Below are 57,671 nucleotides of genomic sequence, written 5' to 3'. Positions count from 1 at the left end.
GCCGTTGACGGTCTTGGCACCGCTGCCCTCGGAGAGCAGGTAGTACCAGTGGTTGGCGACGCCCGAGGAGTAGTGGACGTCGACGTTGCCGATACCGGAGTACCAGTAGTCCTTGGACGAGCCGTCCTTGCTCGGCTTGTCCATGTACCGCAGCGGGGTGCCGTTGCCGCGGATGTCGATCTTCTCGCCGACGAGGTAGTCGCCCTTGTCCTGGGCGTTGTTGGCGTAGAACTCGACCGCCGCCGCGAAGATGTCCGAGGTGGCCTCGTTGAGGCCGCCGGACTCGCCGCTGTAGACCAGGCCGGCGGTGTTGGAGGTGACGCCGTGCGTCATCTCGTGCGCGGCCACGTCGATGGAGGTCAGCGGCTTGCTGTTGCCGGACCCGTCGCCGTAGGTCATGCAGAAGCAGGAGTCCTGCCAGAAGGCGTTGACGTACGCGTTGCCGTAGTGGACCCGGGAGTACGCGCCGACGCCGTCGCCGCGGATGCCGGAGCGGCCGTGCACGTTCTTGTAGTAGTCCCAGGTGAGCGCGGCGCCGTAGTGCGCGTCGGCGCCCGCGGTCTCCTTGTTGGACGGGAGCCCGTTGCCCCAGACGTCGGTGCTGTTGGTGAACAGCGTGCCGGTGCCGGAGGAGCCGCCGTTGAGGTTGTACGTCTTGTGGTTGCCGCGGCCCGTGTCCGTCAGGGTGTACGACGGGGCGGTGCCGAGGGTGACCTGGCCGCTGTACATGGTGTTGCCGGTGCCGGTGTGGACACCCTGCCACTCGTACAGCTTCGCGCCGGTCTTGGCGTCGGTGATGACGTGCAGCTCGTTCGGCGTGCCGTCCTGCTGGAGGCCGCCGACGACCGTCTCGTAGGCGAGGACGGGCGTGCCGTTCGCGGCCCAGACGACCTTGCGCGGGGCGCGCTCGGCCTTGGCGCTCTTGGCGCCGTCGGCGCTCGCGACGCCGAGGGCCTGCTTCTGGGCGGCGGCCGGGGCGAGGGTCGCCGCGGCGGTGTCCACCTTCGTGATGTCGGCGCGGGTGGCCTTCGCGACGGAGGCGGTGGCGCCGGCCTTGGTCTCGGCGACGATCAGGTCACCGCCGAGCACGGGCAGCCCGTTGAGCGTGCGCTCGTAGCGCGTGTGGGTCGTGCCGTCGCGGTCCTGGACGACGTCGCGGACGACCAGCTTCTCCTGGGCGCCGAGGCCGAGCTGCTTGGCCGTCGCGGCGGAGTCCGCCTGCGCGGCCTTGATGAGCGCGGCGCGCTGGGCGGGGGAGAGGTCGGCCGGCAGCTTGCCGGGGTTGGCCTTGCCGGCCGCCTGCGCCGTGGGCGCGGTGCCGAGCTGGTCGGCGGTGGCGGTGCCGGTCTGGACGCCGACGGCGATCATGGCGGCGGCAGCGATCAGAGCGCCGGTCGCGGTGGCGCGACGGCTGGGCGTGGATCTCACGCAGACTCCTTTTGCGAGGGGGGTACCGGGTGACTGGGTGGGGCCGCCCGGGCAGAGCAAACAGAGCTGTGGAGCACGTACGGGTGAACGGCTGAACGTCGTTGCGAAGAGCCGGGGAGAGAGTGACAGCTGCGGACACCGTCTGTCAGGAGCGCGTCAACAAGTTGACCGGAAATCGTCCGTTGCCCGAAAGGGCGTGTTCGTTAAGCGGACGTTTCGCCGATCATTGCGGCGATGCCGTCCGGCGTTCTCCGCAGGCCGAACTCGAAGAGCGACTCCAGGTCGAGGCGGAAGTCCCCCTCCTCGGAGAGGGGAAGCGGCAGGGCATGGGAACCGGACGACTGGATCGCGTCGCATCGTGGCTCGTTCTTTTCCCTCCGCTCGTCGCCGGAGACACCGGTCTCCCGGCGCGCCCGCTCCTCGAACTCGTCCGCCGGTCCCACCCCTTGGACGTACGCGAAGATCGCCAGATGGGGGTGCGGCTTCTGCTCGGCCGTCATCGCGGTCGGGCGCGGCACCGCCGGCACCCACTCCGTGGACGCCATCGCGTGCGGAGAGGCGACCGGCCGCGTGAACCCGGCCATGGCGTGCGCCATCCACCGGTGCGGCGCATACACCCCGAGCAGCCGGCGCGGTCCTCCACCCCGTCCGTGTCCGGCGCGGGGACCGCGGCCGCCCTGCCGGTGCTCCTGACCACGACCCCGGCGCACGGCCTCCTGCGGAGCCGCGCGCCCGCGGCCGGCACTGAGCGCGAGGAGGCGTCAGCTCACCAGGCTGTCGCGCCAGGCGCGGTGGAGGCCCGCGTAGTGGCCCCCGCCGCCCACCAGTTCGGACGGCGGGCCGTCCTCCACCACGTGGCCCGCCTCCATCACCAGGACCCGGTCGGCGACCTCCACCGTGGACAGGCGGTGGGCGATGACCACCGCCGTCCGGCCCGCCAGTACCGTGTCCATCGCGCGCTGCACCGCACGCTCGCCCGGCACGTCCAGCGAACTCGTCGCCTCGTCCAGGATGAGCACGGCCGGGTCCGCGAGCAGCGCCCGCGCGAAGGCGACGAGCTGGCGCTGGCCGGCCGAGATGCGGCCGCCGCGCTTGCGGACGTCCGTGTCGTAGCCGTCCGGCAGGCCCGCGATGAAGTCATGGGCGCCGATCGCCTTGGCCGCCTGCTCGATCTCCGCGCGGCTCGCGTCCGGCCGGCCGATCACGATGTTCTCCGCGACCGTGCCCGAGAACAGGAACGCCTCCTGCGTCACCATCACCACGCCCCGCCGCAGCTCCGGCGTCGACAGCTCCCGCAGATCGACGCCGTCGAGCAGCACCCGCCCCTCCGTCGGGTCGTAGAAGCGCGCCAGCAGCTTCGCCAGCGTCGACTTGCCCGCGCCCGTCGCACCGACCACCGCGACCGTCTGGCCCGCCGGGATCGTCAGGTCGAAGCGCGGCAGCACCTCGCCGCCCGTCCGGTACGCGAACCGCACGCCCTCGAAGACGACCTCGCGCCCCGGCCCGCCCCCGCTCCGCTCCGGCAGCGGGCGCGGCGCCGACGCCTCCGGGACGCCCGGCTCCTGCGCGAGCAGGCCCGCGATCTTCGCGAGCGAGGCCGCCGCCGACTCGTACGAGTTGAGGAACATGCCGAGCCGGTCGATCGGGTCGTACAGCCGCCGCACGTACAGTACGGCCGCCGCCAGCACGCCCAGCTCCAGGCTCCCCTCCGCCACCCGCCACGCGCCCCACAGACACATCCCGGCCACCGCCGTGTTGGCGACCAGCCGCGAGCCCACCACATAGCGGGCCATCTCCAGGAGCGCGTCGCCGTTGCTGCGCGCGTGCCGCTCGTTCAGGGCGGCGAACTCGGCGTCGTTGGCCCGCTCCCGGCGGAACGCCCGTACCGGCCGGATGCCGTTCATCGTCTCCGCGAACTTCACGATCACCGCGGCGATCGCCGTCGACCGCCGCGCGAACACCACCGCCGAGCGGCGCCGGTAGAGCCGTACGAGCAGGTACAGCGGCCCGAACGACGCCACCGCGACCGCGCCGATGCCCAGGTCCAGCCACAGCAGCACCAGCGCGATCGACACGAACGACAGGACCACGCCGATCAGCTCCTGCAGCCCCTCGGACAGCAGCTCGCGCAGCGACTCGACGTCGGTCGTGGACCGGGAGATCAGCCGGCCGGAGGTGTAGCGCTCGTGGAAGTCCACGCTGAGCTCCTGCGCGTGCCGGAAGATCCGCCCGCGCAGGTCGAGCAGGACGTCCTGGTTGATCCGGGCCGCGGCCCGCACGAAGACGTACTGCAGCAGCGCGCCGCCCGCCGCGCACAGCAGGTACCCGAGGGCCACGACGACCAGCGGCCCGTGCTCGCCGGCCCGGAAGGCCGGCACGCCGCGGTCGATCGCGTACGCCACCAGCAGCGGGCCCGCCTGGAGCGCGGCCTGCTGCACGAGCAGTACGAGCGCGGCGACCACGACCCGCGCCCTGTGCGCGGCGAGCAGCGAACGCAGCAGCCGCCCCGTGGCGCCGGGGGCCACGGGCAGGTCGTCCTGGTCGAACGGGTCGGGGGCGGACGCCGTGGTCCGAAGGAGAGCAGGGTCCCGGTCCGGGCCGGGGGCCGGGGCCGGTTCCGGGGCCGGGTCGGCCGGGGGCCGCGTGCGGCCGGCCTCGGTCCCGGCCGAGGTGAGGTCCGGGGTTCCGGACGCGGTGTCGGTGCCGTCCTTCATCGGGCCCCCTCCTCCTCGCCCGACATCAGCCAGGCGTACTCGGCGCTGGTGCGCAGCAGTTCGTGATGGGTGCCGACCGCCGTGATCCGGCCGCCGGAGAGCAGCGCCACCCGGTCGGCCAGCAGCACCGTCGACGGCCGGTGGGCCACCACCAGCGCCGTCGTGTCGCGCAGCACCTCCCGGAGGGCCGCCTCGACGCGCGCCTCGGTGTGGACGTCCAGCGCCGACAGGGGGTCGTCCAGGACCAGGAAGCGCGGCCGGCCGACGACCGCGCGCGCCAGGGCCAGCCGCTGCCGCTGCCCGCCCGACAGGCTCAGACCCTGCTCGCCCACCTCGGTGCCGGTGCCGTCGGGCAGCCGGTCCACGAAGCCGTCCGCCTGGGCGACGGCGAGCGCCCGGCGCAGCTCCGGCTCGCCGGCGTCGGACCCGGCGCCCATCAGGACGTTCGCGCCGACGCTCGCCGAGAACAGGGTCGGCTCCTCGAACGCCACGGACACCAGGGACCGCAGCCGGTCCCGCGCCAACAGCGTGACGTCCTCGCCGTCGAGCAGGATGCGCCCGCCGGTCACCTCGTGCAGCCGCGGTACGAGCGCGGTCAGGGTGGTCTTGCCGGAACCCGTCCCGCCGACCAGGGCCATGGTCTCGCCCGGCCGGATGTGCAGGTCGACGCCGTCGAGCACGGGCGGAGCGCCGGCCGGCGCGTCCGGGTAGCGGAAGGTGACGTCCTCGAACCGCACCCCGTCCGCGGCCCGCACCCCGTCCGCGCCGCGCACCCCGTTCGCGGTCCGCGCCCCTTCCGTGCCGCGCGCCGCACCCGCGGCTGACCTGGCTGACCCGGCGGTGGCGACTCCGGCGGTGGCGGCTCCGGCGGTGGCCGCTGCTCCGGCGGCCGCCGCGGCCTCCGGAGCCCCGCCCGTCTCCGCCTCCTCCGCCGCGTCCATCACCTCGAAGTAGCGTTCCGTCGCCGTCGCCGCCTCCTGGCTCATCGCGAGCAGGAAGCCGATCGACTCCACCGGCCAGCGCAGCGCGAGCGCCGTCGACAGGAACGCCACCAGCGTGCCCGCCGACAGCTCGCCGTCGGCGACCCGCACCGTGCCGAGGACCAGCGCCGCGCCCACCGCCAGCTCCGGCAGGAACGTGATGAACGCCCAGATGCCCGCGAGGAGACGGGCCTTCACCAGCTCCGTGCCGCGCAGCCGCTCCGCCAGCGTGCGGAACGCCTCCGCCTGGCTGCGGTGGCGGCCGAAACCCTTGACGATCCGGATGCCCAGCACGCTCTCCTCGACGACCGTCGTCAGATCGCCCACCTGGTCCTGCGCCCGCCGCGCCACGACCGAGTACCGCCGCTCGAAGACCGACGAGAGGATCACCATCGGCACGACCGGGGTCAGCAGCACCAGGCCGAGCGTCCAGTCCTGGGCGAACAGCACCCCGTAACCGGCCAGGATCGTCACCGCGTTGACCAGCAGGAAGGTCAGCGGGAAGGCCAGGAACATCCGGACCATCATCAGGTCCGTGGTGGCCCGCGAGAGCAGCTGGCCCGAGGCCCACCGGTCGTGGAAGGCGATCGGCAGCCGCTGGAGCCGCCGGTAGAGCGCGGCCCGCATGCCGGCCTCGACCCCGGCCAGCGGACGGGCCACCAGCCAGCGCCGGAAGCCGAACAGGACGGCCTCGGCGATGCCGAGGAGCAGCAGGTACAGCGCGCCGAGCCACACCCCGGTCCCGTCGCCGTGCGTGACCGGCCCGTCCACCAGCCACTTCAGGACGAGCGGGATGACGAGCGACAGACAGGAGGCGACGATCGCGACGAACGCGGCGGTGAGGAGGCGGACGCGCACGGGCCGTACGTACGGCCACAGGCGCAGCAGCGAGCGCACGGTGGAGTGGCCGGAGTCGTTCTCCGGGTGCTCCGCCGGCCGCTCTTCCTTGGTGGGTGCATGTTTTTCGGGCATCAGGTCCGAGCCTAGGGTTCACCCCTGACATCCCTCATGTGGTTTTCCGGCCGCGACCGCGAGGGCGGACCCGCCCGCTACCCGCTGCCGTCCGGCGGCACCGGGCCGCCCACCACCCGCAGCAGCAGCACCGAACGGCCCTCCACCGTCACCGTCCCGCCGCCCCGGTGCACCGTGCCCGGCGCCGCGCCCTGCTCGTCCAGGCCGGTGTCCACCACCCGTTCGTACGCCTCCGCCCACGGCGGGCCCGGCAGCCGGAAGTCCACCGGGCGGTGGTCCGCGTGCAGGACCGCCAGGAAGCTGTCGTCGGTGACCTGCTCGCCGCGGGCGTCGCGGCCCGGGATGTCACGGCCCGACAGGTACAGGCCGAGCGTGGCGGCCGGCGCGTACCAGTCGCCCTCCGTCATCTCGGTGCCCGCGGCGGTGAACCAGGCCAGGTCCCGCAGCCCGTCCGCGCCCTGCGGCCGGCCCGAGAAGAACGCGCGGCGGCGCAGCACCGGGTGGCGGTGGCGCAGGTCCAGCAGCCTGCGGGTGAGGGCGAGGAGCTGTGCGCGGCCCGGTTCCTCGGGCAGGCTCCAGTCGAGCCAGCCGATCTCGTTGTCCTGGCAGTAGGCGTTGTTGTTGCCGCCCTGGGTGCGGCCCATCTCGTCGCCCGCGACGAGCATCGGCACGCCGGTGGACAGCAGCAGGGTGGTCATCAGGTTGCGCAGCTGGCGGCGGCGCAGCGCGTTGACGGCCGGGTCGTCGGTCTCGCCCTCGGCGCCGCAGTTCCAGGACCGGTTGTCGTTCGTGCCGTCGCGGTTGCCCTCGCCGTTGGCCTCGTTGTGCTTGCGCTCGTACGACACCAGGTCCCGGAGGGTGAAGCCGTCGTGCGCGGTGACGAAGTTGACGGAGGCGTACGGGCGGCGCCCGCCCCAGGCGTACAGGTCGCTGGAGCCGGAGAGCCGGTAGCCGAGGTCGCGCACGTCGGGCAGCGCGCCGCGCCAGAAGTCTCGTACGGCGTCGCGGTAGCGGTCGTTCCACTCCGTCCACAGCGGCGGGAAGGCGCCCACCTGGTAGCCGCCGTTGCCGACGTCCCACGGCTCGGCGATCAGCTTCACCCGGCGCAGCACCGGGTCCTGGGCGATGACCGCGAGGAACGGCGACAGCATGTCGACGTCGTGGAAGGAGCGGGCGAGGGCCGCGGCGAGGTCGAAGCGGAAGCCGTCCACGCCCATCTCGGTCACCCAGTAGCGCAGGCTGTCCGTGATGAGCCGGAGCACCTGCGGCTGCACCACGTGCAGGGTGTTGCCGCAGCCGGTGTAGTCGGCGTACCGGCGGGCGTCCGACTGGAGGCGGTAGTAGCCGCGGTTGTCGATGCCCTTCAGCGACAGCGTCGGGCCCAGCTCGCCCGCCTCCGCCGTGTGGTTGTAGACCACGTCGAGGATGACCTCGATGCCGGCCGCGTGCAGCGCCCGCACCATCCGTTTGAACTCGCCGACCTGCTGCCCGGCCGTGCCGCTCGACGAGTACGCGGCGTGCGGCGCGAAGTAGCCGATCGAGTTGTAGCCCCAGTAGTTGGTGAGGCCCCGCCGCAGCAGGTGGTCCTCGTGCGCGAACTGGTGCACCGGCAGCAGCTCGACGGCCGTCACCCCGAGCCGCACCAGGTGCTCGATCGCGGCGGGGTGCGCGAGCCCCGCGTACGTGCCGCGCAGCCGCTCGGGGATGCCCGGGTGGCGCGCGGTGAAGCCCTTGACGTGCAGCTCGTAGATGACCGAGTCCGGCCAGGGCGTCTTGGGCCTGCGGTCGTCCGACCAGTCGTCGTCGTCCTGCACGACGACGCCCTTGGGCACGTACGGCGCCGAGTCCCGCTCGTCGCGCACGGTGTCGGCGACGTGCTGCTGCGGCCAGTCCCGTACGTGCCCGTACACCTCGGGCGGCAGCCCGGAACGGGCGAAGTCCCCGTCGACGGCCCGCGCGTACGGGTCGAGGAGCAGCTTCGCCGGGTTCCAGCGGGCCCCGGTCCACGGGTCCCAGCGGCCGTGCACCCGGTAGCCGTAGCGCTGTCCCGGCCCGACGCCGGGCACGAAGCCGTGCCAGATCTCGTGGGTGAGTTCGGTCAGCTCCAGGCGGGTCTCGCCGCCCTCGGCGTCGAACAGGCACAGCTCCACCGCCTCCGCACCGCCCGCCCACAGCGCGAAGTTGGTGCCGGCGACCCCGTCGGGTCCCACCCGGCAGCGGGCGCCCAGCGGCGTCGGCGCGCCCGGCCACACCGGCGGCCGGTCCGCCCGCGCCGCCGGGGCCCGCCGGGCCCGGGCATGCTCGTGTACCGCCTCCTGCTCGGCTGCGCTCGACACCGTCCGGCCTCCCGCGGCTCGCCCCGCTCGGACCCGCGGCGTCCCGGCCGCGGCCCCGCACCGGGTCCTCCCACCTGTTCTGCCCGCGCCGCCGTGCTCCCAACATGCCCCGCACGCACGTTTCCCCTGGAGGGGGGCCGTCGTTGGGCCGGGCGTGAGACATGTACTGAAGCGGGCCGGGTACGCGCTCGCGGTGGCGGGCCTCCTCGTGGGCCTCGCGGGCTGCACCGGAGCGGACGGCGGCGGGGGCATCCACCTTCCCCTGCCGGGGAAGGCGCGGGCGCCGGGCGACGTGATCCGGGTCAGCCCGGAGGACGGCGCCCGGGGCGTGCCGGCCGACGAGCCCCTGGAGGTGAGGGTCGACAGCGGGCGCCTGGAACGGGTGACGGTCGTCCAGGTGGAGGACGCGCAGCGGACCGAGGTGGCGGGCGAGCTCTCCGCGGACGGACTGCGCTGGAGGCCCCGCCCGGACACCCGGCTCGCGCTCGCCGCCAAGTACAGCGTGGACGCGGTCGCGCTGGACGCGCACGGCCGCCGCTCGGCCCGGCACACCACCTTCACCACCGTGGTGCCCGAGCACCGGTTCATCGGCTACTTCAAGCCCGAGAACCGCTCCACGGTCGGCACCGGGATGATCGTCTCCTTCTCCTTCAACCGGGAGATCGAGAACCGCGCGGAGGTCGAGCGGGCCGTCCGGGTCACCTCCGACCCGCCGGTGGAGGTCGTCGGCCACTGGTTCGGCAAGGACCGCCTCGACTTCCGGCCCCGGGAGTACTGGGCGCCGGGCACCAGGGTGACGGTCGAGCTGGCGCTGCGCGACGTCGAGGGCGCGCCCGGCGTCTACGGCATCCAGCGCAAGACGGTCGGCTTCACGGTCGGCCGCTCGCAGGTCTCCCGGGTCGACGCCGAGAAGCACACCATGGAGGTGCGCAGGAACGGCGAGCTGCTCACCACCCTGCCCGTCACGGCCGGGGCGCCGAAGACCACCACGTACAACGGGAAGATGGTGGTCACGGAGATGTTCGACGTGACGCGGATGGACGGGCGGACGGTCGGCTTCGGCGGCGAGTACGACATCAAGGACGTGCCGCACGCGGTGCGCCTCACGGACTCGGGGACCTTCCTGCACGGCAACTACTGGGCGTCCGCCTCGACGTTCGGCTCGGCCAACGTCAGCCACGGCTGCGTCGGCCTGCGGGACGTGAAGGGCGGCGGTTCGGACACCCCGGCCGGCTGGTTCTTCGACCGGACGCTCATCGGCGACGTGGTGGAGGTCGTCAACTCGCGCGACAAGCGGGTGGCTCCGGACAACGGCCTCGGCGGCTGGAACATGGAGTGGAGCCTGTGGAAGGCCGGCTCGGCACTCCGCTGAGCCCCTCCGCCTCGCGTCGGCACCCGCACGGCCCCTGAGAGCCCTCTCGGGGGCCGTCGTCGGCCGCTCTCCCGTCGTATCACGCCAACTGGGACTGAACGGTGACATTGGCGTGGAACTTTCGTGTCCTGCGGTGTGATTAATTAACGCCGTGTGCGCGGGAGGATGCGCATGGGGGCGGGGCCCGGGCGATGCCGGGGTCGTGCGAGGGGAGAGAACATAGTGAACGGCCAGCCGATATCCGGCACGACCACCGGACGACGGCGTCGTGGCACCCGCCTGGGAGCCCTGGCGACGGGAGCCCTGCTCCTCGTCCTGACGGCGTGCGGCGGCGGCGACGCCGACGGCGGCGCCAAGGGAGGCAAGGACGGCGCGGGCAGCGGTGCCGGCAAGCAGGAGATCGCGGCCTCGCAGGCCGTGGTCACGATCGCCCCGAAGGACGGCGCCGACGCGGTCGCCACCAGCGGCGCGCTGAAGGTGACGGCCCAGCAGGGCAAGCTGACCTCGGTGACGGTCTCCGACACCGAGGGCCACAAGGTCGAGGGCAAGGTCTCGGCCGACGGCAGCACCTGGGAGCCGCTCGAGCACCTGTCCGCGAGCACCCAGTACAAGGTGCACGCGATCGCCAAGGACGCCGAGGGACGTGAGTCGGCGAAGGACACCACCTTCTCGACGCTCACGCCGAAGAACACCTTCATCGGCCACTACACGCCGGAGAACGGCCAGACCGTCGGCGTCGGCATGCCGGTCTCGATCAACTTCACCCGCGGCATCACCGACCCGGAGGCCGTCGAGCGCGCCATCAAGGTCACGGCCGAGCCGTCGGTGGAGATCGAGGGCCACTGGTTCGGCAACGACCGCCTCGACTTCCGGCCGGAGAACTACTGGGCCGCGGGCACCAAGGTGACCGTGCAGCTCAACCTGGACGGCGTCGAGGGCCGCCCGGGCGTCTACGGCACCCAGAAGAAGACCTTCTCCTTCACCATCGGGCGCCGTCAGGTCTCCACGGTGGACGCGAGCGCCAAGACGATGAAGGTCGAGCGCGACGGCAAGATCATCAAGACCCTGCCGATCACCGCGGGCGCGCCGTCCACGACGACGTACAACGGCCAGATGGTCATCAGCGAGAAGTACAAGGTGACCCGGATGAACGGCGCCACCGTGGGCTTCGGCGGCGAGTACGACATCAAGGACGTGCCGCACGCGATGCGCCTGTCCACCTCGGGCACCTTCGTCCACGGCAACTACTGGGCGTCCGCCTCGACGTTCGGCTCGGCCAACGTCAGCCACGGCTGCGTCGGCCTGCGCGACACCCGCGGCGCCGGTGACAGCACGACGCCGGCCGCCTGGTTCTACGACCGCTCGCTGATCGGTGACGTCATCGTCGTGAAGAACTCCAAGGACAAGCAGATCCAGCCGGACAACGGCCTCAACGGCTGGAACATGTCCTGGTCGGAGTGGAAGTCGTAGGACCTCCCGCTCCGCGGGCCCCCGTGCTGTGACCAACGGCATGGGGGCCCGTTCCGTTAACGCGGACTAACCTTCGGACCATGACTGTGAACCTCGAAGTCGCCGAAGGCGTCGGCACGATCCGCCTCGACCGCCCCCCGATGAACGCCCTCGACATCGCCACCCAGGACCGGCTGCGCGAGCTGGCCCAGGAGGCGACCGACCGCGACGACGTACGGGCGGTGATCCTCTACGGCGGCGAGAAGGTGTTCGCGGCCGGCGCGGACATCAAGGAGATGCAGGTCATGGACCACGCGGCCATGGTCAAGCGGTCCCGCGCGCTGCAGGACTCCTTCACCGCCATCGCCCGCATTCCCAAGCCGGTCGTCGCGGCCGTCACCGGCTACGCCCTGGGCGGCGGCTGCGAGCTGGCGCTGTGCGCCGACTACCGGATCGCCGCGGACAACGCCAAGCTGGGCCAGCCCGAGATCCTCCTCGGCCTCATCCCGGGCGCCGGCGGCACCCAGCGGCTCTCCCGTCTCATCGGTCCCTCCAGGGCCAAGGACCTCATCTTCACCGGCCGCATGGTGAAGGCCGACGAGGCGCTGCGGCTGGGCCTGGTGGACCGCGTGGTCCCCGCCGCCGAGGTCTACGAGCAGGCGCACGCCTGGGCCGCGAAGCTCGCCCAGGGCCCGGCGATCGCGCTGCGCGCCGCGAAGGAGGCCGTCGACCAGGGCCTGGAGGCCGACATCGACACCGGTCTCGCCATCGAGCGCACCTGGTTCGCGGGCCTGTTCGCCACCGAGGACCGCGAGCGCGGCATGCGCAGCTTCGTCGAGGAGGGCCCGGGCAAGGCCAAGTTCGTCTGAGTGGCCGGTTCCGCACGATCGTGACCGCGTTCCGACTGACTTTGGCATATGCCAGAGTCAGTCACGCGGAATTGCCGAATCCGAGGGGGCGAATCCCCAGGAACGGCCACGCGCCGGGCCGCGCCCGGCCATGATGGAGGGCATGGCGGGCCTGGAGGGTGTGGATCAACCGCGGGAGCGTGGCGGTGCGACCGCCGCACGGTGGGTACCGGCCCCCGAGGACGAACGGACCGCGGAGGCACTGCGGTTGTACGGGAATCCGGCCGAGGACGACGCCCGGCTGCCGTCCCGCCCCGAGTCCGCCGCGGTCGCCCGCCGGCTCACCCAGTGGGTGGTTCTGCGCCACTGGCAGCTCACTCCGCAGATCGCCGAGCACGCGGTGCTGCTCGTCTCCGAGTTGGTCGGCAACGCCGTCCGGCACACCGGAGCCCGCGTCTTCGCGCTGCGGCTGCAGCGGCGCCGCGGCTGGATCCGCGTCGAGGTCCGTGACCCCTCGCGCGGACTGCCCTGTCTCATGCCGGTTCACGAGCTCGACACGAGCGGCCGCGGACTCTTCCTGGTCGACAAGCTCTCCGACCGCTGGGGCGTCGACCTCGCGCCGCGCGGAAAGACCACCTGGTTCGAGATGCGGGTGAGCGACCGTTAGGTCGTGTCCTTCCGGGGCCGGACGCACGAAAGCCCCCGTCCGCCGTGATGGGGCGCCTGGGGGCTCTCGTGTGGTGCGCCGCGGATCGGGGGGTGTATCCGCGGCAGCTCTGTCGACCTGGCCCGGGTCAATGGGGGTCGTGTCATCGACTATGGCAGACAGGTGGCCTCGGTGCCAAAAGTCCTTACCGTGCCAGAACCGGACAAAGGTGAACGATTCGACGATGAATCGTTGGTGACGTACAGCACCTGCCTTGAAAACCATGAATAAATATGGGCTTCATTGCGTGTTTCCTCGACTCGTCCGCATGCTGGACGGCTGAGCGTGACCCGCAAACGTCCTGAAACGGCCCAATCGTTACCTTTCGGACGCATCGGCCCTTAAATGGTGCCGTGATGCCGACCGACCGCCGCGGTGCCCTCCGGGCGGGCGCGGCCACCGCCCTCGCGGGAGCCCTCGCCGCCGCCTGCGACACGGAGCCCCGCCCCGAGCCCCGAAGACAGCGGCCCGCGCCCGCCGCACCCGTCGCCCCGCCCGCGCCCCGCCGCTGGCCGGGGCGCCCCGTCGAGATCGCCAACGGCCCCCGCGACCGCCCCCGGGTCGCCCTCACCTTCCACGGCCAGGGCGAGCCCGCCACCGCCCGCGCGATCCTCGACCACGCCGAGCGGGCCGGCGCCCACGTCACCGTCCTCGCCGTCGGCGAGTGGCTCGACCGCCACCCCGACATGGCACGCCGGATCCTCGACGGCGGCCACGACCTCGGCAACCACACCCAGCGCCACCTCGACATCACCGCCATGACCGAGGCCGAGGCGCACGCCGAGATCGCCGGCTGCGCCCGCCGGCTGCGCCGCCTCACCGGATCCATCGGCACCTGGTTCCGGCCCTCCCGCACGCAGCACGCCACCGAGACCGTCCGCAGGGCCGCCCGCCGCGCCGGATACCCCCACGTGCTCTCGTACGACGTCGACTCCTTCGACTTCACCTCGCCGGGGCCCGAGGCCGTCGTCGCCAACGTCGCCGGACGGATCCGCGACGGCTCGGTCGTGAGCCTCCACTTCGGCTACCCGGACACCGTCGCCGCGCTGCCCCTCCTCCTCGCCGACCTCGACCGCCGCGGGCTCTCCGCGGTGACCACCACGGAGTTGCTGACCTGATGCCGACCCCCACCGCCGGCCCGCACACCACCGGCCCGCACGCACCCCGCCCCAACGGCCGCCCGAACGGCCGCCCGCACGCCCGCCGTACGAAGAGCCTGGCCGCCGCCGGACTGTTCCTCGCCCTCGGCCTCGCCGCCTGCGGCAGCCCCCGCCCGGCCGCCACCGACACCACCGGCGGCGTGAAGAAGGCCGCGGCCGCCCCCGCCGTGCCGAAGCCCGCCGCGGCGCCCGACGGACTGCCCGGCATGCCGCCCCTGCTCGAACCCGACGACGTCTACGCGGCCGACCGTCCGAACCAGCTGTCGCCGGTCGTCAGGAACTTCCCGTCCCGGGTCTACGTGCCCAACACCAACTCCAACACCGTCTCCGTCATCGACCCCGCCACCTACAAGGTCATCGAGACCATCCCGGTCGGCATCCAGCCGCAGCACGTCGTCCCCTCCTGGGACATGAAGACCCTCTGGGTCAACAACAACCGCGGCCACACCCTCACCCCGATCGACCCGGCGACCGGCGTCGCCGGCAAGCCCGTCGAGGTCCACGACCCGTACAACCTGTACTTCACCCCGAACGGCAAGTACGCCGTCGTCATGGCCTCGCTCGACCGCGAGCTGGTCTTCCGCGACCCGCACACGATGGACCGGAAGAAGACCGTCCCCGTCTCCTGCTACGGCGTCAACCACGCCGACTTCTCCGCCGACGGGCGGTACTTCGTCGTCTCCTGCGAGTTCTCCGGCGAACTGCTCAAGGTCGACACCGAGAAGATGGAGGTGATCGGCCAGCAGAAACTGCCCTTCGAGGGCGCCATGCCGCAGGACGTGAAGATCTCCCCGGACGGCAAGACCTTCTACATCGCCGACATGATGGCCCACGGCATGTGGGTGCTCGACGGCGAGAAGTTCACCACCCCGAAGCTGCTGCCCACCGGCAAGGGCTGCCACGGCCTCTACGTCTCCCGCGACTCCAGGGAGATGTACGTGTCCAACCGCGGCGAGGGCACCATCTCCGTCTTCGACTTCACCAGGAACGAGCTCACCAAGAAGTGGCCCCTCCCGGACGGCGGATCCCCCGACATGGGCGGGGTCTCCGCCGACGGCAAGGTGCTGTGGCTCTCCGGCCGCTACGACTCCGAGGTGTACGCCATCGACACCACCACCGGGAAGCAGCTGGCCCGCGTCCCCGTCGGCAGCGGCCCGCACGGCCTCGCCGTCTACCCGCAGCCGGGCCGCTACTCGCTCGGCCACACGGGCATCTTCCGCTGAGCCGGTGGCCGGTGGCCGGTGGCCGGCAGCCGGCAGCCGGTTCGGGGCCGGGTGGACCCGGGCCGGGAGCGGGCCGGGCCGTACCGCCCGTCGCGGCCGGGGTGCGGCCCGGGTGCGCCCCCGGTACGGCCCGGCTCGGCCGGCGGGCCGGCCTTCCGTCCCATCCGGCTCACTCCGCGGCGAGCAGGGCCTCCGCACCCACCGGGCGGTATCCCGCCGCCTGGAAGGCGCGGACGCTGCGGGCGTTGCCGGGGGTGTTCTGCGCCCCCACCACGGCGTCCGGGGGCAGATGGCGGGCCGCCGTCGCCGGCGCGCCGGGCAGCGCCTCCGCCACCGTCATCAGGTCGACCGTGTGCACCCGCCGGCCCGTGCGCGCCATCAGCGCCGCGTGGAACCGCGGCGTCATGCCGGCCACCAGAGGGTCCGTCGAGTCCGTCGAGTCCGCCGCCGGCTCCGCCCGGATCCACTCCGGGTCCTCGTCCGGGAACACCACCGAGTGCGCGGTGAACGACAGCACCCCCGCGTCCCGGCCGTTCGGCCGCGGCACGATCGTCGTCGCCCCGTCCGCCGGTGGGAACTCCCCGCGCGCCGCGGCCGCCAGGATCTCCGCCGGATCACTGTTCATGCCCCCATGATCCGCCACCCGGGCGCCCGCTAATCTGGCCCCCGACATCAAGCACCATGAAGGGGCGGAAACAGTGGCGGACATCGAGTCGGCACGTACGGCATTCAACAAGTTCGACGTGGACGGGGACGGCTTCATCACGGCCGCCGAGTACAAGCACGTCATGGCCGAGATGGGCGACTTCCACGTGACCGAGACGGTCGCCGAGGCGCTCATCAAGCAGCGCGACGACAACGGCGACGGCGTCCTCTCCTGGGACGAGTTCTGGGCCCACCTCAGCAAGGCCTGACCCCGGAACGCACCGTCCGGGGCGCGGACGGGCGGCGCCGCACGACCATACGACCAAGCGTACGTACGTGAGTTGCCGCCCGTCCGGACCCCGGTGACGATCATGAGGTGACGCTCCCAGGCCCCTTCGGCACCCCGACCCGTCGCCTGACGGCAGCCGTGATCGCCGCGGTCGCCGTCCTCACCGTCGCCCTGCTCGGCGCCTCGCTCGCACAGACCGGCACCGGCGAACTGGAGATCCCCGCCGCCGGCACCACCACCGTGCTGCGGCTCGTCGTCGTCACCGCGCTCGCCGTCCACATCGGCGAGATCGCCGGCGTACGGATCGCCCGCGGGGGCCCGCTGCCCCGCCGCTGGTCCGTCCCGGCCGCCGTCGCGGGCTGCGCCGCGTCCGCGTGCCTCCTCCTGCTCCTCGCCATGGTCAGCGGGCTGAAGCTCAGCACCGTGTACGGGCTGCGCGAAGGCCGCCTCTTCCTCGTCACCGCCAACGCGCTGGCGCTCGCCGCCGTCTGCGCGGCGACCAGACGTCCGGCCCTCGCCGCCGGACCGCTCGCCGTCGCCGTCGTCGCCGAGGCGATGCGCGCCCACCCCGAGGCGTACACGCCGGCGATCGGCATCGCCCTCACGGTCGTCCACCTGACGGCCGCGTCGCTCTGGTTCGGCACCCTCCTGTACGTGCTGCGCACCATGCGGCTGCGCGGCGGAGGGCGGGACGTCCTGATGCGCTACGCGAGGATGGCCGCCTGGGTGTTCGGCGCCCTCGCCGTCACCGGCACCTGCTCCACCCTGCGCCGCCTCCCGCTCGACGGTGTCCTCACCACCGCGTACGGCAGGGTCCTCCTGGTCAAGCTCGCCCTGTTCGGTCTGACCGCCCTCCTCGCCCTCACGGCCCGCCGCCGCATGCTCCGTGACGAGGACGCCCAGCCGCCCGCCCGGGTCGAGCTGTCCGTCCTGGCGGCGGTCATGGTCGTCTCGGCCCTCCTCACGGTCGTCCCGGACCCGCACTGGCTGCTGCCGTGACGGAGCCTCCGGGCGAGCGGAGGCCAGCGGACCGGAGGAGAATGGAAGGCGACCCCCACCCCCCTCACCCTCATGTCCACTGCCCTGCGACTGGCGCGTCGAATGCTGACGGCGGTGCTTCTGAGCGCGGCGATCAGCGTGGGGCCGGTCGCCTTCCCGCCACCGGCGACGGCGGCGACGGCGCGCACACCGGCCGGGGTGGCCGCGCCGCTGAACGCGGGGATCCACCTGACCCCGGAGTCCGGTCCGGCCGGGACGGAGGTGGCGGTCGGCGGCCAGGGCTTCGAGGTGTGCGACTCGGTGACGATCACCTTCGACGGCGGGCACGCCGTGCCGGGCACGGTGTACGTGCCCGAGATCTCCGGCTCCATCACCGTGCCGGAGGGCACCCCGGCAGGGGTGCACTCGATCGAGGCGTCGTGCGACGAGGACCCCGACACCGGCGACTACCACGTCGGCTCGGCGTCCTTCACGGTGACCGGGGAGGGCGGCGGCACCACCACCCCCGACGAGACCCCGACCCTCACGCTCAGCCCCGACCGCGGATCGGTCGGAGACTCGTTCGACGCCCGGGGCAGGGGCTTCGACGGGTGCACCGCCGAAACCGTCTACCTGTACGTGCTCGGCGGGCCCGAGCTCGCGTCCGGCATCCCGGTGACGGAGATCGGCGCCTTCTCGTCCACGGCGGTCGTGGCGGAGGGCACCACCCCGAACACGTACACCATCCGAGCCGAGTGCACCGATGATCCGTCCCTGTACGCGGACGCCGACTACGTCGTGGAAACCCCGGGCGGCACGGACAACGGCGGGACGGACAACGGTGGGACCGATAACGGTGGCACGGACAACGGCGGGACGGACAACGGTGGGACCGATAACGGTGGCACGGACAACGGCGGGACGGACAACGGTGGCACCGATAACGGTGGCACGGACAACGGCGGCACCGACAACGGCGGCACCGATAACGGCGGGACGGACAACGGTGGGACCGATAACGGTGGGACCGACAACGGCGGCACCGACGGCGGGGGCACGGACGGTGGCGGTGGTGGCGGCGAGGGTTCCACCACGCCCGTCGGTGTGGTCGTCGGCGGGACCTCCGGTGCCGCGCTCGCGCTCGCCGTGGCCGCGCTCGTCTACTTCGGGAGGCTGCACCGCGGCCCGCGCTGGGTGCACAAGCACGTACGCGCCGCCCTGCGGCCCGCCGGCGGCGCCACGGCGCTGACCGAGGACCGGGCGCCCGGCGAGCACCCGACCCACACCACCCGGCTCGACCCGCACCCGGACCCCGGATACCAGCGACTCGAAGGACTCGAAGGACTCGAAGGACGCGACGGACTCGAAGGACGCGACGGCTCCGGCGGCCCTGGCGGCTCCGACGGCCGCCACGGTCCCGGCGGCTCCGGTGAGGAGGAGCGATGACCACGACCGTGACCCCGCCCGTGGCGGCCCCGGCCCCCACATCCGTCCGCGCGTTCCTGTTCGACCCAGGCGAGAGCCTCGACGAGCCGCTGCGCGCCCACGGCACGGCCGGCCCGCTGCTCGCCCCCGTACGCGGCAGGACGCCCGCCGCCGACCGGGCCGTCGAGCACGAGCTGGCGACGGTCGTCGACGACTTCCTGGGCCTCGACGTGCTCGACCTGGCGGCCGCCGGCTGGCGCGGCCACGCGGGCCTGCGGTCCGCCGCCCGCCGTACCCGGGACCTGCCCGGCAGCGAGGAGGTCGTCGCGCTGGCCCGGCACCGCATCACCTCCGCGCACCGGCCGTACGTCGACCTCTACGTGGACGGCGCGAAGATCGGCACCCTGGAGGTGGTGCTGAACCTGGCCCTCGAGGTCTCCGGGCTCGTCTGCGTGGTGCGCGACGCCTTCCTGACCGGGATCAGCGCGGGGGACTGCGTGGTCGACGTGGGCCTGGCGGTCCAGAACACGCCGATCGCCGAACGCCGGGGCCGCCGTCTCGACCTCCCCGGCGCGTTCGCCCTGCGCCGCCCGTACTCCCTGCTGACCGACGAACCCCCGGGATCCGAATCCCCGAGGCCCGCACCCCCGCGACCCCAGGACGCCCCGACGGTGCCGGGATACGGGACGCGGGAGGGGTTCGGGACGCGGTGAGGAGCGGAGCCGCCTCGTCGCGGTCCAGGACGAGCGTGCCGCTCACGTGGCGTCCGCCGAGTCCGCCGCGTCACCGCGGAGGATCGCGCGCTTGGCGTCGACGGCCGACTCCCAGGGACTCCGCCGTGCATGCAGTGAAGGCCCTGACTGACAGCGCGGACGTCAGCAAACGCGCCGGTCAGGGCCCACAACATCAGCACTCGATGATGTTCACCGCGAGGCCGCCGCGGGCCGTCTCCTTGTACTTGACGCTCATGTCCGCGCCCGTGTCCTTCATGGTCTTGATGACCTTGTCGAGCGAGACCAGGTGGCTGCCGTCGCCGCGCATCGACATCTTCGCCGCCGTGACGGCCTTGACCGCCGCCATGCCGTTGCGCTCGATGCACGGGATCTGGACCAGGCCGCCGACCGGGTCGCAGGTGAGGCCCAGGTTGTGCTCCATGCCGATCTCGGCGGCGTTCTCGACCTGCTCCGGGGAGCCGCCCAGGACCTCGGCGAGGGCGCCGGCGGCCATGGAGCAGGCGGAGCCGACCTCGCCCTGGCAGCCGACCTCGGCGCCGGAGATGGAGGCGTTCTCCTTGAAGAGCATGCCGATCGCGCCGGCGGCCAGGAGGAAGCGGACCACGCCGTCCTCCTTCTCCTCCGGCGTGCAGGAGCCGGCCGCGAAGTTCATGTAGTAGTGCAGCACCGCGGGGATGATGCCGGCCGCGCCGTTCGTCGGGGCGGTGACCACGCGGCCGCCCGCCGCGTTCTCCTCGTTCACGGCCATCGCGTACAGAGTGATCCACTCCATCGCGTGCGCGGCCGGGTCGCCCTCGGAGCGCAGCTTGCGGGCCGAGGTCGCGGCGCGCCGGCGGACCTTCAGGCCGCCGGGCAGGATGCCCTCGCGGGACATGCCGCGGGAGACGCAGGCCTGCATGACGCGCCAGATCTCCAGGAGGCCCTCGCGGATCTCCGTCTCCGTGCGCCAGGCCTTCTCGTTCTCCAGCATCAGGGAGGAGATGGACAGGCCCGTCTCCTTGGCGAGGCGGAGCAGCTCGTCGCCCGTGCGGAAGGGGTACTTCAGGACGGTGTCGTCGGGGATGATCGGGTTCTCGCCCGCGACGGCGTCCTCGTCCACGACGAAGCCGCCGCCGACCGAGTAGTAGGTCTTCTCCAGGACGAGCGCGCCCTCGGCGTCGTACGCGAAGACCGTCATGCCGTTGGCGTGGTACGGCAGGGCCTTGCGGCGGTGCAGGACCAGGTCGTCGTCGAACGAGAACGGGATCTCGTGCGCGCCGAGCAGGTTGATCCGGCCGCTCTCCTTGATCCGCTCGAACTCGTCGTCGGCCTTCTCCACGTCCACCGTGCGCGGCGAGTGGCCCTCCAGGCCGAGCAGGACGGCCTTCGGGGTGCCGTGGCCGTGGCCGGTGGCGCCGAGCGAGCCGTACAGCTCCGCCCGTATCGCCGCCGTGTGGGCGAGCAGGCCCTCGTTCTTCAGCCGTCGGGCGAACATCCGGGCCGCGCGCATCGGGCCCACCGTGTGGGAGCTCGACGGACCGATGCCGATCGAGAACAGGTCGAAGACCGAGATGGCCACGGGGACTCCTTGTGGGGCTAGACGCCGTTGTCTGCCGGGGTGGTGCAGAAACAAGCAGGGAGGGGTGGGGGGAGGCGGTCGAGCGGGGGTGACATGGGGTGGGGCACCGCGCTCACTGTCCAGTGTGCGCGGTGCCCCGGATGTTTCGTACGAACGTGCTCGGAACTAAAGCGTACGAAATTACTTCAGGCCGGGGTACAGCGGGTGCTTCTCGGCCAGAGCGGTCACCCGGGCCTTCAGCGCCTCCGCGTCGAAGCCGGGCTTCAGCGTCTCGGCGATGATGTCGGCGACCTCGCGGAAGTCCTCGGCCTGGAAGCCGCGGGTGGCGAGGGCCGGCGTGCCGATGCGCAGGCCGGAGGTGACCATCGGCGGGCGCGGGTCGTTCGGAACGGCGTTCCGGTTGACCGTGATGCCCACCTCGTGGAGGCGGTCCTCGGCCTGCTGGCCGTCCAGCTCGCTGTCGCGCAGGTCGACCAGGAGCAGGTGGACGTCGGTGCCGCCGGACAGCACGGACACGCCGTGCTGGGTGACGTCGTCCTGGACCAGGCGCTCGGCGATGATCCGGGCGCCGTCCAGCGTGCGCTGCTGGCGCTCCTTGAACTCCTCCGAGGCGGCGACCTTGAAGGACACGGCCTTGGCGGCGATCACGTGCTCCAGCGGGCCGCCCTGGAAGCCGGGGAAGACCGAGGAGTTCAGCTTCTTCGCGAACTCCTTCTTCGCCAGGATGATGCCGCCGCGCGGGCCGCCGAGCGTCTTGTGCGTGGTGGAGGTCACCACGTCCGCGTACGCGACCGGGTTCGGGTGCAGACCGGCCGCGACCAGGCCCGCGAAGTGGGCCATGTCGACCCACAGGTACGCCTCGACCTCGTCGGCGATCCGGCGGAACTCGGCGAAGTCCAGCTGACGCGGGTACGCCGACCAGCCGGCGATGATCACCTTCGGGCGGTGCTCCTTGGCGAGGCGCTCGACCTCGGCCATGTCCACCAGACCGGCCTCGTCCACGTGGTACGCGACCACGTTGAACTGCTTGCCGGAGAAGTTCAGGCGCATGCCGTGGGTGAGGTGGCCGCCGTGCGCCAGGTCGAGACCGAGGATCGTGTCGCCGGGCTGGGCGATCGCGAACAGCGCGGCCTGGTTGGCGGAGGCGCCGGAGTGCGGCTGCACGTTGGCGTACTCGGCGCCGAACAGGTCCTTGATCCGGTCGATCGCGATCTGCTCGGCCACGTCGACGTGCTCGCAGCCGCCGTAGTAGCGGCGGCCCGGGTAGCCCTCGGCGTACTTGTTGGTGAGGACCGAGCCCTGGGCCTCCATGACCGCGACCGGAGCGAAGTTCTCCGAGGCGATCATCTCGAGGGTGGACTGCTGGCGGCGGAGCTCGGCGTCGACGGCGGCGGCGACGTCCGGGTCCAGCTCGTGGAGAGGGGTGTTCAGAAGCGACATGAATCGATCCCTAGGGGGTCTCGGTTAGCCGGCGGTGAAGGCGGTGTACTCGTCGGCGGAGAGCAGGTCGGCCGGCTCCTCCGTGATGCGCACCTTGAACAGCCAGCCGCCCTCGAACGGGGCGGTGTTCACCAGCGCCGGGTCGTCCACGACGTCCTGGTTGGCCTCGACGACCTCGCCGTTCACGGGCGCGTACAGCTCGCTGACGGACTTGGTGGACTCCAGCTCGCCACAGGACTCACCGGCGGTCACGGTGTCGCCGACCTCGGGGAGCTGGACGTACACGATGTCGCCGAGCGCGTTCGCCGCGTGCTCGGTGATGCCGACCGTGGCGACGCCGTCCTCGACGGCCGACAGCCACTCGTGCTCCTTGCTGTAGCGCAGCTGCTGGGGGTTGCTCATGACCTGATTCTCCTGGATCGGGGGAGTGCTGATGAACGTGGGTCTTACGGGGTGAGACGCGGAACGAGACGGATGCGTCACGTCCGGGCGTGTCGCGCCCGGTGTGCCGCGTGCGGTCGTGTCGGTCCGGCCGCGTCCGGGGCCGAGGGGGCCTCGGCCCCCATGGTCACTTCCGGCGCTTGTAGAACGGCAGCGCCACGACCGTGTACGGCTCGTGCGTGCCACGGACGTCGACGCCGACGCCCTCGGTGCCGGGCTCGGCGACGGCCGCGTCCACGTACGCCATGGCGATCGGCTTGCCGAGGGTCGGGGACGGGGCGCCGGAGGTGATCTCGCCGACGACCTCGCCGTTCGCGACCACGGACATGCCGGCGCGGGGCACCCGGCGGCCCTCGGCGACCAGGCCGACCAGCCTGCGCGGCGGAGCGGTCTCGGCGCGCTCGGCGGCCTTCTCCAGGGCCTCGCGGCCGACGAAACGGCCCCCGTTCGTGGTCTTCTCGAACTTCACGACCCGGCCGAGGCCCGCGTCGAACGGGGTGAGCGCGGTGGTCAGCTCGTGCCCGTACAGCGGCATGCCCGCCTCCAGGCGCAGCGTGTCGCGGCAGGACAGGCCGCAGGGGATCAGGCCGACCGGCGCGCCGGCCTCGGTCAGGGCCTTCCAGACGCCCTCGGCGTGCTCCGGCTTCAGGAACAGCTCGAAGCCGTCCTCACCCGTGTAGCCGGTGCGGGCGATCAGCGCCGGGACGCCGGCGACGGTGCCCGGGAGGCCCGCGTAGTACTTCAGGCCGTCCAGGTCGGCGTCGGTGAGCTGCTTCAGGATGCCGGGGGACTCCGGGCCCTGGACGGCGATCAGCGCGTAGGCGTCGCGGTCGTCGCGGACCTCGGCGTCGAAGCCGGCCGCGCGCTCGGTCAGCGCGTCGAGCACGACCTGGGCGTTGGAGGCGTTGGCGACGACCATGTACTCCGTCTCGCCGAGGCGGTAGACGATCAGGTCGTCGAGGATGCCGCCGTCCTCCTGGCAGATCATCGTGTAGCGGGCGCGGCCGTTGCCCACGGTGGAGATGTTGCCGACCAGGGCGTAGTCGAGGAGCTCCACGGCCTGCGGGCCGGTGACGGTGATCTCGCCCATGTGGGAGAGGTCGAAGAGGCCGGCCTTGGTGCGGACGGCGTTGTGCTCGTCGCGCTCGCTGCCGTACCGCAGCGGCATGTCCCAGCCCGCGAAGTCGGTCATGGTCGCGCCCAGCGAACGGTGCAGCGCGTCGAGGGCGGTCAGACGGGGGGCAGTGCTCATCGGGTGGCTCCCGGGTCCCAGGGCGTGCAGGGCACGACATGACAAGACGGTGAGGACGATCCTCCCCATCTGTCATGGAACCTGAGAGGTTCACCGAGAGCATCTCGTCACCGAGAGGTCGGCTTGCACCTTGGGTGGGGACGCCAGGGCGACCCGCTTTTCAGATCTGCCTCATCCACGCGGTACGGGGCCTGAGAGATTCAAGGGAGGTACTTGCTCCTTCGGCGCCCGGGCGACGCGGCGCGACGGCGCCGGCGACCGGAACTCTCCCGCGCGGATTCGAGCGGCCGGTATGCGGTTGTGTGCGCTCGGGCGAGCGCGTGGCGCGCTCATCATTGCACGGCCGATCCGTGCCGCAAATCGCTTGTGCCGCATTACCCCTTCTTTACACTTCGTGGGCAAGGGTCTTCGCAGACCCGACAGGGGGAGAGCCGATGACGATCCAGCGCACCGGAGTCGCGGCCGCGGCGGCGAGCACCGGGATACCGCCCCAGCGCGCCGTCGCCCTGGCGCGCACGCGTGAACGCGCCCGCACCCGGCGCCGCGCGCGGCTGCTGCGCGACCTGCGCGAGCGCGAGGGCCGCAGCCCCCGCGTGCTCACCTACGCGCCCGGCGACGTCGTGGTGGTCTCCGGGCTGCCCGGCGCCGGGAAGTCCACGCTGATGAGCCGGGCCGCCGAGGGCCGCGCCGTCGACTCCCAGCACACCCGGGAGCGCTGGGAGGGCCGGCTGCCCCGCTTCCTGCCGTACGCCGTCTACCGCCCGTTCGCCCGGATCGCGCACTACGCGGGCCTGCGCCGCGCCCTGCGCGCCGGCGCCGGGGTGATCGTCCACGACTGCGGCACCCAGTCCTGGGTGCGCGGCTGGCTCGCCCGCGAGGCCCGCAGACGCGGTGCCGCCCTGCACCTGATCCTGCTCGACGTCGACCCCGGCACCGCCCGCGCCGGCCAGCGGGAGCGCGGCCGCGGCGTCTCCTCGTACGCCTTCGCCCGGCACCGCCGCGCCGTCGGCCGCCTGGTCCGCACCGCCGAGGCGGGCGCGCTGCCGCCGGGCTGCGCCTCCGTCACCCTGCTCGACCGCGCCGCCGCCGACGCCCTGCGGAAGATCGGATTCCGGGACGTGGCCGAGCCGCCGGGGACCGGGTCCGGCGACATCGGGTGAACCGCCGGTGACCGGATTTCCGGGACGTGGCGTGAACCACACGGCCCTTTCGGGCGTCCTTTCCGGTCACAGGGGCGCCGGACCGCCATTAAGGTGCATACGGCCTGTCCGGCGGATCCGCGCCGGGAGTCGGGAAAGCGCCGGGAAGGGGACGACGAGGACCGTGGACGTGACGTGGCCGGGCAATGAGCTCGAGGAAGTACTGGCCGCCTCCCTCGGCAACCCCTCCGCCGGAGGCCGCCTCGTCGAGGTCCTCGGCCGCAGCCCCGTCTGGGTGCCGCTGCCCAACGGCGGCGGACCCGACAGCACCGACCTCGACCTGCCCACCATGGAGATCGAGGGCGGCGCCTACGTGCCCGTCTTCAGCTCCGAGCAGCAGTTCCTCGCCTGCGTCGGCAGCCACATGTCGTACACCGTCGCCCCGGCCCGCGACTTCGCCCGCGGTCTGCCGCCGCAGCTCGGCATCGCCGTGAACCCCGGCGGCACCGTCGGCGTCCCGCTGCCCCCGCCCGCCGTCGCCGAGCTCTGCCGGACCGGCCGCACCGCCCTCGACGGGCCGGCCACCGGCGGCCGGGTCCGCCTCTTCGAGCCCGACTGGCAGGACGACCCGGTCGACTTCCTCGCCGCCGCCTCCGCCGAGTTCGAGGCCACCGGCGTCGTCCACTCCGCCCGGCGTGCCCTCGCCAGCGTCGAGGGCACCGAACCCGCCCTCTTCGTCGGCGTCCGGCTCACCGGCCCCGAGGTCGACCGCAACGCGCCGCTCGACGCCCTCGGCCGGGCCCTCGGCCGCGTCGAGGTCGCCTGGCCGGTCAACCTGATCCTGCTCGACGTGGCCCAGGACCCGGTCGGCGACTGGATGCTGGACAAGGTGCGGCCCTTCTTCCAGCGCGCCGCCGTGTGACGGACCCCCCGTCTAAGCTGAACTGCCAGTCGAAACCCAAGCTGCACCCCACGCCGGACCCCAGCAGGATCCCGGCCGGGCCGATCCACGAGCCGAGCCGTACGCAAGACACGAAAGAGGGGCGGGACCCACGGTGAGCGCGTCAGGCACCGCCGCGACCGGCGCGACCGGACAGGTCGAGCACATGCTGCGCCAGGTGACACCCGGGCGTCACGACGCCTACGAGCAGCTGCTGCACGCCCTCGCCGGCTCCGAGGTGTGGATGCTGCTCTGGCAGGGCACCCCGGGCTCGCCGGACGCCCAGTACGGCAACATGGAGATCGACGGCCACGGCTACGCGCCGTGCGTCACCTCCGCCCAGGAGCTCGCCGCCTCCGGCTGGAACCGCGCCCACGAGCTCGTCACCGGCATCGAGATCGCCCGCGCCCTCTACCCCGACCGCTGGGGCATCTGGCTCAACCCGCACGCGCCCGGCGGCGGCGTCGGCATCCCGTGGGCCGACCTGCGCCGGATCGCCACCGGCCTCGACCGGATGCCCGCAGGACCGCTGCGGCTGTCCGAGCCCGCCGTCGAGATCCCCCAGTTCTACGCGCTGCTCACGCAGAACGCCCACCGCACCCCGGCCATCCGCTCGCTGCGCCGCGCCTGGGTGCAGCCGGCGATCGGCTCCCCGTACCTCGCCATCGGCCTCGACCTGTACGACTCCTCGCCGGCCTCCGTCGAGGCGGTCCGGGCGATGATGCGCCAGACCGTCTCCGCCGTCCCCGAGGGCCTGCCCGTCTCCACGGTGGCCATGTCCGACACGTACGACCCGGTCGCGATGTGGCTGTACGCCCACGCCCGTCCCTTCTACGACCGCGACGCGCACGCCGCGGGACCGGGCGCCGCGTCTCACCAGCCGGGATACGGCTACCCGCCCGCGCACCGCGGCTGAGCCGCCGCGGACCTCCCGCGGAAACCCCGCCGAAATCCCTTGCCGAGCTGAGGTTTTGACTCCGCTTTCGGGTGGCGACGCTGCGATGTCCCGCATCCGCCCGATTTGCCAACTGTCCGGGTCTCAGCTTGATATCACCGCTATGCGGACTGTTCTCTGCCGCGTCACGCGCCAGTAGCGTTCGGCCGGTCAGACCGACCACACATGGCGACCCAGGGGTGGACCCATGCGAATACTCACGTCCCGGTCAGCCCGGGCTTTGACGGCGGCCCTCGCGGTCGGCCTCATCGCCACCGGCTGCGCGAGCGAGCGGGGCAAGGACGGGGACAAGGACGGCGCGAAGGACACCTTCGTCTTCGGCGCCCCCGGTGACCCGGCCTCCCTCGACCCGTCCCTCGCCGCAGACGGCGAGACCTTCCGCGTCACCCGGCAGGCCTTCGAGGCGCTGCTCGAGCACGAGTCCGGCGGCAGCAAGCTGGTCGGCGGTCTCGCCGAGAAGTGGTCCAGCAACCCTGAGGGCACGGTCTGGACGTTCAACCTGCGCAAGGGCGTGAAGTTCCACGACGGCGAGGCGTTCAACGCCGCCGCGGTCTGCGCGAACTACGACCACTGGTTCAACTGGAAGGGCACCTACCAGTCCTCCGCGATCTCCACCTACTGGCAGGACATCATGGGTGGCTTCGCGAAGAACGAGGACAAGGAAGCCCCCGCGCCGAACTACAAGTCCTGCACCGCGAAGGACGAGAACACGGCGGTCATCGAGGTCCTCAAACCCTCCGCCAACCTGCCCGGCGGCTTCTCGCTCCAGGCGCTCGCGATCCACTCGCCGAAGGCGATCAAGGAGTACGAGAAGCAGGAGGCGAGCGCCAAGGGCGACGCCATCACGTACCCCAAGTACAGCCAGGAGGCCGGCACGGTCGCCGGCACCGGCCCGTACAAGATCGCGAAGTGGAACAAGGGCAACAAGGAAGTCAGCCTCACCCGCTTCGACGACTACTGGGGCGACAAGGCCAAGGTGAAGAACCTGGTCATCCGCACCATCGACACCGAGGAGGGCCGCCGCCAGGCGCTCCAGGCCGGTGACATCGACGGCTACGACCTGGTCGCGCCCGCCGACATCAAGACGCTCGAGAGCGCCGGCTTCAAGGTGCCGACCCGTGACGTCTTCAACCTGCTCTACCTCGGCATGACGCAGACCAAGAACCCGGCGCTGCAGAAGCCCGAGGTCCGCCAGGCCATCGCGCACGCCGTGGACCGCGAGAACATCGTCAAGACCCAGCTGCCCGCGGGCGGCAAGGTCGCGACCCAGTTCATGCCCGACACGGTCGCCGGCTGGTCCGAGAACGTGAAGAAGTACCCCTTCGACACGGCCAAGGCCAAGCAGCTCCTCGCCTCCGCCGGTGCGAGCAACCTCTCGGTCGAGATGTGCTACCCGACCGAGGTCACCCGCCCGTACATGCCTGCCCCGCAGGACATCTTCGAGCTGATCAAGGCCGACCTGGAGAAGGCCGGCATCAAGGTCACCCCGAAGCCGCTGAAGTGGAACCCGGACTACCTGGACGCGGTCGAGTCCGGCTCCTGCGCCCTGCACATGCTGGGCTGGACCGGTGACTTCAACGACGGCTACAACTTCATCGGCACCTGGTTCGCCGAGCCCGACAAGCAGTGGGGCTTCAAGGACGACAAGGTCTTCACCGCGGTGAAGGCGGGCTCCCTCCAGGGCGACCCGACCAAGCGGACCGACCTGTACAAGGCCGCCAACGAGGCGATCATGGAGTACCTGCCGGGTCTCCCGCTGACCTCCTCGCCGCCGGCCATCGCGTTCGGCAAGAACGTCGTCCCGCCGAAGGTCTCCCCGCTCACGCAGGAGAACTTCGCCGAGGTCTCCTTCAAGTAACACCTCGCCAAGCGGTCCGCCCGGTCACGCGTTACTCCGTGACCGGGCGTCCGCGCATCCGACTCCCGAACCACGCAAGAAAGGGGCACGCGGGGTGTTGCGACTCGTCGTACGACGACTTCTCCAGCTCATACCCACCCTGCTCGGCCTGTCGGTCCTGCTGTTCCTCTGGCTGAACCGACTGCCCGGCGGACCCGCCTCAGCGATCCTGGGCGAGCGGGCGACCGAAGCCGACGTGGCACGTATCAACCGCACGCTGGGACTCGACCAGCCGGTCTACGTCCAGTACGGACGCTTCCTGAAGCGCCTGTTCAACCTCGACCTCGGCACCTCGGTGCAGACCGGACAGCCGGTCTGGGACGAATTCGTGCTGCGCTTCCCCGCCACGGTGGAACTCAGCATCGCCGCCATGATCATCGCCACCGTCGTCGGTATCCCGCTCGGCTACCTGGCGGCCCGCAAGCGCGGCGGCTGGATCGACGTGGCCTCCGTCTCCGGCTCGCTCGTCGGCATCTGCATCCCGGTCTTCTTCCTCGCCCTGCTCCTCAAGGGCGTCTTCGCCGTCGAACTCGGCATCTTCCCCAGCTTCGGCCGCCAGTCCACCGGCCTGGACGCCACCGACGTCACCGGCTTCGCCGTCCTCGACGGCCTGCTCACCGGCGAGTTCGACGCCAGCTGGGACGCGATCATGCACCTGGTGCTGCCGGCCGTCGCCCTCGCCTCCATCCCGCTCGCGGTCATCGTCCGCATGACCCGCGCCAGCGTCCTGGAGGTCCTCGGCGAGGACTACGTCCGCACCGCCGAGTCCAAGGGCCTGGAGCGCCGCGTCGTGCGCGGCCGGCACATCCTGCGCAACGCGATGCTGCCCGTCGTCACCGCCGTCGGCCTGCTCACCGGCAGCCTGCTCTCCGGCGCCGTCCTCACCGAGTCCGTCTTCTCCTTCGGCGGCATCGGCTCCTTCATCCGTACCGCCATCGAGGCCCGTGACTACCCGGTGCTCGTCGGCTTCATCTTGTTCATCGCGATGGTGTACGTGCTGATCAACCTGCTGGTCGATCTCCTGTACAGCGTCATCGATCCGAGGGTGCGGGTGCACTGATGGGCCTGATATCCACCAACACGTCGAAGATCGACCGGCTCGCCGAACTCACCGCGGCCACCGAGCACTCGACCGGAGCCAGCCTCTGGCGCGAGGCACTGCGCCGGCTGCGCGCCAGCAAGATGGCCGTCATCGGCGCCGTGATCATCGGCCTCTTCGTGATCGTCGCGATCATCGGCCCCTGGGTCGCCCCGTACGGGCCGATCGAGCAGACCTGGCGCGGCGAGGTCTTCCCCAACCAGGGCAAGTTCGTCGGTGCGCGCGCCGAGAACTGGTTCGGCCTCGACCAGCTGGGCCGCGACCTCTTCTCCCGCTTCCTCGTGGGCGCCCGGCAGACACTGCTCGTCGGCGTCGTCTCCATGCTCATCGGCCTGGTCGTGGGCGCGGTCATCGGGGCGGTCTCCGGCGCGGCCGCCACCCTCGGCGGACGCTCCGGCCAGCGCGTCGACTCCTTCGTCATGCGCGTCACCGACATCATGCTGGCGCTGCCCTCGCTGCTCCTCGCCGTGTCCATCGCCGCCGTGATGGGCCAGTCCCTCACCACGGTGATGATCGCCGTCGGCGTGGTGCAGGTGCCGATCTTCGCCCGCCTGCTGCGCGGATCGATGCTCGCCCAGGGCCGCAGCGACTACGTCCTCGCCGCCCGTTCCCTGGGCATCCGCAAGCGGCGCATCGTGCTCACCCAGATCATGCCGAACTCGCTGAGCCCGGTGATCGTCCAGGCCACGCTCAGCCTCGCCACCGCCATCATCGAGGCGGCCGCGCTGTCCTACCTCGGCCTCGGCAACCCCGACCCCGCCGTCCCGGAGTGGGGCGTCATGCTCTCCTCGGCGCAGCGGTTCTTCGACAACGCGCCGATGATGTCCGTGTATCCGGCGGTCGGCATCATCATCACCGCCCTCGGTTTCACCCTGCTCGGCGAGGCCATGCGCGAAGCGCTCGACCCGAAGCTGCGAGGTTAGTCATGCCACTGCTCACCGTGGACGAACTCACCGTCACCTTCGGCGGCCGCGGCCGCAAGGACGTCCGGGCGGTCAACGGCGTCTCCTTCACCGTCGACCAGGGCCAGGTCGTCGGCCTCGTCGGCGAGTCGGGCTGCGGCAAGTCCGTGACCTCGCTCGCCCTCATGGGGCTCCTGCCGGCCAAGGGCGTCACGCTCGGCGGGCGCGCCGACTTCGACGGCACGGACCTGCTCACGCTCAGCCCCCGCAGGATGCGCGACATGCGCGGCCGCGACCTGGCGATGATCTTCCAGGACCCGCTGTCCTCGCTGAACCCGGTCGTCCCCGTCGGCGTCCAGGTCACCGAGATCCTCCAGCGCCACCGCGGCCTGAAGGGCGAGGCCGCCCGCAAGGAGGCCGCCCACCTGCTCGACCGGGTCGGCATCCCCGACCCGAACCGGCGGCTCAAGGAGTTCCCGCACCAGCTGTCCGGCGGCATGCGGCAGCGCGCGCTCATCGCCATGGCGGTGGCCTGCGCCCCGCGCCTGCTCATCGCCGACGAGCCGACCACCGCGCTCGACGTCACCATCCAGGCCCAGATCCTCGAACTCCTCAAGGAACTGGTCGACCAGGAGGGCACCGCCCTGCTGATGATCACCCACGACCTGGGTGTCGTCGCCGGCCTGTGCGACCAGGTGAACGTGCTCTACGCGGGCAAGGTCGTCGAGTCCGCCGCCCGCCGGGAGCTGTTCGCGCACCCGACACACCCGTACACCCACGGGCTGCTCGGCTCCATCCCCCGGCTCGACGCGCCGCGCGGCGAGCCGCTGCACCCCATCCGCGGGTCCATCAACGACCAGATCGCCTGGGCGGACGGCTGCGCCTTCGCGCCGCGCTGCGACCGGTACGAGATGGACTGCCTCACCGGCACGCCCGCACTGACCGAACCGCGTGCGGCCGGACACCAGGCCCGCTGCGTCAACCCGGTCCTGGCCACCACGGAGGTACCGGCATGAGCCTGCTGGAACTCGACGGAGTGAAGGTCCACTTCCCCGTCAGGAAGGGCGTCCTCTTCGACCGGACGGTGGGTCACGTCTACGCCGTCGACGGCATCTCGCTGTCGGTCGAGGCGGGCCAGACCTACGGCCTGGTCGGCGAGTCGGGCTGCGGCAAGACGACCCTCGGGCGCGCGGTGCTGCGCCTGGTCGACGTCACCGACGGCTCGGTGGTGCTCGACGGCACCGACGTGGCCAAGCTCTCCGAGAAGGAGCTGCGCTCCTTCCGCCGCCGCCTCCAGATGGTCTTCCAGGACCCGCTGGGCAGCCTCAACCCGCGGCAGAACATCGAGTCGATCCTGAGCGAGGGCATGGCCGCGCACGGGATCGGCGCGAACCAGGAGGAGCGCCGGGAGAAGATCAAGGAGATCCTGGCCAAGGTGGGTCTGCCCACCAACGCCCTCTCCCGCTACCCGCACGAGTTCTCCGGCGGCCAGCGCCAGCGCATCGGCATCGCGCGGGCCCTGGTCCTCGAACCGGACGTCATCATCTGCGACGAGCCGGTGTCGGCGCTGGACGTCTCCATCCAGGCCCAGGTCATCAACCTCCTGGAGGAGCTCCAGGAGTCGATGGGCCTGACCTACCTGGTCATCGCCCACGACCTGGCCGTGGTGCGGCACATCTCGGACGTCATCGGCGTGATGTACCTCGGCTCGCTGGTCGAGGAGGCGCCGAGCGACGCCTTGTACGCGGAGCCCATGCACCCGTACACCAAGGCGCTGATGTCCGCGGTGCCGGTCCCGGACCCGGAGGTCGAGGAACGCCGCGAGCGCATCCTGCTCCACGGCGACCTGCCGTCCCCGGCCAACCCGCCGGCCGGCTGCCGCTTCCACACCCGCTGCCCGTGGGCCCAGGCCACGCGCTGCGCGACGGAGCGGCCGCAGCTGACGGACCTCGGCGGCGGACACAAGGTGGCGTGCCACTTCGCGCGCGAGATCGCGGACGGCACGATCGTCCGCGCGGGCGACGAGCCGGCGGCCTCCGCCGCGCCCGCCGACACCGCGCCCGCCGACACCGCGGCGGACGCGCCGGCGGAGATCCCGGCGCAGGCGACGGGAGAGCGCGCGGAGACGGACCGGGCCGAGGACGCCGCGCCCGCGGAAGCGAAGGCGGACGGGGCGGAGGCGCCCGAGGCGAAGGCGGACGGGGCGGAGTCGGACGGGGCGGAGGCAGACGAGGCGGAGGACGCCGCGCCCGCCGACACCGCGCCCGCCGTCGCCGAGGCGGACAGCGCCGAGGCGGACGTCGTCAAGGCGGACGACGCGCCCAAGGCGTGACGCGTGTGTGAGGCCCCGCTGCCGGCCGGCAGCGGGGCCTCACACGCACCGGCGCGGCGCGGCGCGATCGGGGGCGAAGGCCGATGGCCCACGGAAGCGGTGCGGGGCCGGTGGCCAGGACGGTCGCCCGGAACGGTGGCGCGCACGTGATGACCGGGGAGGGGCGGCGCGGACCGGTCGCCGGGACCGGTGGCGCGGGCCGGTGGCCCGGACCCATGGCTCGGGCCGGTGGCCCGGACCCATGGCTCGGGCCGGTGGCCCGGACCCATGGCTCGGGCCGATGGCGCGGACCGAATGGTTCGGAAGCGGTGGTTCCGAACCGGGACAATGGTTCGGTGCTCCATGACCTGTTCAACCCGTCCGTCCAGCACTCCCTGGACCTGGTCGGCATCTTCGTCTTCGCCATCTCCGGCGCGCTGCTCGCCGTACGCAAGAACTTCGACGTCTTCGGCATGGCTGTCCTCGCCGAGGTCACGGCCCTCGGCGGCGGACTGCTCCGCGACCTGATCATCGGCGCCGTGCCCCCGGCCGCCTTCACGGACCTCGGCTACTTCCTCATGCCGCTGGTCGCGACCGTCCTGGTCTTCTTCCTCCATCCGGAGGTGGAGCGCACCCAGACCGCCGTCAACGTCTTCGACGCCGCCGGCCTCGGGCTGTTCTGCGTGACCGGCACGACCAAGGCGTACGACTACGGCCTCGGCCTCACCTCCTCGGCGGCGCTCGGCCTCGCCACGGCGGTCGGCGGCGGTGTCCTCCGTGACGTCCTGGCCAACGAGGTCCCGTCGCTGCTGCGCTGGGACCGGGACCTGTACGCCGTGCCCGCGATCGTGGGCGCGACGATGGTCGTGCTCTTCATCCGCTTCGACGTGCTCAACGCGTACACCAGCTCGCTGGCGGTCCTCGCAGCCTTCCTGCTGCGGCTGCTCGCGATGCGCTTCCACTGGCGCGCCCCGCGCGCCTGGAACCGGCGCTCGTCCGCCCGCGAGGAACCCGAAAAAGCTACCGCTCAGTAGCTGAATCCTGTACCGTCGCCGATATGAGCACGAGCAGCATCGAGTCGCCGAGCGCCGTCGCCACGAGCGAGTTCGACCGCGACACCGCCGTCACCCTCCGCGAGCCCGGCGTGTACGACGCCGAACTCTCCGCCGGCTGGACCATCATCGCCGCCGTCAACGGCGGCTACCTCCTCGCTCTCCTCGGCCGCGCGCTCGGCGACCACCTGCCGCACCCGGACCCGTTCACGATCTCGGCGCACTACCTCACGCCGTCCGTGCCGGGCCCGGCGGTGATCCGCACCGAGACCGTGCGCACCGGCCGTACGCTCTCCACCGGCACGGCGTCCCTCTTCCAGTACGCCGAGGACGGCACCGAGGTCGAGCGGATCCGCGTCCTCGCCTCGTACGGCGACCTCGACACCCTCACGGACGACGTCCGCACCACCGCGACCCCGCCCGCGATCCCGCCGGCCGGGCAGTGCTTCAGCGCCGCCGACAACCCGGACCCGCGGATCCCCGGCTCCTCCGCCATCGTCGACCGGCTCGACCTCCGCCTCGACCCGGCCTGCGTCGGCTGGGCCGTCGGCGCGCCCTCCGGCAAGGGCGAGATGCGGGCCTGGTTCGACCTCGCCGACGGCCGCGCGCACGACCCGCTCTCCCTGCTCCTCGCCGTCGACGCCCTGCCGCCGACCTCCTTCGAGCTGGGCCTCAAGGGCTGGACGCCCACCGTCGAGCTCACCACCCACGTCCGCCGCCGCCCGGCCCCCGGCCCGCTGCGCGTCTCCATCACCACCCGCAACCTCGCGGGCGGCTTCCTGGAGGAGGACGCCGAGGTCTGGGACAGCGCCGACCGCCTGGTGGCCCAGTCCCGCCAGCTGGCCCGCGCCCCGCGCGACTGAACGAACGGGGCGGGCGGCAGTCCGCCCCGGCAGCGGGACCGGGGGACCGGTCGAGGGCGAGCGGCCGCGCACAGCGTGAGAGGGTCCGGTGGGTGAAGTCCGACCGGCTGCTGTCCCTGCTCCTGCTGCTCCAGACCCGGAGCCTCGTCCCGGCGAGCGAACTCGCCGAGAAGCTCGACGTGTCGGTGCGGACCGTCTACCGGGACGTCGAGGCGCTCTCGGCGGCCGGCGTTCCCGTGTACGCCGAGCGCGGCCGGCACGGTGGGATCGCCCTGCTCCCCGGCTACCGCACCGACGTCACCGGCCTCACCGCCGACGAGTCCCGCGCCCTCTTCGTGCTCGCCGCCCAGGGTGCGCACGCCGCGCTCGGCCTCGACCGGGCGCTCGGGTCCGCCCTGCGCAAGGTGATGGCCGCGCTGCCCGCCCCGCACCGGCCGGCCGCCGAGCTGACGAGCCGTCGCATCCTGGTCGACCCGGACCGCTGGATGAGCGGGCCGCGCGCGGACGTGGACCTCGACGTCCTCCACCGGGCCGTGTTCGCCGACCGCCGTCTGTCCCTGCGCTACCGCGGCAGCGGGGCGCCCGCCCCGAAGGCCTACACCGTCGACCCGTACGGCCTCGTCGTGAAGGCCGGCGTCTGGTACCTCGTCGCCGACCACGACGGCGAGCCCCGCCTCTTCCGCGCCGACCGCGTGCACGGCGCCGAAGTCCTCGACGCCCCGGTCCGCCGCCGCACCGGCGTCGAACTGGCCGAGGTGTGGGCGGTGCTGCGCGCCCGCGTCGAGCGCCGCCCGGCGGACCTCGTCGTCACCGCCCGGGTCCACCGCGACCGCTACGACCGCTTCCTGCGCCTCCACGGCGACCGGCTCACCGCGCCACCACCGCCCCGCCGGTCCGGGGGAGCGGACGCCCGAGCCAGGGCCCAGGGCGCCGCGAACGCCGATGCCGGAGCCGCCGCGGGTGACGCCGTCGCGGAACCCGAGGGCGCCCCCGCGTCCCATCCCGTTCCGGCGCCTGCTCCCGGTGCCGTCCCCGCTTCCGCGCCCGCTCCCGGCGCCCCGTCCGAGTGGACCACCGTCGAGCTCGCCTTCGCCGAGCTCGGTGAACTGCGTCCACTGCTCACCATGGGTGCGAGCCTGGAGGTACTCGACCCGCCCGCCGCCCGGGCGTACCTCGCCGAGGTGGCCGCCGAGACCGTGGCGCTGTACGGGGACGGCGGCGTGAACCGGCCGCCCGCGCGACCGGCCGGGGCCGGTCCGTCGGCCGCCTCGTAGAATCGTGCCCACCATGGCTTACCTCGACCACGCCGCGACCACGCCCATGCTTCCCGAGGCGATCGAGGCGATGACCGCCCAGCTCGCCGTCACGGGCAACGCCTCCTCGCTGCACGCGGCCGGCCGCCGCGCCCGGCGGACCGTCGAGGAGGCCCGCGAGACCCTCGCCGGCGCCCTCGGCGCCCGGCCCAGCGAGGTGGTCCTCACCTCCGGCGGCACGGAGGCCGACAACCTCGCCGTGAAGGGCCTGTACTGGTCCCGGCTCGCCGCCGACCCGCGCCGCACCCGGGTCCTCGCCAGCCCCGTCGAGCACCACGCGGTCCTCGACGCCGTCGACTGGCTCGCCACGCACGAGGGCGCCACCGTCGAATACCTGCCGGTCGACCCGTACGGCAGGGTCCACCCCGAAGCCCTGCGCGAGGCCATCGCCCGCGACCCGGGTTCCGTCGCCCTGGCCACCGTCATGTGGGCCAACAACGAGATCGGCACGATCATGCCGGTCCGCGAACTCGCGGACGTCGCCGCCGAGTTCGACGTGCCCCTGCACGCCGACGCGGTGCAGGCCTTCGGTCAGGTTCCGGTCGACTTCGCCGCCTCGGGGCTGGCCGCCATGACCGTCTCCGGCCACAAGATCGGCGGCCCGTACGGCATCGGCGCCCTGCTCCTCGGCCGCGAGCACACCCCCGTCCCCGTCCTGCACGGCGGCGGCCAGGAGCGGCACGTCCGCTCCGGCACGCTCGACGTGCCCGCCGTGGCCGCGTTCGCCGTGGCCGGGCGGCTCGCCGCCGAGGGCCGCGAGGAGTTCGCGGCCGGCGTCGGCGCCCTGCGCGACGAGCTCGTCGCCGCCGTCCGCGCCGCCGTCCCCGACGTGATCCTCGGCGGCGACCCGGTCGACCGGCTGCCCGCCAACGCCCACTTCACCTTCCCCGGCTGCGAGGGCGACTCCCTGTTGCTGCTCCTGGACGCCGCGGGCATCGAGTGCTCCACCGGCTCGGCCTGCACCGCCGGCATCGCCCAGCCCAGCCACGTCCTGCTCGCCACCGGCGCCGACCCGGACCTGGCCCGCGGCACCCTCCGCTTCAGCCTCGGCCACACCTCCACGAAGGAGGACGTCGCGGCGGTCGCCGAGGCCATCGGCCCGGCGGTGGAACGCGCCCGCAGCGCGGGCCTCAGCTGACGGAGGCCGGCGCGCCAGGCCTCCCGGCGCGCCAGGCCTCCGGCGAGCCAGGCCTCCCGCCGCGCCAGGCCTCCCGGCGCGGCCGGGCACGCCCGGTGACCGGCCTCAGCCCGCCGCCGGGATCTTCTCGCGGGCCTGCCGCACCAGCGTGAGGTAGCGCTTCCAGTCCCAGTGCGGGCCCGGATCGGTGTGGTCCGTGCCCGGCACCTCCACGTGCCCGATGATGTGCTCCCGGTCCACGGGTATCCCGTACCGGGCGCAGATGCCGGCCGTGAGCCGGGCGGAGGCCTCGTACATCGCCGGCGTGAAGTCCTGCGGGCGGTCGACGAAGCCCTCGTGCTCGATGCCGACGCTGCGCTCGTTCATGTCCCTGTTCCCGGCGTGGAAGGCCACGTCGAGCTCGCGGATCATCTGGGCCACGTGCCCGTCCTTGCGCACCACGTAGTGCGCGGCGGCCCCGTGGGCGGGGTTCTTGAAGACCCTCAGCGCGGACCGGTAGCTGCCCTGGACGACATGGATCACCACGCGGTCGATCACGTAGTCGTCGGGGCGGTCGGCGCGCCGCCAGTTGTAGCCGGAGGCGGCGGTCCACTCCGCGCCCTTGTGGTCGAGCTCGCCCTCGACCCGCTTCTTCTCCATGCCGGGCAGCCGCCAGTACAGGCGCCCCAGCTCGTCGCGCGCGAAGACGGCCGCGCCGGCGACGGCGACCGTGCCGCCGAGCAGGACCGCGCGCCGGGAAGGCCCGCCCTTCCGGCCGGCACCCTTCCCCTGGCCCCCGGCACCCTTGCCCCCGGCACCCTTCCCACCGGCGCGATTCCCTCCCGCGCCCTTCCCTCCGGCGCGATTCCCTCCCGTGCCCTGTTTCACGGCCCGCTCTCCCCCGCTCCCCTTGTTCCCCACATGACCGAGAACGCTTACCCGGGCGACCACGGTTCCCCGGCCCCGTACCCTGGTAGGGCTATGACTCAGACCCCGCCGCAGACTCCGCCGCAGAGCACCTCCGCCCGCCCGCTCCGGGTCCTCGCCGCCATGTCCGGCGGAGTGGACTCGGCCGTCGCCGCCGCCCGCGCCGTCGAAGCGGGCCACGACGTCACCGGTGTGCACCTGGCGCTCTCCGCGAACCCGCAGTCCTTCCGCACCGGCGCGCGGGGCTGTTGCACCATCGAGGACTCGCGTGACGCCCGGCGGGCCGCCGACGTCATCGGCATCCCGTTCTACGTGTGGGACCTCGCCGAGCGCTTCCGCGAGGACGTCGTGGACGACTTCGTCGCCGAGTACGAGGCGGGCCGCACGCCCAACCCCTGCCTGCGCTGCAACGAGAAGATCAAGTTCGCCGCGCTGCTCGACAAGGCGCTCGCCCTCGGCTTCGACGCGGTCTGCACCGGCCACTACGCGACCGTCGTCCTCAACGAGGACGGCAGCCGCGAGCTGCACCGCGCGTCCGACATGGCCAAGGACCAGTCGTACGTGCTCGGCGTCCTCGACGAGCGGCAGCTCGCCCACGCGATGTTCCCGCTCGGCGACACCCTCACCACCAAGGACGAGATCCGCGCGGAGGCCGAGCGGCGCGGCCTCGCGGTCGCCAAGAAGCCCGACAGCCACGACATCTGCTTCATCGCCGACGGCGACACACAGGGCTTCCTCGCCTCCCGCCTGGGCGCGGCGGAGGGCGACATCGTCGACGAGGCCGGGACGAAGGTGGGCACCCACCAGGGCGCGTACGGCTTCACCATCGGCCAGCGCAAGGGCCTGCGGATCGGCCACCCGGCCGCCGACGGCAAGCCGCGCTACGTGCTCGACATCTCGCCGGTGAACAACACCGTCACCGTCGGCCCCGCCGAGGCCCTGGACGTCACCGCCCTCACCGCGATCAGGCCCCGCTGGTGCGGCGCCGCTCCCGAGGGCCCGGGCCGCTACACCGCCCAGCTGCGCGCCCACGGCGGCGAGACGCCGGTGAGCGCGGCGATGGAGGACGGCGAGCTGACCGTCACCTTCGACGAGCCGGTCCGCGGCGTGGCCCCGGGCCAGGCGATCGTGCTCTACGACGGCACGCGGGTGGTCGGCTCGGCGACCATCGCGACGACGACCCGGCGCGCCGCGCCGGCCGCCACCGCCTGAGCTGCTCGCCCCCGCACCGACGCGGTGCGCACGGCCGCGGGGGTTCGTCGGGGCCGCCTCTCCTGGCCCGGCTCGTGGCCCGGCTCGCCGAGTACGCGGGAGCGGTGAGATGAGCACGCGTACTCATGCCGGGCGGGAGGCCCGGGGGTGACGCTGAGGCTCACCTGACACGAAGGAGCCGACCATGAATCCCGACACGTACGCCGCTCTCTACGGCCCCGGCCGGCCGGCGGCACGGCGCCGGGGAACCGAGGTCGCCGTGGTGGCGGGCGTGCTGGCGGGCGTGCTGTGGGCGATGGCCCTGCTGGTACTCGCGTGTCTGGGGTTCCTGACCCTGTGGGCGGAAGCCGATGTGGGGCCGACCGACGGGATCCCCCTGCGGTGGGTGCCGATCGTCCTCGCCATCGCGGCCGTGCCGATCGGCCTGCTCTGCACGCCCGCCGTCCGCCGCCTGACCATCGCGGTCAGGGCGCTGGTCACCGGTCTCGCGACCTTCCTGACCGTGATCGGCCTCGCGGTCTGGACCTTCGTTCATAGCTGAGTAGCCCACCGCCGACGTCCGGCGGCGTCTGCCGATGCCCTCGGTCGAGAGCCCCTCGTCCACCCCCGCCCACGCACCCCCGCCCGCGCACCCCCGCCCGCCCAACCCCACGCAACCCCGCGCAACCCCCGCAACCCCGAGCCCGTCCCCTCAGGCCCTCGCGTCGCGGCCACGTCAGGTGATCGGACGGCAGCACGGCCGGGCCCTCACCTGCCCGCCGGCTCCTGCTCCAGACAGTCCTCCAGGAACTCCTCGATGACCGGCGCCAGGACGTGCGGCGCCACCTGGTGGGTCTGGCCGGTCAGCGTGCGGTGCCGGCCGCGCGGGACCGTCGCCGCGACCGTACGGGCCACCCGACGCGTCCAGGAGGGGCTCGCGCCGCCGTCGACCACCAGCACGCGCGCGTGGACCCGGCCCAGGCGGGCGGCGGGCACGGAGCCGTCGCCCACGACCGCGTCGTCGTAGGCGAGGGTGTGCGTCAGCGCCTCCAGGACGGGCCGCGGCTGCGCGGGCAGACCGGCGCCGTCGCCGAGCAGGAGATCCAGCGCCTCGCCCCGCCGGCCCCGGTCGAGCAGCGCCCGCACCCGGCCGCGCCGCGCCGCCGCCTCGGAGCCGTACGGCGGCTCGTACACCGACACCGGCCCGACCGGCACCCCGGCCGCCGCGGCGGCGAGCGCCAACGCACCGCCGCAGGCGGTTCCGTGCACGGCGGCCGTGCCCGCCGCGCCGCCCACGGCGTCGACGAGCGCCGCCAGATCGGCGATCTCCCGCTCCACCGCGTACGGCCCCTCGTCCCCGCTCGCGCCGCGCCCCCGCCGGTCGTACGCCACCACCGAGAACCGCCGCGCGAGCAGCCCCGCGAGCGGCCGCTCGCTCCCGGCCGTGCCCAGGGCCCCGCTCACCAGGATCACCGGCGGTCCGTCCCCATAGCGCTCGTAGGCGATCCGCGTCCCGTCCGGCGACCTGACCAGACCGCGGGCCGCGCACACCGTCGTCTTCTCCTCGATCAGCTGCTCCTCGTCCATGGCAGGGCAGACCGGGGCCGCGCGCAGAACTCATCGGTCCGGGGCGGAACTTTCCGGAAGGGCCCGGGTGCCGGTGGGCGGCACCCCTCCTGGCCTACCGTGAAGCCCATGAACATCTGTGTCTTCCTCTCCGCCGCCGACCTCGACGAGCGGTACACCGCGCCCGCCCGCGACTTCGCCGCCCGTCTCGGCAAGGCCGGGCACACCCTCGTCTGGGGCGGCTCCGACGTCGGTCTGATGAAGGTCGTCGCGGACGGCGTCGAGGAGGCCGGCGGCCGGCTGGTCGGCGTCTCGGTGGACTTCCTGGCGGCCAAGGCCCGCCCGGTCGCCGACGAGATGGTCGTCACCAAGGACCTCGCCCAGCGCAAGGCCCTGCTCCTGGCCAAGTCCGACGCCGTGGTGGTCATGGTCGGCGGCACCGGCACCCTCGACGAGGCCACCGAGATCCTGGAACTGAAGAAGCACGGCAAGCACACCAAGCCCGTCGTCCTCCTCAACACGGCCGGCTTCTACGACGGCCTGAAGGCCCAGTTCCGCCGCATGGAGGAGGAGGGCTTCCTGCCGCTCCCGCTCACGGACCTGGTCTTCTTCGCGGACGACGGCGCCGAGGCGCTGACCTTCCTGGAGCAGGCCGTGGCGTCCCGCGGATGATGCGAGCATGGGCCGCATGGCAACTCATGTGATCACCGGAGCCGGCTCCGGCATCGGCGCGGCCGTCGCGCGGCGGCTGCACGCGCGCGGGGACGAGCTCGTGCTGCACGCGCGGGACGCGGGCCGGGCCAAGGAGCTGGCGGCGGAGTTTCCGGGCGCCCGGACGCTCGTCGGGGACCTGGCGGACCCGGACCGGCTGTCCTGGGCCTTCTCCCACCAGGCGCTGCCCGAGCGGGTCGACACGCTGCTGCACATCGCGGGCGTCGTCGACCTCGGCCCGGTCGGCGAGCTGACCCCGAAGACCTGGCACCACCAGCTCAACGTCAACCTGATCGCCCCCGCCGAGCTGACCCGGCACTTCCTGCCCCAACTGCGCGTCTCCAAGGGCCATGTGGTGTTCGTCAACTCGGGCGCCGGGCTCGCCGCGCACGCCGAGTGGAGCGCGTACGCCGCCTCCAAGCACGGGCTGAAGGCGCTGGCCGACTCGCTGCGCCACGAGGAGCACGGCAACGGCGTGCGGGTCACGTCGGTGTACCCGGGGCGGACGGCCAGCCCGATGCAGGCGAAGGTGCACCAGCAGGAGGGCAAGGAGTACGACCCCGAGCGGTGGATCGACCCCGAGTCGGTGGCCACGACCATCGTCATGGCGATCGACCTGCCGCGTGACGCCGAGGTCAACGACCTCTCCGTCCGGCCGGGACGCTGAGGACGCGGGCACGGACGACCGCCCGGTGAGCGGGGCGCGCACGCCCCCTCCCGGAGCGGCCGGCGCCGCGCGTCCCGCAGGCGCGCCGGCGGGACCGCCGTCCGGGCGGGTCCGGCGCGTACGTCTCCGGCTGACCCGGACACGTACGCTTCCCGGGTGAGCGAGATCAGCGAGAAGAACCCATTCCCCTGGGGCCCCGCCACCGGCGTCGGGTCCCTGCCCGGCGGCGACGCCCGGGAGGCAGCCAAGACCGTCACCGGGTCCTTCGAGGACTTCGCGTTCCTCGCGGAGCTGCCCGCCCGCGGGCCCGGCGCGGACATGATCGGCCGGACCACCGGGATGCTCGTCGAGCTGTACGCGCACGTGGAGCCGAGCGGCTGGCGGATCAGCGACCGGCCCGGGCGGGACACCCGGCGGGCGCGGTCGTGGCTCGGCGAGGACCTGGACGCCCTGGAGGAGTTCACCCAGGGCTACGAGGGCGCGCTGAAGGTGCAGGCCGTGGGGCCGTGGACGCTCGCCGCGGCCCTGGAACTGCGCGGCGGCGAGGCGGCGCTGAGCGACCCGGGGGCCTGTCGTGACCTGGCCGGTTCGCTCGCCGAGGGGCTGCGCGCCCATCTCGCGGAGGTCGCCAGGCGGGTGCCGGGCGCCCGGATCGTGCTCCAGCTGGACGAGCCCTCGCTGACCGCGGTGCTGCTCGGGCAGGTGCGGACGGCCAGTGGCTACCGCACCCACCGGGCCGTCGACCGGCAGGTCGTGGAGAGCGCCCTGCGCGACGTGATCACGGTCCACGACGGGCCCGTGGTCGTGCACTCGTGCGCGCCGGGAGTCCCGTTCGGGCTGCTGCGGCGGGCCGGCGCCGCGGGCGTGTCGTTCGACTTCTCCCTGCTCACCGAGCGTGACGAGGAGCCGATCGGGGAGGCCGTGGAGGCCGGGACGAAGCTCTTCGCCGGTGTGGTGCCGTCCACGGACCCGGCCTCGGGGGCATTGTCAGACCCGGGCGGTAGCGTCATGGGTGTCAGGACGCTGTGGCGCAGGCTGGGGCTGAATCCGGGGACTCTCGCCGAGTCCGTGGTGGTCACCCCCGCCTGTGGTCTCGCGGGTGCCTCGCCGGCATACGCCCGCGCGGCGCTCGCGCACTGCGCCCGGGCGGCGAGATCGCTCGCGGACAACCCAGAGTGACCGGGTTCCAGCACACGGGAGGACGAGGAACGGTGGCAGTCGAACAGGGGGCCCCCGCCGAGGCGCGGGAGAAGCACGCCGAGCTGGCGGAGCAGGTCGAGGAGCACCGCTTCCGGTACTACGTGAAGGACCAGCCGGTCGTCAGCGACGCGGAGTTCGACAAGCTCCTGCGGTCGCTGGAGGCGCTGGAGGAGCAGTACCCGGAGCTGCGGACGCCGGATTCGCCGACCCAGAAGGTCGCCGGGTCGTACGAGACGGACTTCGCCTCCGTGGAGCACCGGGAGCGGATGCTCTCGCTGGACAACGCGTTCGACGACGCGGAGCTCTCGGCCTGGGCCGAGCGGGTCGCCAAGGACGTCGGCGCCTCCGACCACCACTTCCTGTGCGAGCTGAAGGTCGACGGCCTCGCGGTCAACCTCACGTACGAGCACGGCCGGCTGACCCGGGCGGCGACCCGCGGCGACGGCCGTACGGGCGAGGACATCACGCCGAACGTGCGGACCATCGCGGACATCCCGGAGCGGCTGCGCGGCGACCGGATCCCGGCACTGGTCGAGATCCGCGGCGAGGTCTACTTCCCGATGGAGGCCTTCGAGGGGCTGAACGCGCGCCTGGTGGAGGCCGGCGACAAGCCGTTCGCCAACCCGCGGAACGCGGCGGCCGGTTCGCTGCGCCAGAAGGACCCGAAGGTGACGGCGACCCGCCCGCTGCACATGGTGGTGCACGGCATCGGCGCCCGCGACGGCCTCGACATCACCCGCCTCTCCGACGCGTACGAGCTGCTCCACGAGTGGGGCCTGCCCACCGCCCGGCACAACAGGGTCGTGGAATCCCTCGACGGCGTACGGGAGTTCATCACGTACTACGGCGAGAACCGCCACTCGGTGGAGCACGAGATCGACGGCGTCGTCGTCAAGCTCGACGAGATCGCGCTCCAGGGCCGGCTCGGCTCCACGGCACGCGCCCCGCGCTGGGCCATCGCGTGGAAGTACGCGCCGGAAGAGGTCAACACCAAGCTGATCGACATCAAGGTCGGCGTCGGACGGACCGGTCGCGTCACGCCGTACGCGCAGGTGGAGCCGGTGACGGTGGCCGGTTCCGAGGTCGAGTTCGCCACCCTGCACAACCAGGACGTGGTGAAGGCCAAGGGCGTGCTCATCGGCGACACGGTGGTGCTGCGCAAGGCCGGTGACGTGATCCCGGAGATCCTGGGTCCGGTCGCGGACCTCCGGGACGGCAGCGAGCGCGAGTTCGTCATGCCGGCCGAGTGCCCGGAGTGCGGGACGCCGCTGAAGCCGATGAAGGAAGGCGACATCGACCTGCGCTGCCCCAACGCGCGGACGTGTCCGGCCCAGCTGCGCGAGCGGCTGGCCTTCCTGGCCGGGCGCTCCGCCCTGGACATCGAGAACTTCGGCATGGTCGCGGCGGCGGCGCTGACCCGCCCCCTGGAGCCGGCCGAGCCGCCGCTGACCGACGAGGGCGACCTCTTCGACCTCACGATCGAGCAGCTGCTGCCGGTCCGGGCGTACGTCCTCGACCCCGACAGCGGGCTGCCCAAGCGGGACCCGAAGACCGGCGAGGAGAAGATCGTCCCGGTCTTCGCCAACCAGAAGGGCGAGCCGAAGAAGAACGCGCTCGCGATGCTGGAGAACATCGCGGCGGCGAAGACCCGCCCGCTGGCCCGCTTCCTCAACGGCCTGTCGATCCGTCACGTCGGCCCGGTCGCCGCCGAGGCGCTGGCCCGCGAGTTCCGCTCCCTGGAGCGCATCGAGCAGGCGACGGAGGAGGAGCTGGCGGCGGTCGACGGCGTCGGCGGGATCATCGCCGCCGCCGTGAAGCAGTGGTTCGCCGAGGAGTGGCACCGGGAGATCGTGCGCAAGTGGCGCGCGGCCGGGGTGAGTTTCGAGGACGAGGGCGCCGGCGAGGACGAGGGGCCGCGTCCGCTGGAGGGACTGACCGTGGTGGTCACCGGCACCCTGCAGGACTACACCCGGGATGGCGCAAAAGAGTCGCTGCAATCCCTGGGAGCCAAGGTCGCCGGTTCCGTTTCGAAGAAGACCGCGTTCGTCGTCGTCGGCGACAACCCGGGCTCCAAGTACGACAAGGCGATGCAGCTGAAGGTTCCGGTTCTCGACGAGGCCGGCTTCCGGATCCTGCTCGAACAAGGTCCCGAAGCCGCTCAGGAGGCTGCTCTGCCCGTCGCCGAGTAGCCGCCGCGCCCGCCGCCGAGGGGCCGGCGGCGGGCGCGCAAGGGGCGCGCGAGGGGCGCGAAAAGGCAGTGCGGGTTCACCCGTTCGGCGCATACCAGATCGTTAGGGGTGGCCGGGTCGCATTCGGGCAAGAGATGGAGAGCGCTGCCCGTAGCAGCCCTCCGCGGCCTACTGTGGTGACCGTGCGTCCGTCGCGCACGGCCGTACGAGGGCCCTGCCGGCACGCAAGGGCAGGACACGCGGTCCGGCACGCGACGGGACGACGTACCAGTGGCATGACATCCAAGGCATGACAGTGGCATCACGACGGCCCCGCGTTGCGTACGGCACCGCCGGCTGTGAGAGGGACGGGAATGAAACCGACCGAGAGTGCCGCCCCGGTCGCACGGCCCCAGGCCCGTGCGGCGTTCGTGGGCCTCGCCTCCGGGCTGCCCGGAGCGCTCGTGGGCATCGCCGCCGTCGTGCTCGTCGCGGGCGTCTACCGGACGCTGAGCACCGGGCAGGGCCTGTTCCCCGGCGGCGCCCCCGGCTGGTCCCTCGCCGTCCTCACCGGCCTCATCGTCGGCCACCTGGTCGCGCTCGGCCGCGACCGCTGGTGGGGCGGCACCGGCTCCGGCGCCGCCCTCACCCTCGCCGTCCTGCTCCTCTACGGCTGGGTGCCGGCCTGCCTCGTCTCCGTCACCGTCGTCGTGCTCGTCGCAGGCGCCCGCCGGCACCGCTGGCGCCAGGGCCTGCTGCACGGCGCCGTGGACGTCATCGGCGCGGGCGCCGCCGCCCTCGTCCTCGCCACCTTCGGCGACGTCCCGACCGTCGCGGAACCCTGGCAGCCCCTCGACTGGGGGATCGCCGACGTACCGGAAGTGATGCTCGCCGCCGTCGCCTATCTCGTGGCGACCCGCCTCCTGCTGTGGTACGCCCTCGCCCCGCACGGCGGCGGGCTGCCCACCGCCGCCCGCACCGCCCTGCTCCGCCAGGGCCTGGTCGCCGTCGCCCTGCTCGGCATCGCCCCGCTCATCTGCGTCGTCGCCGCCTCCCGGCCCCCGCTCCTGCCGCTCTTCGCCGTCCCGCTCATCGCCCTCGACTCCACCCTGTGGATCGCCCGGGCCCGCGCCGAGGAGCAGCTGCGCGACCCGCTCACCGGGCTGCCCAACCGCCAGTGGCTCCTCGAGCGCACCTGGACCGCCCTGGAGGAGGCCGAGGGTGAGGGAGTCCGCTCCGCGCTCGTCCTCATCGACCTCGACCGCTTCCGGTCCGTCAACGACACCCTCGGCCACCTCGCCGGCGACCGGCTGCTCCTCCAGATCGCCGAACGGCTCCGGCTCGCCCTGCCGCGCGGCGCCGAGGCCGCCCGGCTCGGCGGCGACGAGTTCGCCGTCCTGCTGCCCACCGCCGACTCCACCACCAGCGCCCAGCGCGTCGCCCGCCACCTCGTCGCCGAGCTGTCCTCCCCGCTCGACCTCGACGGCCTCACCCTCGTCCTGGAGGCCAGCGCCGGCGTCGCCGTCTTCCCCGACCACGCCCTGGACGCCGAGGGCCTGCTGCGCCGCGCCGACGTGGCGATGTACCAGGCCAAGCGGGACCGCACCGGCGTCGAGGTCTACGAGTCCAAGCGCGACTCCAACACCCCCGACCGCCTCGGCCTGCTCGGCGACCTGCGCCGCGCCCTCGACGCCGGCGAGGTCGAGCTGCACTACCAGCCCAAGGTCCGCTTCGACGGCCAGGTCGCGGGCCTGGAGGCGCTGGTCCGCTGGGTCCACCCCGAGCGAGGGAAGGTTCCTCCGGACGAGTTCATCGCCATCGCCGAGTCCTCCGGCCTCATGCCGCACCTCACCGAGTACGTCCTGGAGACCGCCCTCGCCCAGGTGGCCCGCTGGCGCGCCCAGGGCCTCGACGTGCCCATCGCCGTCAACGTCTCCCCGCGCGACGTCCACACCCCCGGCTTCGCCGGCGCCGTCGCCGCCCGCCTCGCCCGGCACGGCGTCCCGGCCGGCGCGCTCCAGCTGGAGATAACGGAGCACGTGCTCCTGGAGGACCCGCAGCGGGCCGCCGACACCATGGCCGGCCTCACCGGCCACGGCGTCAAGATGTCCCTCGACGACTTCGGCACCGGCTACTCCTCCCTCGTCCACCTGCGGCGCCTGCCGGTGAGCGAACTGAAGATCGACCGTTCCTTCGTCGCCCGGCTCGCCGTCGACACCGAGGACGCGGAGATCGTCCGCTGCACCGTCGACCTCGCCCATTCGCTCGGTCTGCTGGTGGTCGCCGAGGGCGTCGAGGACGACGAGACCTGGGAGCGCCTGCGCGACCTGGGCTGCGACGCCGTCCAGGGCTGGCTGGTCGCCGCCGCCATGCCGCCCGCCGAGACCACCGCCTGGCTCCTGGCCCGCGGCGAGCACGGTTGGCGCCGCCCGTCGGAGATCGCCGCGGCCGCCGCCGTCGCCGAGGTGGACCACCCTTCGGACCACGTGGTCCAGTGACCTCCTCGGACCACGTGGTGCGGTGACCGTTTCACGGGCAGCGGCGCAGGCCCCATAGGATTGGGTGAACACCATCGAACTCACCCCGTGAGGATCCGCATGCCTGGCATCACGCGCGAGGAGGTCGCCCACCTCGCCCGGCTGGCGCGTCTGGAGCTCGCCGACGAAGAACTCGACCACTTCGCCGGTCAGCTCGACGACATCATCGGCGCGGTCGCCCGCGTCTCCGAGGTCGCCGACCAAGACGTACCGCCGACCTCCCACCCGCTGCCGCTGACCAATGTCATGCGCGCGGACGAGGTCCGTCCGTCGCTCACCCCCGAGCAGGCGCTCTCCGGCGCCCCGGCCCAGGAGCAGCAGCGTTTCAAGGTGCCGCAGATCCTGGGGGAGGACTAAGAACGCCATGACGGACAACAGCACCATCATCAAGCTCACCGCCGCCGAGATCGCGGCGAAGATCGCCTCCGGCGAGCTCACCGCCGTCCAGGTCACCGAGGCCCACCTGGCCCGCATCGAGGCCGTCGACGAGAAGGTCCACGCCTTCCTGCACGTCGACCGCGAGGGCGCCCTCGCGCAGGCCCGCGCCGTGGACGAGAAGCGCGCCCGCGGCGAGAAGCTGGGCCCGCTGGCCGGTGTGCCGCTCGCGCTCAAGGACATCTTCACCACCATGGGCGTGCCCACCACGGTCGGCTCGAAGATGCTCGAGGGCTGGATCCCGCCGTACGACGCGACCCTGGTCAAGCGGCTCAAGGCCGCCGACGTGGTCATCCTCGGCAAGACCAACATGGACGAGTTCGCGATGGGCTCCTCCACCGAGAACAGCGCCTACGGCCCGACCGGCAACCCGTGGGACCTCACCCGCATCCCGGGCGGCTCCGGCGGCGGCTCCTCGGCCGCCCTCGCCGCGTACGAGGCCCCGCTCGCCATCGGCACGGACACCGGCGGCTCGATCCGCCAGCCCGCCGCCGTCACCGGCACCGTCGGCGTCAAGCCCACCTACGGCGCGGTCTCCCGCTACGGCATGGTGGCCTTCTCCTCCTCGCTCGACCAGGGCGGCCCGTGCGCCCGTACGGTCCTCGACGCGGCCCTGCTGCACGAGGCCATCGCCGGCCACGACCCGCTCGACTCGACCTCCATCGACGCCCCGGTCCCGCCGGTCGTCGAGGCCGCCCGCAACGGCTCGGTGGCCGGGATGCGCGTCGGCATCGTCAAGCAGTTCCGCGGCGAGGGCTACCAGGCCGGCGTCGTGCAGCGCTTCGACGAGTCCGTCGAGCTGCTGAAGTCGCTCGGCGCCGAGGTCGTCGAGCTGGACTGCCCGTCCTTCGACCTCGCGCTCTCGGCGTACTACATCGTCGCGCCGTCCGAGTGCTCCTCGAACCTGGCCCGCTTCGACGGCCTGCGCTACGGCCTGCGCAGCGGCGACGACGGCACCCGGTCGGCCGAGGACGTCACCGCGCTCACCCGCGAGGCCGGTTTCGGCCCCGAGGTCAAGCGCCGCATCATCCTCGGCACGTACGCGCTGAGCTCGGGCTACTACGACGCCTGGTTCGGCTCGGCGCAGAAGGTCCGCACCCTCATCACCCGCGAGTTCGAGAAGGCCTTCGAGCAGGTCGACGTGATCGTCTCCCCGACGACCCCGACCACCGCCTTCCCGATCGGCGAGCGCGCCGACGACCCGATGGCGATGTACCTCGCGGACCTGTGCACCATCCCGACCAACCTGGCCGGCAACGCGGCCATGTCGCTGCCCTGCGGTCTCGCGCCGGAGGACGGCCTGCCGGTCGGCCTGCAGATCATCGCCCCCGCCCTGAAGGACGACCGGCTCTACAAGGTCGGTGCCGCCGTCGAGGCCGCCTTCGTGGAAAAGTGGGGTCACCCGCTGCTCGAGGAGGCTCCGTCGCTGTGAGTGCCATGGCAAAGAAGGCCAAGAACTTCAAGAAGTCGAAGACGGGCATCTACGTCTCGCTGGCGACCACCGCCTTCGGCGCCGTCAGCGTCGCGAAGCAGGCGAAGATGGCGCGCAACGACAACGACGTGCTGCGGCTGATCGACTCCGCCGTGTCCGCCGCCGCCATCGTGACCGGCCTCGCGATCCTGTACCGCGAGCTGAAGCGCCTCGGCGACGACGACGTCCTGCTGGGCTGAGAGGGAAGTTCCACCGTGACTGTCACTGAACTGCTGTCGTACGAGGCGGCACTCGCCGAGTACGACCCCGTCATGGGCCTCGAGGTCCACGTCGAGCTCGGCACGAAGACCAAGATGTTCTGCGGCTGCTCCACCGAGCTCGGCCAGGACGCCAACGCGCAGACCTGCCCGACCTGCCTCGGCCTGCCCGGCGCGCTCCCGGTCGTCAACGCCGTCGGCGTCGAGTCGGCCATCAAGATCGGCCTCGCGCTGAACTGCGAGATCGCCGAGTGGTGCCGCTTCGCCCGGAAGAACTACTTCTATCCGGACATGCCGAAGAACTTCCAGACCTCCCAGTACGACGAGCCGATCGCCTTCGACGGCTACCTGGACGTCCAGCTGGAGGACGGCGAGGTCTTCCGCGTGGAGATCGAGCGCGCCCACATGGAGGAGGACACCGGCAAGTCCACCCACATCGGTGGCGCCACCGGCCGCATCCACGGCGCCTCGCACTCGCTGCTCGACTACAACCGGGCCGGCATCCCGCTCATCGAGATCGTCACCAAGCCGATCCAGGGCGCGGGCGAGCGCGCCCCCGAGGTCGCCAAGGCGTACGTGGCCGAGCTGCGCGAGCTGATCCGCGCCCTGGGCGTCTCCGAGGCGCGCATGGACAAGGGCCAGATGCGCTGCGACGTCAACCTGTCGCTGATGCGGAAGGACGCGGCGGAGTTCGGCACGCGCTCGGAGACCAAGAACGTGAACTCGCTCCGCTCGGTCGAGCGGGCGGCGCGCTTCGAGATCCAGCGCCACGCGGCGATCCTGGAGGCCGGCGGCAAGGTCGTCCAGGAGACCCGGCACTTCCACGAGGACGACGGCACCACCACCGCCGGCCGCATCAAGGACAACGCCGAGGACTACCGCTACTTCCCCGAGCCGGACCTGGTGCCGGTGGCCCCCGCCCGCGAGTGGGTCGAGGAGCTGCGCAAGGGCCTGCCCGAGCTGCCGCGCGTGCGCCGCAACCGGCTGCGCGAGGAGTGGGGCGTCTCCGAGGTGGAGATGCAGGCCATCCTCAACGCCGGAGCGGTCGACGCCATCGTCGCCACGACCGAGGCGGGCGCGGACGCCGCGTCGGCCCGCAAGTGGTGGATGGGCGAGCTGGCCCGTAACGCCAACGAGAAGGGCGTCTCCCTGGAGGAGCTCCCGATCACCCCGGCGGACGTCGCCCGCGTGTCGGCCCTGGTCGCCTCCGGCGACCTGAACGACAAGCTGGCCCGCCAGGTCATCGAGGGCGTCCTCGCGGGCGAGGGCACCCCGGACCAGGTGGTCGAGAAGCGCGGCCTCAAGGTCGTCTCCGACGACGGCGCGCTCGGCGCGGCCGTCGACGAGGCCATCGCCGGCAACGCGGCCGTCGCCGACAAGATCCGCGGCGGCAAGGTCGCCGCGGTCGGCGCCCTGGTCGGCGCGGTCATGAAGGCCACCCGGGGCCAGGCGGACGCGGCGAAGGTCAAGGACCTGATCCTGGAGAAGCTGGGCGTCAGCGAGGGCTGATCCCGGCCACCCGGCACAGAGCGGCCCCGCACCGGAAGTTCCGGTGCGGGGCCGCCGCCGTACGAGGGGGGTCAGACCCGCCAGGGGCTCCACTGCTGGTTGGCGCCGTAGTGGCAGTCCCACAGGCGGGCCGGGGCCCCGTTGTCGGTGCGCCAGTCGGCGATCTCCAGACACATGCCGCTGTTGAGGTTCACCCACCGCCGAAGAGCAGCCCGAGGGAGGCTGCAAGGACGAGCAGGCCGCGGCGGACGCGGCGGGACGAGATGCAGGACATGGCCTCTGCATTCCGTCTCGTGCGCGGTCGGTGACCGGCGGTCGACGGCATGATGGCACGCACGGGCGAGCCCGACACCCCGTTTTCGATCAAGTGTCCTGTGGCCTCAGGTCGTTGTGCCGACGAAGGCGCTCCGCGCGGCGGGGGAGACGGTGAGGACCGGGCTGGTCTCGCCGAGCTTGGAGTCCGCCTGTCGGTCGAGCCGGTCCAGCATCCGGTCCTCCGCCTCCTGCGGGGTGATCGGCGGATACAGGCAGTCGAAGACCGCGCGGGCGTATTCGGCGGTCTGGAGCAGACCGGGCGCCACCCCGTTCTGGTACGAGCAGATGCTGAGCGCCTGCGCCTCCAGCTCGATGAACTCCTGGACGAACGCCGGGTATCGCTCCTTCTTCGGCGCCTTGTCGACCGCCACCGCGAGCGCGCCGCCCGTGCTCAGGAGGGCGTCCAGCTCACCCGCGAGCCCCAGCCGCAGCGCCCGCCGCCCCTGCTCGATCGAGCCGAGGGTCTCCAGCGCCACGCACGCCTGCGCGGCCAACTGGGGCTGGGTCAGGCCCGCTTGTGGTGTGCGTGAGCGAGCTCGCCACCAACGCCCTCCGCCACGGCGTCCCGCCCGGCCGTGGCTACCGCCTCCAGTTCTCCCCGGCCCACCCCGGCCCCCTCCGCGTCGAGGTCCACGACAGCGGCGACGGCACCCCCGCCGTCCGCGAGCCCTCGGACGAGTCGGGCCGCGGCCTGCTGCTGGTCGAGGCCCTCGCCGACCGCCGGGGCGTGGGGGAGCGGAACCCCGGCAAGATCGTCTGGTGCGAGTTCGCCGCCCCGGCGGACCTCCACCTCCAGGGCGTCCGTCTCAAGGGCCCCGCGATGACGGACCCCGCGGCCCTGTGAGAGGCTCCGCTCCGCTCCGTCGCGCCCGGCGGAGCGGGGGTGGGGAAAGGGGAACACCTGTGGAAGCCACGGACTACGTCGCCCGGCTGCGCTCGCAGGCGAACGATCCGGGTCGTGAGAGGCGCTGCGGCGCGACAGGGCGGTGCGGCGCCGCAAGATCGCCCTCGGTGCCGGTGCCGGTGTGCTGGTCCTCGGCGGGTTCGGCTTCTGGCTGGCCGACGTGACGGGGGAGCGGCCGCCCTATGAGCCGTACAGTCCGCAGACGCTCGACGAGCCGATCTGGCCCGCGGAGTGGCCGTACTCCGTCCGCATGCCGTTCCGGAACTCGCCCGCGTCCCCTTGGCCGGAAGGCGCCGACGGGATCTACCTCCCCCCGGCGATGCCCTCCGGGAGGCACACCGCGAAGGACGTGTCCGCCGTCCTGGAGAACGTGAAGACGCTGCTGGCCGAGACCAACGTCTCCGACAGCACGCGCGGGACGGCAAGCTCGTCCTTGACGCCTACGCGAGCGAGGTCGCCAACCACGACTGCTCGACGCCGAAGGACGGAACCCTCCACCCGCTCTTCGCCGAGGGGCGCTGGAAGGCGGCCCAGGCGGCCAAGGGGGCCCTCGTCGACCCGTACGACCGGGCGCGGAGCCTCCCCGACGGGCCGGGACACTGCGTCACCCCGACCCGGACCTGACACGTCACCACCGTGACCTCGAGGTCACCGGCCCCGACGGACACGGGGAGGTGAGGGGGCCGATACGAGGAGGTGAGGGGCCGGAGGCCGCGGTTCCTTATGCCCCTCCGACACCCCTGTGAGGATCGCCACGAAACGGGCAAACGATCACGATTGGCTGTAACAGTGGGCGGAGTACCGACCCACCCAGGGGAGAACCTTCGTTGGCAGCCATCGCCCGGTGGTGCGTGAAGCACCGCCTCGTCGCCGTTCTGCTCTGGCTCGTCGCGCTCGGCGGGGTCGTCACCGGAGCGGCCGTCGCGGGAAGCGCGTACTCGAACGACTACGAGGTCCCCGGGACCGAGTCGGGCCGCGCCACCGCGCTCCTCGACAAGGGCTTCCCCGGCGCCGGCGGCGACACCGACACCATCGTCTGGCACACCGACCGCGGCAGCGTGCGCGCCGCCGACGTCGAGCAGCGGATGTCCGCCATGCTCAAGAAGGTCGACGCGCTGCCCGGCATCGCCTCCGTCACCTCCCCGTACGGCTCCGCCCCCGGCCAGATCAGCGAGGACGGGCGCACCGCCTACGCCGCCGTCACCTTCGACGCGCAGGCCGACGACATCCCGGAGGCCCAGGCGCGGGCCCTGGTCGACACCGCCAAGGCCGCCGCCACGGACCAGGTCCGGGTGGAGCTCGGCGGCGGCGCCGTCGCCCTCACCGAGGCGCCCGGCGGACACCTCGCGGAGGCCGTCGGCGTGGCCGTCGCCGCCGTCGTCCTCTTCCTCGCCTTCGGCTCCCTCGCCGCCTCCCTGCTGCCCATCGCGACCGCCCTGGTCAGCGTGGGCATCGCCTACTCGGGGATCGTGCTCCTCGGCCACGTCATGACGGTCGCCGACTTCGCGCCCATGCTGGGCCTGCTCATCGGGCTCGGCGTCGGCATCGACTACGCGCTGTTCATCGTCACCCGGCACCGCAAGGGGCTCAAACGCGGCCTGCCGGTCGCCGAGGCCGCCCGGATCGCCGTCGCCACCACCGGACGCGCCGTGGTCTTCGCCGGCGCCACCGTCTGCATCGCCCTGCTGGGCATGCTCATCCTGCGGCTCGGCTTCCTCAACGGCGTGGCCATCGCCGCGTCCCTGACCGTCGTCCTCACCGTCGCCGCCTCCGTCACCCTGCTGCCCGCGCTGCTGTCCCTCATCGGCATGCGCGCCCTCAGCCGCCGCGAGCGGCGGCAGCTCGCCGAGCACGGACCGCAGCCCGAACTGCCCACCGGCTTCGCCGCCCGCTGGTCCGCCTTCGTCGAACGGCACCCCAAGCTGCTCGGCGCGGTCGCCGCCGTCGTCATGGCCGTCCTCGCCCTGCCGACCTTCGCCCTCCACCTCGGCAGCTCCGACCAGGGCAACAACCCGGCCACCGCGACCACCCGCCAGGCCTACGACCTGATCGCCGACGGCTTCGGGCCCGGCACCAACGGACCGCTCACCCTGGTCGCCGAGCTCGACGGCGCCGACGACCGGGTCGCCCTCGACGCGCTCCCGGCCGCGCTCGCCCACACCCAGGGCGTGGCGTCCGTCTCGCCCGTCACGTACAACGGCGGCGGCGACACCGCCGTCCTCACCGTCGTCCCCGACTCCTCGCCCCAGTCGAAGGCCACCAGCGAGCTCGTCGACCGGCTCCGCGACGACGTCCTGCCGGCGGCCGCGGACGGCACCTCGCTCCAGGTCCACGTCGGCGGCGTCACCGCCTCCTACGACGACTTCGCCGAGATCATCGTCGGCAAGCTGCCGCTCTTCGTCGGCGTCGTGATCGCCCTCGGCTGCGTCCTGCTGCTGCTCGCCTTCCGCTCGATCGGCATCCCGCTCAAGGCCGCGCTGATGAACGTCGCCGCCGTGGCCTCCGCCTTCGGCATCGTCGTCGCGATCTTCCAGTGGGGCTGGGGCAGCGAGCTGCTCGGCCTCGGCAGCGCCGGGCCCATCGAGCCCTTCCTGCCCGTGATCATGGTCTCGGTGCTCTTCGGACTCTCCATGGACTACCAGGTCTTCCTGGTCAGCCGGATGTACGAGGAGTGGCTGGAGACCGGCGACAACCGGCGGGCGGTCCGGGTCGGCCTCGCCGAGACCAGCCGGGTGATCAACTCGGCGGCGGTCATCATGATCTCCGTCTTCCTCGCCTTCGTCCTCTCCGGCGACCGGGTCATCGCGATGTTCGGCATCGCCCTCGCCGCCGCCGTCGCCCTGGACGCCTTCGTCCTGCGCACCCTCCTCGTCCCCGCCCTCATGCACCTGCTCGGCGGCGCCAACTGGTGGCTGCCCCGCCGGCTCGACCGGCACCTGCCCCGGATCAGCATCGAGCCGCCCGAGTGCCGGGTCGCCGCCGACACCCGTGCGAAGATCGCCGCGACGATACCGGTGCAGCGGGTGGCCGTGGGCCAGGCGGAGGAGAACGAGGACGTTCGCGATACCGCCGGGTGACGACGGCGCCGAGCTGACGCCCTTCGGGTGACGACGGCGCCGAGCTGACGCCCTTCGGGTGACGGCGCCGCCGAGCTGACGCCGTTCGCGCTCCGGCAGGCCGAGGCGCTCCTGGCCCACATCGACACGAGCCGAGCCGTCGCTTCCGGCGACGCCCCGCGCAGGCCGGCGGCTCCGGCGGCTCCGGCGGAGCACGGCGGACCCGAGGAGGACGTCTTCGGCCTCACCGCTCGGCGAGCAGGACGCCCCGCGCCGGCTCGCCGAGGGGCGCACCAGCCGTCAGACCGCCGACGAGCCGTCCCCGGGCGAGCTGTTCCCGGGTGAGGAGTCGTGCGGCGAGGCGTCGTCCGCGGGCACGGCCTCCGCGGGCACGGCCTCCTCGGGCACGGCCTCCTCGGACGCGGCGTCCTGAGACGAGGCCTCGTCGGGTGAGGCGGCCTCGGACGGGGCGTCCCCGGCCTGGACGGGGACGCGTATCGTCACCTTGCCCGAGGCCAGGTCTATCGGGCCCCGGTACGGATCGCCGTCGCCCACGTCCTCCCGGGTCAGGGCGAGCCGCTGCCGCTCCTCGTCGGTGTGCTTGCGGCCCGGCGCGAAGAGCTCTTCCATCAGGTTGAACACGTGCTCCGCCTCCCTCTGAGGTGCCCGCCGATCCCGGACGGGGCTCACGACCCGCCGGCCCGCCCGGTCCGGGGGCCTGTCCGGCGGATCAGCGTCGGACAGGGCCCTCACCGACCTCCAGCCGGAGGATCCGGTCGTCACCGGACTCCGGAGTGCCCCGGGTGTCCGTCTCGCTGGTCACCAGCCACAGCCGGGAGCCGTCACCGGTCGCCAGGACCGTGCGCAGCCGCCCGTACTCACCCTTGAGGAACGCCTGCGGCTCCCCGGATCGTTCCGCACCGGAGAGCGGGATCCGCCACAGCCGTTCGCCCCGCAGACCGGCCATCCAGACCGCTCCGCGCGCGAACGCGATGCCGCTGGGCGAGGCCTCCCCGGTCCGCCACTGGGCCACCGGGTCCGTGTAGCCGTCCCGCCCGGCCCGGCCCTCCACGACCGGCCACCCGTAGTTCCGGCCCGGCTCGATCCGGTTCAGTTCGTCCCAGGTGTCCTGGCCGAACTCGGCCGCCCACAGCCGCCCGTCGCCGTCCCAGGCCAGTCCCTGGACGTTGCGGTGCCCGTACGAGTACACGACGGAGCCCGGGAACGGATTGCCCGGCGCCGGCCGGCCCTCGGGCGT

Annotated in this window: 51 protein-coding genes and 1 riboswitch (2 of these 52 cut by a window edge); of the genes, 35 read left to right on the top strand and 16 right to left on the bottom strand. The window is 72.8% G+C overall.

The window, feature by feature from the left end:
- From ESG85_RS13020 to glgX, 5 genes are all read right to left on the bottom strand, one after another.
- Window positions 1–1,428, bottom strand: partial view of a M4 family metallopeptidase gene (locus tag ESG85_RS13020; protein WP_128978700.1) — the 5' portion only. The gene continues 603 nt to the left of window position 1, outside the view; 1,428 of the gene's 2,031 nt are visible here — the first part of the coding sequence; it begins with the start codon at window positions 1,426–1,428; the stop codon falls past the left edge of the window.
- Between the two features lie 203 nt (window positions 1,429–1,631).
- Entirely contained in the window at window positions 1,632–2,138 is a 507-nt protein-coding gene (locus tag ESG85_RS13015) for a TetR/AcrR family transcriptional regulator C-terminal domain-containing protein (RefSeq protein WP_425471213.1), read from the bottom strand.
- Window positions 2,139–2,189: 51 nt separating this feature from the next.
- Entirely contained in the window at window positions 2,190–4,142 is a 1,953-nt protein-coding gene (locus tag ESG85_RS13010; protein ID WP_128978696.1) for an ABC transporter ATP-binding protein, read from the bottom strand.
- Window positions 4,139–6,094, bottom strand: coding sequence for an ABC transporter ATP-binding protein (locus ESG85_RS13005; protein ID WP_128978694.1), 1,956 nt, complete (start codon window positions 6,092–6,094; stop codon window positions 4,139–4,141). Before ESG85_RS13005 ends, ESG85_RS13010 begins: the two co-directional genes overlap by 4 nt.
- A gap of 77 nt (window positions 6,095–6,171) precedes the next feature.
- Entirely contained in the window at window positions 6,172–8,430 is a 2,259-nt protein-coding gene (gene glgX, locus ESG85_RS13000; protein ID WP_128978692.1) for a glycogen debranching protein GlgX, read from the bottom strand.
- A gap of 154 nt (window positions 8,431–8,584) precedes the next feature.
- Here glgX and ESG85_RS12995 point away from each other — a divergent pair, with 154 nt between their 5' ends.
- From ESG85_RS12995 to ESG85_RS12970, 6 genes are all read left to right on the top strand, one after another.
- A complete protein-coding gene (locus ESG85_RS12995; protein ID WP_128978690.1) occupies window positions 8,585–9,802 on the top strand; it encodes a L,D-transpeptidase in 1,218 nt (405 codons plus the stop codon).
- Between the two features lie 222 nt (window positions 9,803–10,024).
- Window positions 10,025–11,272 (top strand): L,D-transpeptidase, encoded by a 1,248-nt coding sequence (locus tag ESG85_RS12990; protein ID WP_246094966.1) that lies wholly within the window; start codon window positions 10,025–10,027, stop codon window positions 11,270–11,272.
- Between the two features lie 80 nt (window positions 11,273–11,352).
- Window positions 11,353–12,120, top strand: coding sequence for an enoyl-CoA hydratase/isomerase family protein (locus ESG85_RS12985; protein WP_128978685.1), 768 nt, complete (start codon window positions 11,353–11,355; stop codon window positions 12,118–12,120).
- Window positions 12,121–12,262: 142 nt separating this feature from the next.
- A complete protein-coding gene (locus ESG85_RS12980; RefSeq protein WP_128978683.1) occupies window positions 12,263–12,766 on the top strand; it encodes an ATP-binding protein in 504 nt (167 codons plus the stop codon).
- Between the two features lie 395 nt (window positions 12,767–13,161).
- Window positions 13,162–13,923, top strand: a complete 762-nt coding sequence (locus ESG85_RS12975; RefSeq protein ID WP_128978681.1) for a polysaccharide deacetylase family protein — start codon at window positions 13,162–13,164, stop codon at window positions 13,921–13,923.
- Entirely contained in the window at window positions 13,923–15,188 is a 1,266-nt protein-coding gene (locus tag ESG85_RS12970; protein WP_128978679.1) for a YVTN family beta-propeller repeat protein, read from the top strand. Before ESG85_RS12975 ends, ESG85_RS12970 begins: the two co-directional genes overlap by 1 nt.
- A gap of 169 nt (window positions 15,189–15,357) precedes the next feature.
- Here ESG85_RS12970 and ESG85_RS12965 read toward each other — a convergent pair whose 3' ends face one another.
- Window positions 15,358–15,813 (bottom strand): hypothetical protein, encoded by a 456-nt coding sequence (locus ESG85_RS12965; RefSeq protein ID WP_128978677.1) that lies wholly within the window; start codon window positions 15,811–15,813, stop codon window positions 15,358–15,360.
- Window positions 15,814–15,886: 73 nt separating this feature from the next.
- Here ESG85_RS12965 and ESG85_RS12960 point away from each other — a divergent pair, with 73 nt between their 5' ends.
- From ESG85_RS12960 to ESG85_RS12945, 4 genes are all read left to right on the top strand, one after another.
- Window positions 15,887–16,102, top strand: a complete 216-nt coding sequence (locus ESG85_RS12960) for an EF-hand domain-containing protein (RefSeq protein ID WP_128978675.1) — start codon at window positions 15,887–15,889, stop codon at window positions 16,100–16,102.
- A 107-nt stretch (window positions 16,103–16,209) separates the two neighbouring features.
- A complete protein-coding gene (locus ESG85_RS12955) occupies window positions 16,210–17,121 on the top strand; it encodes a copper resistance D family protein (protein WP_128978673.1) in 912 nt (303 codons plus the stop codon).
- A gap of 72 nt (window positions 17,122–17,193) precedes the next feature.
- Window positions 17,194–18,546 carry a hypothetical protein gene (locus ESG85_RS35310; protein WP_181019024.1) on the top strand — a complete coding sequence of 451 codons (1,353 nt, stop codon included), beginning with the start codon at window positions 17,194–17,196 and terminating at the stop codon, window positions 18,544–18,546.
- Window positions 18,543–19,238 (top strand): hypothetical protein, encoded by a 696-nt coding sequence (locus tag ESG85_RS12945; protein ID WP_128978671.1) that lies wholly within the window; start codon window positions 18,543–18,545, stop codon window positions 19,236–19,238. Before ESG85_RS35310 ends, ESG85_RS12945 begins: the two co-directional genes overlap by 4 nt.
- Before the next feature lie 193 nt (window positions 19,239–19,431).
- Here ESG85_RS12945 and ESG85_RS12940 read toward each other — a convergent pair whose 3' ends face one another.
- The 4 genes from ESG85_RS12940 to gcvT form a co-directional block, all read right to left on the bottom strand.
- The gene (locus tag ESG85_RS12940) at window positions 19,432–20,817 is read right to left on the bottom strand and encodes an L-serine ammonia-lyase (RefSeq protein WP_128978669.1); all 1,386 of its coding nucleotides are present in this window, start codon (window positions 20,815–20,817) and stop codon (window positions 19,432–19,434) included.
- Window positions 20,818–20,997: 180 nt separating this feature from the next.
- Window positions 20,998–22,257, bottom strand: coding sequence for a serine hydroxymethyltransferase (gene glyA, locus ESG85_RS12935; protein WP_128978667.1), 1,260 nt, complete (start codon window positions 22,255–22,257; stop codon window positions 20,998–21,000).
- A 24-nt stretch (window positions 22,258–22,281) separates the two neighbouring features.
- Window positions 22,282–22,659 carry a glycine cleavage system protein GcvH gene (gene gcvH / locus ESG85_RS12930; protein WP_128978664.1) on the bottom strand — a complete coding sequence of 126 codons (378 nt, stop codon included), beginning with the start codon at window positions 22,657–22,659 and terminating at the stop codon, window positions 22,282–22,284.
- 166 nt (window positions 22,660–22,825) lie between these two features.
- On the bottom strand, window positions 22,826–23,950 hold the full coding sequence (gene gcvT, locus ESG85_RS12925; RefSeq protein ID WP_128978662.1) for a glycine cleavage system aminomethyltransferase GcvT: 1,125 nt from the start codon (window positions 23,948–23,950) through the stop codon (window positions 22,826–22,828).
- 170 nt (window positions 23,951–24,120) lie between these two features.
- A riboswitch (glycine riboswitch) is annotated at window positions 24,121–24,232 on the bottom strand.
- A 152-nt stretch (window positions 24,233–24,384) separates the two neighbouring features.
- On the opposite strand from gcvT, the gene ESG85_RS12920 reads away from it, so the two are divergent.
- The 12 genes from ESG85_RS12920 to ESG85_RS12865 all read left to right on the top strand — a co-directional run bounded on the left by ESG85_RS12920 (window position 24,385) and on the right by ESG85_RS12865 (window position 37,559).
- Complete coding sequence (locus ESG85_RS12920; protein WP_128978660.1) at window positions 24,385–25,110, top strand: AAA family ATPase; 726 nt, start codon at window positions 24,385–24,387, stop codon at window positions 25,108–25,110.
- 163 nt (window positions 25,111–25,273) lie between these two features.
- Window positions 25,274–26,011, top strand: coding sequence for an enhanced serine sensitivity protein SseB (locus ESG85_RS12915; RefSeq protein ID WP_128978658.1), 738 nt, complete (start codon window positions 25,274–25,276; stop codon window positions 26,009–26,011).
- A gap of 133 nt (window positions 26,012–26,144) precedes the next feature.
- The gene (locus tag ESG85_RS12910) at window positions 26,145–26,945 is read left to right on the top strand and encodes an enhanced serine sensitivity protein SseB C-terminal domain-containing protein (protein ID WP_128978656.1); all 801 of its coding nucleotides are present in this window, start codon (window positions 26,145–26,147) and stop codon (window positions 26,943–26,945) included.
- A 226-nt stretch (window positions 26,946–27,171) separates the two neighbouring features.
- Window positions 27,172–28,842 (top strand): ABC transporter substrate-binding protein, encoded by a 1,671-nt coding sequence (locus ESG85_RS12905; RefSeq protein ID WP_128978654.1) that lies wholly within the window; start codon window positions 27,172–27,174, stop codon window positions 28,840–28,842.
- 94 nt (window positions 28,843–28,936) lie between these two features.
- On the top strand, window positions 28,937–29,941 hold the full coding sequence (locus tag ESG85_RS12900) for an ABC transporter permease (protein WP_128978652.1): 1,005 nt from the start codon (window positions 28,937–28,939) through the stop codon (window positions 29,939–29,941).
- Window positions 29,941–30,903, top strand: coding sequence for an ABC transporter permease (locus ESG85_RS12895; protein WP_128978650.1), 963 nt, complete (start codon window positions 29,941–29,943; stop codon window positions 30,901–30,903). Before ESG85_RS12900 ends, ESG85_RS12895 begins: the two co-directional genes overlap by 1 nt.
- Before the next feature lie 2 nt (window positions 30,904–30,905).
- Window positions 30,906–31,898 carry an ABC transporter ATP-binding protein gene (locus tag ESG85_RS12890; RefSeq protein WP_128978648.1) on the top strand — a complete coding sequence of 331 codons (993 nt, stop codon included), beginning with the start codon at window positions 30,906–30,908 and terminating at the stop codon, window positions 31,896–31,898.
- Window positions 31,895–33,214, top strand: a complete 1,320-nt coding sequence (locus ESG85_RS12885; RefSeq protein ID WP_128978647.1) for an ABC transporter ATP-binding protein — start codon at window positions 31,895–31,897, stop codon at window positions 33,212–33,214. The genes ESG85_RS12890 and ESG85_RS12885 overlap by 4 nt, the downstream gene beginning before the upstream one ends.
- A gap of 335 nt (window positions 33,215–33,549) precedes the next feature.
- On the top strand, window positions 33,550–34,227 hold the full coding sequence (locus tag ESG85_RS12880; RefSeq protein ID WP_128978645.1) for a trimeric intracellular cation channel family protein: 678 nt from the start codon (window positions 33,550–33,552) through the stop codon (window positions 34,225–34,227).
- 23 nt (window positions 34,228–34,250) lie between these two features.
- Window positions 34,251–35,108, top strand: coding sequence for a thioesterase family protein (locus ESG85_RS12875; RefSeq protein ID WP_128978643.1), 858 nt, complete (start codon window positions 34,251–34,253; stop codon window positions 35,106–35,108).
- A 92-nt stretch (window positions 35,109–35,200) separates the two neighbouring features.
- Window positions 35,201–36,382, top strand: a complete 1,182-nt coding sequence (locus ESG85_RS12870) for a helix-turn-helix transcriptional regulator (RefSeq protein WP_128978641.1) — start codon at window positions 35,201–35,203, stop codon at window positions 36,380–36,382.
- 13 nt (window positions 36,383–36,395) lie between these two features.
- Window positions 36,396–37,559 (top strand): cysteine desulfurase family protein, encoded by a 1,164-nt coding sequence (locus tag ESG85_RS12865; protein ID WP_128978639.1) that lies wholly within the window; start codon window positions 36,396–36,398, stop codon window positions 37,557–37,559.
- Between the two features lie 105 nt (window positions 37,560–37,664).
- Here ESG85_RS12865 and ESG85_RS12860 read toward each other — a convergent pair whose 3' ends face one another.
- Window positions 37,665–38,282 (bottom strand): N-acetylmuramoyl-L-alanine amidase, encoded by a 618-nt coding sequence (locus ESG85_RS12860; protein ID WP_246094974.1) that lies wholly within the window; start codon window positions 38,280–38,282, stop codon window positions 37,665–37,667.
- Between the two features lie 237 nt (window positions 38,283–38,519).
- Between ESG85_RS12860 and mnmA the strand changes: the two genes are divergently transcribed.
- Together mnmA and ESG85_RS12850 are read left to right on the top strand one after the other, a co-directional pair.
- Window positions 38,520–39,677, top strand: coding sequence for a tRNA 2-thiouridine(34) synthase MnmA (mnmA, locus tag ESG85_RS12855; protein WP_128978635.1), 1,158 nt, complete (start codon window positions 38,520–38,522; stop codon window positions 39,675–39,677).
- A gap of 184 nt (window positions 39,678–39,861) precedes the next feature.
- Window positions 39,862–40,218, top strand: a complete 357-nt coding sequence (locus ESG85_RS12850; protein WP_128978633.1) for a hypothetical protein — start codon at window positions 39,862–39,864, stop codon at window positions 40,216–40,218.
- A gap of 206 nt (window positions 40,219–40,424) precedes the next feature.
- Here ESG85_RS12850 and ESG85_RS12845 read toward each other — a convergent pair whose 3' ends face one another.
- Window positions 40,425–41,243, bottom strand: coding sequence for an alpha/beta fold hydrolase (locus ESG85_RS12845; protein WP_128978630.1), 819 nt, complete (start codon window positions 41,241–41,243; stop codon window positions 40,425–40,427).
- Between the two features lie 108 nt (window positions 41,244–41,351).
- Between ESG85_RS12845 and ESG85_RS12840 the strand changes: the two genes are divergently transcribed.
- From ESG85_RS12840 to gatB, 9 genes are all read left to right on the top strand, one after another.
- Entirely contained in the window at window positions 41,352–41,894 is a 543-nt protein-coding gene (locus ESG85_RS12840; protein ID WP_128978628.1) for an LOG family protein, read from the top strand.
- Window positions 41,895–41,901: 7 nt separating this feature from the next.
- Complete coding sequence (locus ESG85_RS12835) at window positions 41,902–42,600, top strand: SDR family oxidoreductase (RefSeq protein WP_128978626.1); 699 nt, start codon at window positions 41,902–41,904, stop codon at window positions 42,598–42,600.
- A 165-nt stretch (window positions 42,601–42,765) separates the two neighbouring features.
- Complete coding sequence (locus ESG85_RS12825) at window positions 42,766–43,779, top strand: methionine synthase (protein WP_128978752.1); 1,014 nt, start codon at window positions 42,766–42,768, stop codon at window positions 43,777–43,779.
- A 32-nt stretch (window positions 43,780–43,811) separates the two neighbouring features.
- Window positions 43,812–45,989: an NAD-dependent DNA ligase LigA gene (gene ligA / locus ESG85_RS12820; RefSeq protein WP_128978622.1), complete on the top strand. Its 2,178-nt coding sequence runs from the start codon at window positions 43,812–43,814 to the stop codon at window positions 45,987–45,989.
- A 353-nt stretch (window positions 45,990–46,342) separates the two neighbouring features.
- Window positions 46,343–48,466 (top strand): putative bifunctional diguanylate cyclase/phosphodiesterase, encoded by a 2,124-nt coding sequence (locus tag ESG85_RS12815; protein WP_128978620.1) that lies wholly within the window; start codon window positions 46,343–46,345, stop codon window positions 48,464–48,466.
- Window positions 48,467–48,565: 99 nt separating this feature from the next.
- Window positions 48,566–48,862 carry an Asp-tRNA(Asn)/Glu-tRNA(Gln) amidotransferase subunit GatC gene (gene gatC / locus ESG85_RS12810; RefSeq protein ID WP_046905390.1) on the top strand — a complete coding sequence of 99 codons (297 nt, stop codon included), beginning with the start codon at window positions 48,566–48,568 and terminating at the stop codon, window positions 48,860–48,862.
- 7 nt (window positions 48,863–48,869) lie between these two features.
- Window positions 48,870–50,372 (top strand): Asp-tRNA(Asn)/Glu-tRNA(Gln) amidotransferase subunit GatA, encoded by a 1,503-nt coding sequence (gene gatA, locus ESG85_RS12805; protein WP_128978618.1) that lies wholly within the window; start codon window positions 48,870–48,872, stop codon window positions 50,370–50,372.
- A gap of 5 nt (window positions 50,373–50,377) precedes the next feature.
- Window positions 50,378–50,611, top strand: a complete 234-nt coding sequence (locus ESG85_RS12800; RefSeq protein WP_128978750.1) for a hypothetical protein — start codon at window positions 50,378–50,380, stop codon at window positions 50,609–50,611.
- A 15-nt stretch (window positions 50,612–50,626) separates the two neighbouring features.
- Entirely contained in the window at window positions 50,627–52,138 is a 1,512-nt protein-coding gene (gene gatB / locus ESG85_RS12795; RefSeq protein WP_128978616.1) for an Asp-tRNA(Asn)/Glu-tRNA(Gln) amidotransferase subunit GatB, read from the top strand.
- 71 nt (window positions 52,139–52,209) lie between these two features.
- On the opposite strand, the gene ESG85_RS12790 is transcribed toward gatB, so the two are convergent.
- Together ESG85_RS12790 and ESG85_RS36910 are read right to left on the bottom strand one after the other, a co-directional pair.
- The gene (locus ESG85_RS12790) at window positions 52,210–52,332 is read right to left on the bottom strand and encodes an RICIN domain-containing protein (protein ID WP_128978614.1); all 123 of its coding nucleotides are present in this window, start codon (window positions 52,330–52,332) and stop codon (window positions 52,210–52,212) included.
- A 186-nt stretch (window positions 52,333–52,518) separates the two neighbouring features.
- Window positions 52,519–52,719 (bottom strand): Scr1 family TA system antitoxin-like transcriptional regulator, encoded by a 201-nt coding sequence (locus tag ESG85_RS36910; RefSeq protein ID WP_425471214.1) that lies wholly within the window; start codon window positions 52,717–52,719, stop codon window positions 52,519–52,521.
- 71 nt (window positions 52,720–52,790) lie between these two features.
- Here ESG85_RS36910 and ESG85_RS12785 point away from each other — a divergent pair, with 71 nt between their 5' ends.
- Window positions 52,791–53,297: an ATP-binding protein gene (locus tag ESG85_RS12785; RefSeq protein ID WP_128978612.1), complete on the top strand. Its 507-nt coding sequence runs from the start codon at window positions 52,791–52,793 to the stop codon at window positions 53,295–53,297.
- Between the two features lie 887 nt (window positions 53,298–54,184).
- The gene (locus ESG85_RS12780; protein WP_128978610.1) at window positions 54,185–56,434 is read left to right on the top strand and encodes an MMPL family transporter; all 2,250 of its coding nucleotides are present in this window, start codon (window positions 54,185–54,187) and stop codon (window positions 56,432–56,434) included.
- A 279-nt stretch (window positions 56,435–56,713) separates the two neighbouring features.
- On the opposite strand, the gene ESG85_RS12775 is transcribed toward ESG85_RS12780, so the two are convergent.
- Both ESG85_RS12775 and ESG85_RS12770 read right to left on the bottom strand, forming a co-directional pair.
- Window positions 56,714–57,055 (bottom strand): DUF6191 domain-containing protein, encoded by a 342-nt coding sequence (locus ESG85_RS12775; RefSeq protein WP_219825185.1) that lies wholly within the window; start codon window positions 57,053–57,055, stop codon window positions 56,714–56,716.
- An 88-nt stretch (window positions 57,056–57,143) separates the two neighbouring features.
- Window positions 57,144–57,671, bottom strand: partial view of a PQQ-dependent sugar dehydrogenase gene (locus tag ESG85_RS12770; RefSeq protein WP_128978608.1) — the end only. The gene runs 678 nt beyond the window's last position; 528 of the gene's 1,206 nt are visible here — the last part of the coding sequence; the start codon falls outside the window, past its right edge — the gene reads right to left on this strand; its stop codon occupies window positions 57,144–57,146.

The sequence above is a fragment of the Streptomyces roseicoloratus genome (assembly GCF_004117935.1).
GTDB lineage: Bacteria > Actinomycetota > Actinomycetes > Streptomycetales > Streptomycetaceae > Streptomyces > Streptomyces roseicoloratus.
Note: the sequence above shows the minus strand (reverse complement) of the source record. Positions and strands in the feature narration are given on the sequence as shown.

Coding starts and splice junctions, on each gene's coding strand:
- gcvT (WP_128978662.1), bottom strand. CDS start 23,950: ATGAGCACTGCCCCCCGTCTGACCGCCCTCGACGCGCTGCACCGTTCG.
- glyA (WP_128978667.1), bottom strand. CDS start 22,257: ATGTCGCTTCTGAACACCCCTCTCCACGAGCTGGACCCGGACGTCGCC.
- ESG85_RS12985 (WP_128978685.1), top strand. CDS start 11,353: ATGACTGTGAACCTCGAAGTCGCCGAAGGCGTCGGCACGATCCGCCTC.
- ESG85_RS12850 (WP_128978633.1), top strand. CDS start 39,862: ATGAATCCCGACACGTACGCCGCTCTCTACGGCCCCGGCCGGCCGGCG.
- ESG85_RS12905 (WP_128978654.1), top strand. CDS start 27,172: ATGCGAATACTCACGTCCCGGTCAGCCCGGGCTTTGACGGCGGCCCTC.
- ESG85_RS13010 (WP_128978696.1), bottom strand. CDS start 4,142: ATGAAGGACGGCACCGACACCGCGTCCGGAACCCCGGACCTCACCTCG.
- ESG85_RS12975 (WP_128978681.1), top strand. CDS start 13,162: ATGCCGACCGACCGCCGCGGTGCCCTCCGGGCGGGCGCGGCCACCGCC.
- ESG85_RS12890 (WP_128978648.1), top strand. CDS start 30,906: ATGCCACTGCTCACCGTGGACGAACTCACCGTCACCTTCGGCGGCCGC.
- ESG85_RS12800 (WP_128978750.1), top strand. CDS start 50,378: ATGGCAAAGAAGGCCAAGAACTTCAAGAAGTCGAAGACGGGCATCTAC.
- ESG85_RS12845 (WP_128978630.1), bottom strand. CDS start 41,243: ATGGACGAGGAGCAGCTGATCGAGGAGAAGACGACGGTGTGCGCGGCC.
- ESG85_RS12980 (WP_128978683.1), top strand. CDS start 12,263: ATGGCGGGCCTGGAGGGTGTGGATCAACCGCGGGAGCGTGGCGGTGCG.
- ESG85_RS13005 (WP_128978694.1), bottom strand. CDS start 6,094: ATGCCCGAAAAACATGCACCCACCAAGGAAGAGCGGCCGGCGGAGCAC.
- ESG85_RS12945 (WP_128978671.1), top strand. CDS start 18,543: ATGACCACGACCGTGACCCCGCCCGTGGCGGCCCCGGCCCCCACATCC.
- ESG85_RS12835 (WP_128978626.1), top strand. CDS start 41,902: ATGGGCCGCATGGCAACTCATGTGATCACCGGAGCCGGCTCCGGCATC.
- ESG85_RS12895 (WP_128978650.1), top strand. CDS start 29,941: ATGGGCCTGATATCCACCAACACGTCGAAGATCGACCGGCTCGCCGAA.
- ESG85_RS12965 (WP_128978677.1), bottom strand. CDS start 15,813: ATGAACAGTGATCCGGCGGAGATCCTGGCGGCCGCGGCGCGCGGGGAG.
- ESG85_RS12865 (WP_128978639.1), top strand. CDS start 36,396: ATGGCTTACCTCGACCACGCCGCGACCACGCCCATGCTTCCCGAGGCG.
- ESG85_RS12875 (WP_128978643.1), top strand. CDS start 34,251: ATGAGCACGAGCAGCATCGAGTCGCCGAGCGCCGTCGCCACGAGCGAG.
- ESG85_RS12920 (WP_128978660.1), top strand. CDS start 24,385: ATGACGATCCAGCGCACCGGAGTCGCGGCCGCGGCGGCGAGCACCGGG.
- gcvH (WP_128978664.1), bottom strand. CDS start 22,659: ATGAGCAACCCCCAGCAGCTGCGCTACAGCAAGGAGCACGAGTGGCTG.
- ESG85_RS12815 (WP_128978620.1), top strand. CDS start 46,343: ATGAAACCGACCGAGAGTGCCGCCCCGGTCGCACGGCCCCAGGCCCGT.
- ESG85_RS35310 (WP_181019024.1), top strand. CDS start 17,194: ATGTCCACTGCCCTGCGACTGGCGCGTCGAATGCTGACGGCGGTGCTT.
- ESG85_RS12885 (WP_128978647.1), top strand. CDS start 31,895: ATGAGCCTGCTGGAACTCGACGGAGTGAAGGTCCACTTCCCCGTCAGG.
- mnmA (WP_128978635.1), top strand. CDS start 38,520: ATGACTCAGACCCCGCCGCAGACTCCGCCGCAGAGCACCTCCGCCCGC.
- ESG85_RS12970 (WP_128978679.1), top strand. CDS start 13,923: ATGCCGACCCCCACCGCCGGCCCGCACACCACCGGCCCGCACGCACCC.
- gatC (WP_046905390.1), top strand. CDS start 48,566: ATGCCTGGCATCACGCGCGAGGAGGTCGCCCACCTCGCCCGGCTGGCG.
- gatA (WP_128978618.1), top strand. CDS start 48,870: ATGACGGACAACAGCACCATCATCAAGCTCACCGCCGCCGAGATCGCG.
- ESG85_RS12840 (WP_128978628.1), top strand. CDS start 41,352: ATGAACATCTGTGTCTTCCTCTCCGCCGCCGACCTCGACGAGCGGTAC.